Raw genomic sequence first — 56,828 nt, forward strand, 5'->3', positions numbered from 1 at the left:
CGACGTACCGAAGACGATCGCCTCGTCGTTGAAATTGTAGGCAGGGTGATGCAGGCCGGCGCTGTCGCCATTGCCGCAGAAGATGAAGGCGCCGGGTCGCGCTTCCAGCATGTAGGAAAAATCCTCGGCGCCCATCAGCGGCGGCATCTCGTGCACGTTGGACGCGCCCGCGACCTCACGCGCGATGCGGCTCGCAAATTCGGTCTGCGCCTCATGGTTGACGGTGACGGGGTAGCCGCGTTCATAGGTCAGATCGATCTTGGCGCCGGTCATCTTCGCAACGCCGTCGACCACCTCGCGCACGCGCTTCTCGATGAGGTCGCGCACCTCGCGGGTCAGCGTGCGCACAGTGCCGCGCAGCTCCGCGGTCTGCGGGATCACGTTGCGGGCGTTGCCGGCGTGGAATTCGCACATCGAGATCACGGCGGAGTCGAGCGGATCGACGGTGCGCGCGACGATCTGCTGCAAAGCGGTGACGAGCTGCGCGCCGACCAGCACGGAATGGATGCACTTGTGCGGCCGCGCCGCATGGCCGCCGAGCCCTTCGATCTTGATGTCGATCGCATCGGTCGCGGCCATGATCGGGCCGGTGCGGATCGCGAACGAGCCGATCGGAATCCCCGGACCGTTGTGCATGCCGTAGACCTGCTCGATGCCGAAGCGGTCCATCAGGCCGTCCTTGATCATCGCCGCCGCACCGGCACCGCCCTCCTCGGCCGGCTGGAAGATCACGACGGCGTCGCCGGCGAAATTGCGCGTCTCGGCGAGATAGCGCGCCGCCCCCAGCAGCATCGCGGTGTGGCCGTCATGGCCGCAGGCGTGCATCTTGCCCGGCGTCTTCGAGGCGTAGGGCAAATTGGTCTGTTCGTGGATCGGCAACGCATCCATGTCGGCACGCAGGCCGATCACCTTGACGTCGCCCTTGGCCGGCCCCTTCTTGCCCTTGATGACCCCGACCACGCCGGTCTTGCCGAGCCCGGTCGCGACCTCGTCGCAGCCGAACTCGCGCAACCGGTCGGCGACGAATGATGCAGTGCGGTGCACATCGTAGAGCAACTCGGGGTTTTCATGGATGTCGCGGCGCCAGGCCTGGATATCGGGTTGCAGATCGGCGACGCGGTTCACGATGGGCATGAGAATTCTGGCCTCAGAGGTTGGACGTAAGTCATCTCTAGCATGCAAGAGCCGGTCCACCCAAACAGATGTGGCATGCTCCGGATTGGGTCCGGCGGCACGGCAAATGCAGAGCCGGCCGACCGGAAATCGTCGAAAGCGCGTTGCCGTGCATTCCGGCTTGTCGCAGTGCGACCGGGCATTCATGATCCTGGGATGGAACAAGACCGCTCAGACTTCCTTCCGGTTGAAATCACGCTCGCCCAACTCGCAGCCTGGTCGGATATCTTGCCTGCCGGGTGCCGCGTCCTGGGAGCCAACCTGTTCCTGGACGTATTCTTGGGGGATGCGGGAGCCATTTACATGCTGGAACTGTCGGCGGGCTCGATCAACAAGATTGCCGACTCGGAGGAAGCGTTCCGCCAACGTTGCGTTGATGATGCAGATGACTGGCTGTTGCGCGCATTGGTCGATCGGTGCCGCTCGGCAGGACTGATTCTTGACCCTTCCCGGCGCTACGCCTTCACGACACTCCCCCTGTTCGGCGGCGAATACACGGTCGACAATATATGGATGTGCTCCTGTCGAGACTGGCTCGCCTTTACAGCAAAGATCTACTCGGAGACCAAAGACTTGCCGGACGGGTCTACCGTCAGAATCGTTGTCACCGACTGACCCGACGCAAACGAACGCATCCGACCAAAGCCTAATAGTGCGAGAAATATCCGGCGCGGATACTACCCCAGGTTTTCCGCACCGAAATCCTCTCGCCTTCCAACAGGGAGCGGCTACATGACGCCGGATCAGGCGGTGTTGTTTTCCACCATCATCCTGCTGGTGCCGATGGGATACTTCCTGCTGGCGGCGCCGGCGTTCCTGCTTGTGAAGCTCGACGTCCCACCGGTCACCCGGCTGCTGCGCGGCATGTTCAACGCCTACTTCCTGGTGCTGGCGGTCGCCGGCGTGATCGGCACGCTCGCCTTTGCCACGGCCGGCCGGTTCGCCGTTGCGCTCGGCATCGCCTTGATCGCGGGGTTCGCGGTGCTGGCGCGGCAATGGTTTCTGCGGCGGCTCGATGCCGAGGCAGACGCGCGAGACGCCGGCGATCCGACCGCGGTGCGGCGGCTGCGCCAGCTGCATTGGGGCGGCATGCTGTGCAACGCGGTGCAGGTGTTCGCTCTGGTCGGCAGCATCCCCTACATGGCGCCGCTGCCCTGATCGCGGTTTGCTCGCTCGTCCGGCTGCGGTTCCCGGCTGTCCGCTATGCGTCACGTTTCCGATGCGGATCGTACTTCGACAGGACGTCCTTGAGGTAGTCCCGGCTTTTCCATTCCGGTGCGGGCGGCTCGTACCCGGGCCGAGGCACATACAGATTCGCCGGTACGTCCGCTGAGGCGCCCATCAGGTCCGGAACGTAGCGCGGGCAATTTGGAAAGATCTCGCATTTGACGCGCACGACGACCTTCGCGCCATGATGCCCGGCAAGCGCCTCCGCGCTATCGTGGATCGTTGCCTTGCCTCGGATGCGCGTGCGAAACGTCTTGCCGTCGAGCCGTACAAACAGCAACCCGATGTTCGGGTTGCGGTGAATATTGCCGAGCGTGCGATACATGTTGTTGCCGTCGTATTCAGGGAATTCAAGCGTATCGGGCCCGGTGATCTTCACGAAGCCGGGATCGCCGGACCGCATCGAGCAATCGACGTTGTCCTGATAGCTGGTCGCGATGAAAAAGAATCATGTCTCCTCGATGAGCTTGCGGTCCTGTTCCCAGAATTCGAAATGCAGGCGATGCTTCTCGAGGCCGTCGGCGACACGACGACCGTCGAAGCGGTCCTGCAACTCACGCATTCCGTCGTGATAGAAAGGGGCGCGGACTGGGTCGGCCACAGGAATCCTCCGGCAAGTTGAGCAATCGACGTTGACGTAGCCGGGATTTTCCTTGGCAGTTCACCCGGCCAGCAAGGCGAAAGACTATTCATTCGGCATGGGCGTGGAAAGCCATCCAGGTCCGGAGCGGGTGAAAAGGCGTCGATGACGGCCGTTCCCTACCCTGATGTCAGCATCTGGCTGCGGATCTCCTGCGCGGTGCGGCGCAGCGGCAGCAGGAATTTCTTGCGCGCGCCGGCTTCGCTCACCGTCCCCGAGATCGTGTTGACGCTGAGCGCGGCGACCACCGCGCCCGCGGGATCGCGCAAAGGCACCGCGATGCCGCAGATCGCCGGATCGAGCTCACCATCGATCCAGGCATAGCCGTCGCTCTCCACCCGCGCGAGCAACTCGCCAAGACGCTCCGGATCGGTGACCGTGCGCGGCGTGACCTGCCTGAAGCCCCCGGTCGCGAGATAAGCCTCGCGGGTGCCGGGCGGCAGCGCCGCGAGCATGACGCGGCCGAGCGAAACCAGATGCGCGGGCAGCCGGCTGCCGACGCCGAGATTGGCGGAAAGAATCCGCCGCGCCGGCAGGCGCAGCGCATAGACGATCTCATCCTCGTCGAGCACCGCCATCGCACAGGACTCGCCGATCTCGTTGCGCAGGTTTTCCAGCGCACGCTGCGCATGACCCCAGTATGGCAGCGCGTTGAGATAAGACAGCCCGAGCCCGAGCGCGCGCGGCCGCAGGCTGAAATAGCGTCCGTCGGAGGCGCAATATTTCAGCGCGATCAGGGTCGCGAGGATACGCCGCGCGGTGGCGCGGTTGAGGCCGGCAGTATCGGCAGCCTCCGCCAGCGTGTGCCGCCCCGGCGGCTTGCCGAGTGCCTCGATGATCGAGAAGCCGCGCGCAATCGCGCGCACGAAGCCGTCACTCTCTTTGCTCATGGCGGGCGCCTAGCTGGTTCCGTCATCGCGCTCACGACATCGCAGCCCGCATGGCTGCCTGCACATGACGCGACCCTGCGCGCTTGTCAGGGGCTCCCGACCGCGCTAGCGTCAATTCATACAGCGAATGAATTGTTCGCCTGGCGAACCAAATAGCAGGAGGATGCACGATGGCGCAAGCGGAAAGTTCTGCGGCCACCCCGTTCGAAACCGATTTCTGGAAAGACGCGAAGCTGCGCAAGGTGTGGGACGACATCGTGCCCGGCGAGCCGCGCAAGACGCTGCCCTACAAGCTCACGCAGGAAGCGATCGCGCTGTACTGCCGCGCGGTCGGCGAGACCAATCCGCTCTATCTGGACGAAGCAGCCGCGAAGGCCGGGCCCTATGGCGGGCTGATCGCGCCGCCCGCGATCCATATCCTCTTGATGTTCGCCTGCACGCCGGCCGACGACTGGATGCGCTCGCCGGGCACCGTCAATGCCGGACAGTCGTGGAGCTACAGCATCCCGGCCCGCCCCGGCGACACCATCACCCTGCAGGCTCGCGCGCTCGACAAGTTCATTAAGCGCGAGCGGCTGTTCGTGGTGCACGACAACGTCTTCTTCAACCAGCATGGCGACGTGATCTGCTCGGGTCGCGGCCAGACCATCCGTCCGATGTAAGGAGGATCACCATGACCACGGCGAATTTCGAATCTCTCAAGGCCGGCGACACCATCGACGGCCCGGCATTCGCGGTTTCGCGCGAATCGATCCGCCTGTTCTGCGATGCATCGCTCGACTACAACCCGCTGCATCTCGACGACAACTACATGAAGGGCGATTTCGGCAAGACCAATTTCGGCGGCATCATCATGCACGGCATGAACAATTTCGGCCTGATCTCGCGCATGCTGACCGACTGGGCGCTTCCGGCCGGCGCGATCCATCGCAGGCTCGAGACGCGCTGGCTGAAGCCGGTGAAGCCCGGCGACACCATCCGCCCGGCCGGCACCGTCAAAGCCAAGCAGATATCGGCCAAATCGCGCTGGGTATTGGTCGACGTCGCCGTACAGAACCAGCGCGGCGAGACGGTCGCAGCCGGCGAAGCGATGCTGGAGTTTCCGCCGAACGCGAAGGCGGGCTAGCGGGACGCAACTCGGGGGCTCCCACTTCGCCTCTCCTCCGTGCGGGGAGAGGCCGGAACGCACCGTCAGATGCGCTCCGGGTGAGGGGGAGCCTCCGCGGACACAGCTATCGCCGCATTATGCGGAGGCAGCCCCTCACCCCAGCCCTCTCCCCGTAAGGACGGGGCGAGGGAGCGTAGCGCCGTCGCGGCGCGACCCCACTCAACAATCAAAAGAATTATTCGGAGGTTTCGATGCAGGATGCGGCCCATTCGCGGCTCTATGGACGGATCGCCTGGCGCCTGATCCCGTTCCTGCTGGCGTGCTACACGGTTGCGATCATCGATCGCTTCAACATCGGCTTTGCCAAGCTGCAATTCCTGCACGACCTGCAGATCGACGACGCCGTGTTCGGGCTTGCCGCCGGCATCTTCTCGGTCGGCTATGTCGCGCTCGAAGTGCCGAGCAATCTCCTGCTGGTCAAGGTCGGCGTCCGCAAGACGCTGCTGCGGATCATGGTGCTGTGGGGCGCAGTCACCGTGCTGCTCGCGCTGGTGCAGAACCAGTATCACCTCTATCTGCTGCGCTTCCTGCTCGGCGCCGCCGAGGGCGGGTTCTTCCCCGGCATCCTGTATTATCTGACGCTGTGGTTCCCGGATCGCGTGCGCGGCCGCATGACGAGCCTGTTCGTGATGGCGGTGCCGCTCGGCGGCGTCATTGCAGGACCGTTGTCGGGCCTGATCATGGACCACATGCAGGGCGTCCATGGCCTGCATGGCTGGCAGTGGCTGTTCATCCTCGAAGGCGGGCCGGCCGTGCTGCTCGGCATCGCCGCCTATTTCTACCTCGCCGACGGACCGCAGGTCGCGAGCTGGCTGAACGCCGACGAGCGACGGCAGGTCGCAAGCGACCTCGCCCGCGACCGCGCCGCCGTTCCCGGCACCACGCGGAGCTTCGCGGCGGCGCTGCGCGAGCCGCGCGTCTATCTGCTCTCCTTCATCTACTTCGCGTTCTTCTGCTCGCTCAACACCATCCTGTTGTGGACCCCGACGCTGCTGAAACGCGTCGGCGTGGCGACCACCACCGAGATCGGCTGGCTGAGCGGCGCGATCTCGGTTGCGTCCGCGATCGGCATGGTGGCGATCGGCTACAGTTCCGACCGCACACAGGAACGGCGCTGGCACGTGGTCTGCTGCGGCCTCGTTGCGGCGACCTGCTTCATCGCCTTGCAGGCCGCGCAAGACAGCGTGCTCCTGACCGTGACGCTGCTTGCCGTCGCCTCGATCGGCATCTTCGCGATCCTGTCGCTGTTCTGGACGATTCCGAACGCGATGCTGGAGGGCAGCGCCGCGGCCGGCGGCATCGCGCTGATCTCAGCGATCGGCTCGTTCGGCGGCGCGGTCTGCCCTGCCCTGATCGGCTGGATGAATGTCGCGACCGGGAGCATCTACGCACCGCTCGCCCTCGTCGGCGCCCTGCTCGGCATCGGCATGCTGACGCTGATCGTCTGCGTTCCCCGCGCGAGACATGAGGTCACACTGGCCGAACCGAGCCGCCCCTGAGCATCCAGCGCACGCCCGGCGCGTTCCGCCGGGCTTGTGTCGGCCTGCTGCGTCTGGATAGAACCCGGTTCTGACTCTGTCAGAACCGAGGTCTATTTTCTTGTATTGACGCGTTTTCTTCACGCGAACCGGGCTCCACTTCGCTCGAAAACGCTATAGAAGGGGCCCAACAAAAGACGCTTGCCGGGAACGAGGACATGCCGCGAAGGCTCGAGGGTGATTTCGACTACATTATCGTCGGCGCAGGCACGGCGGGCTGCATCATGGCCAACCGCCTGTCGGCCGATCCGAAGAAGCGCGTGCTGCTGCTGGAAGCCGGCGGCAAGGACAACTGGATCTGGTTTCATATCCCGGTCGGCTATCTCTTCGCGATCGGCAATCCGCGATCGGACTGGATGTTCAAGACCGAGGCCGAGCCCGGCCTCAACGGCCGCGCGCTCGCCTACCCGCGCGGCAAGGTGATCGGCGGCTCCTCCGCGATCAACGCCATGATCTCGATGCGCGGCCAGGCCGCGGACTACGACCACTGGCGGCAGCTCGGCCTCACCGGCTGGAGCTACAGCGACGTGCTGCCGGCGTTCAGGCGGCTGGAGGATCACTTTCTCGGCGAAAGCGAGCATCATGGTGTCGGCGGCGGCTGGCGCATCGAGGCGCCGCGACTGTCGTGGCAGATCCTCGACGCGGTCGGCGATGCCGCCGAGGAGATGGGCATCAAGCGCATCCCGGATTTCAACACCGGCGACAACGAGGGCACCAGCTACTTCCACGTCAACCAGAAGCGCGGCCGGCGCTGGTCGTCGGCGCGCGGCTTCCTCAAACCGGTGCTGAACCGCAGCAATCTCAGGCTCGAAACCGACGTGCTGGTCGACCGCCTGGTCATCGAGAGCGGCCGCGCCGCCGGCGTGCTGTTCCGCCAGGGCAATGAGACCGTGGAGGCGCGCGCCAGGGGTGAGGTGATCCTCTGCGCCGGTTCGATCGGAACCACGCAGGTGCTGCAACGCTCCGGCATCGGTCCGTCCGAATGGCTCTCGCCGCTCGGCATCGACATCGTGCTCGACGTACAGGGCATCGGCCATAACCTGCAGGATCATCTGCAGCAGCGCGCGATCTACAAGGTCTCCGGCGTGCGTACGCTGAACGAAACCTATTACAATCTGGTTCGCCGCGGCCTGATGGGCCTCGACTACGCATTTCGCCGCCGCGGGCCGCTGACCATGGCGCCGTCGCAGCTCGGCATCTTCACGCGCTCGGACGCGACGCGCTCGCGCGCCAACATCCAGTTCCACGTGCAGCCGCTGTCACTCGACAAGTTCGGTGATCCGCTGCACCGCTTCCCCGCGATCACGGTGAGCGCCTGCAATCTGCAGCCGAGCTCGCGCGGCACCGTGCGCATCAAATCGTCCGCACCCGACGACAAGCCGTCGATCGCGCCGAATTATCTGTCGACCGACGACGACCGCCAGGTCGCGGCCGACGCCATCCGCACCACGCGCAGACTGATGAAGCAGAAGGCGCTGGAGAAATATCATCCCGAGGAATTCCTGCCCGGCCCCTCGGTCGGCGACGACGATGCCTCGCTCGCCAAGGCTGCCGGCGACATCGGCACCACGATCTTCCATCCCGTCGGCACCGCGAAGATGGGAACGGCCAACGATCCGATGGCCGTGGTCGACGAGCGGCTCCGCTTCTACGGCCTGCACGGCCTGCGCATCGCGGATGCCTCCGTGATGCCGACCATCACATCGGGCAATACTAACACGCCGACGGCGATGATCGCCGAAAAGGCCGCGGCGATGATCCTGCAGGATGCGCGATAGCAGAACATGACCGAGCCGCAGCGTCTCTTTGTTGGCGATGACGGCGCGAACATCGCAGTGTCGCGATGGGGCGAGCCTGCGTCGGACAAGCCGCCGGCACTGCTGCAGCACGGCACAGGCTTTGTCGCGGAGGTGTGGACCGAGGTCGCAGAGGCGCTAGCGGCCGATTACACCGTCTACGCGCTCGACCGCCGCGGCCACGGCCTGAGCCACAAGCCGCCGGCCGATCGCTATCACTTCCGGGATTTTGCCGAAGACGTCCGCATGGTGGTGGAGCGCCTCGACCTCCATGACATCTACGGCATCGGTCACAGTGCCGGCGCAACCGACCTGCTGCTCGCAGCCAGACTGATGCCCGGTCGCTTCGCGCGCCTGCATGTCACGGAGCCAACCGCGATGGATCCGCGCGCGCCGCGCGCCGGCGGCCTCAGCGAGATCGCGAACGGCTCGGTGCAGGGCGTGCTGCGCCGCCGGGCCGAGTTCGACAACGCCGACGACCTGTTCCGGCGGCTGCGCGCCGCGCCGACCTTCGCAACATGGACCGAACCATCGTTGCGGGCCTATGTCCATCACGGCTTCGCAAAGCTCGACGACGGCAGCGTGCGCTTGCACTGCACGCCCGAAATCGAATCCGCGATGCTGCTGCCGATCTTCCAGGCCATGGAGCAGATCTATACCGGCGATGGCCGCGGCAATCCGTTCCCGTGGTTCTCCGACATCGCCTGCCCGGTCTGCATCGCGACCGCCGAACAGTCATGGCCGATCTACAAGGAGATGGCAGGCCGCGCCGCGGCGCTGATCCCGCATGCGAGCCGCTGGACGTTCGACGGCGTCGGACATTGCGTCGCGCAGGAAGCGCCGGAGCTGATGGTGGCAGCGCTCAGGGCTTTTGCAACACGAACCGGCTAGATCAACGGCTGCGCCTGGAGCTCGATTTCGCCGGACGTGGACATTCTCCGGTCCGCTGTGTTGCGCGCGGCGCCTTGGCTTGCGATCGCGCTTCCTGAACCAGCCAGTCCCTGAACTTCTGTGTCGCGGGATCGACGCTGCCGGCCGCGCCATAGCAGAAATAGCATTCACCCGGAAAGTTCAGCTCCGGGAACGGACTTGCCAGATCATGGCTCGCGATCGCCTCTCGCAGGACGTTCTGCGGCGCTACCACCGATCCAAGTCCATCCTTGACTGCCTGTATTGCCACAAACAGGTGATCGAAGCGGTGACCGCCGGCCACGAACGCATCGGTGATGCCCACGTGCTTCAACCATGCCGCCCATTCCTGGGGCCGGGTCATCGACTCGATCAGATGATGGCTTTTGACGTCGGCGGCCTTTGCGAGCGGCTTCCGCGCCAGCAGTTTCGGCGACGTCAATACCGCCAGGTCCTCGCGAAACAGCAGGGCGCGCTCGCTGAGACGCGAGGAAGTCACCGCCGCCTCCCCGCGCGTCACGACAAGGTCATGGGCCGAGAAATTCGGCAGCTGCCCCGTCATCCTGGTTGATACCCACACATCTGTGCGGGGGTTTTGGGCGCGATAGCGATTGACGCGCGGCAGCAGCCAGTACATCGCAAAGGTCGCCGGCGCCTCAATCGTGACCGTGCGGCGCTCGCGCTGGCGCTGCACATAGGCGCAGGCACCGGCAATATCCTCCAGCGCACGCCCCACCTCGCGCGACAGCACAAGGCCGAAGGGTGTGAGAACCAGCCGTCGGCCCTCCAGCGTGAACAGCGCCTGTCCCAGCCAGCGTTCGAGCAACTTGACCTGCTTGCTGACCGCGCTGTGGGTGACGCCGAGCGCGTCCGCAGCGGCGCCGACCCCGCCGGTCTCCGCGACGACGGCGAACGTCCGGAGCGACACCAGTGGAAGATCGCGCAGCTTCATGGGAATGGAAGTTACATGAACCGGTAAATTATTCAATTTTTATTCCGACCGCCGCTTCCTAGGATCGCTCCGAAGCCGCTTATCGGCCCTGGCCGGACAAGGAGCCATCATGATCGAAGTCAACGGGCGGACCTACAGCAAGCCCACACGCCCCACCGTCGTTATCTGCCTCGACGGATGCGACCCGCGCTATCTCAATTTCCCCAACGCGAGGGAGGTCTTCCCCAATATTTCGCGGATGATGCGAAGCGGGTTCGCGGCCCTCGCCGATGCCGCGATGCCGACCTTCACCAATCCGAACAACGTCTCGATCGTGACCGGCGCGCCGCCGGCGGTTCATGGCATCTCCGGAAACTATTATCTCGATCGCGAGACCGGCAAGGAAATCATGATCGTCGATGCAATGCCGATGCGGGCGACGACCATCCTCGCCGAGATGTCGCGCGCCGGCGTTCGCGTCGCTGCGGTGACCGCCAAGGACAAGCTGCGCAAGATGCTCGGCCACCGGATGGAAGGCGGAATTTGCTTCTCGTCGGAGAAAGCCGGAAGCGCGACCATGGCGGAGAACGGCATTGCGGATGTCGAAGCCCTGGTCGGGCGGCCGACGCCCGACATGTACAGCCCCGACCTGTCGCTGTTCGTCCTTGACGCCGGCATCAAGCTTCTTGAGCAAGATCGCGCCGAGCTGCTCTATCTCTCGCTGTCCGATCTGGTTCAGCACGCGCACGGTCCGGGCGAGGCGGCAGCGGATTTCTTTCACCGCGCCGTCGACCAGAAGGTGGGCCGCATCGCCGAGCTTGGCGCCGTGGTCGGGCTGATTGCCGATCACGGGATGAACGACAAGGCGAACACGGACGGAACCCCGCGCGTGATCTTCCTCGAGGACGAGCTGAACCGGCGCTTCGGCCCACGTGCGGCGCGGGTGATCTGTCCGATCACCGATCCGTTCGTGAAGCATCATGGCGCGCTTGGCTCCTTCGTTCGCGTCTACCTGCGTAAGGGGCTCGACCTCGCCGAGGTCATGGAGGCGTCGGCGGCCATTCCGGGAATTGCGCTCGTGCTCGACGGGCCGAGCGCCGCGAGCCGCTACCAAATGCCGCTCGACCGCGAAGGGGATTTCGTCACGATCGGCGACACCCACACGACAATCGGCTCGACGCGGGCGGAGCACGATCTCAGCGGACTCGACGGCCACCGCCTCCGGTCGCATGGCGGACTGAGCGAGCAGATCGTGCCGTTCATCCTGTCGCACCAGCTGAACGATGCCTATCGCAAGCTCGCGAAGACCAGGCGCATGCGCAACTTCGACATCTTCGAGTTTGCGCTGAACGGCGCGCAATAAATCAAAACAAAAGCACAGGAGGACACGCCATGCTCGATACTGGGCAGGCCTTTGCACGGGCGCTCGCAACCGAAACGGCTGCGGCGCAGATGTATCGGCGCTACAAATGGACGGCGCTGCTCGGCGTCTCCTTTTGCTACCTCTTCTACTACCTCGGACGCCAAACCTTTGGCTTTGCCATCCCTGGCATTCAGAGGGAGCTCGGACTATCCAAGGAGATGCTCGGGTGGGTCAGCGCATCGATGCTGTGGGCCTACGCGCTCGGCCAGTCGATCAACGGCAATCTCGGCGACAAATGGGGTGGCCGCGTCATGATGCTCGCCGGCGCGGTCCTCTCGTTCGCGGCGAATTGGGCGACGAGCCTGTCAGGCGGCTTCGTCGCCCTGCTGCTGGCGTGGGGCCTCAACGGATATTTCCAGGCGATGGGATTCGCGCCGGGCAGCCGGCTGCTCTCGAACTGGTGGGGACACCGGCATCGCGGCTTCGTCTATTCATTCTATGTCGGCATGTCCGGATTTTCGTCGGTCCTCGCCTATTTCGTGCCGATCATCATTCTCGGCACGCTCGGGCTCGACTGGCGGTGGATCTTCCGGCTGTCGGTGTTCCTGATGTTGTTCGGCGCCGTCGTCATGTTCCTCGTGGTGCGCGAGCGGCCCGAGGATCTCGGCCTCAAAGGGCCCGCCGACGAGAAGTCGCCCGATGAGGCGGACGGCGACAGCGAGGTCGACACCAAGACCAGCGGCGCGCGCTATCGCGCGGTGCTCTCGAACTGGCGGCTCTATGCAACGGGCCTGTCGATCGGATTTCAGAACGCCGCGCGATACGCCCTGCTGGTCTGGGTCCCCGTCCATTTCCTCGGGCCAAACTGGAAATCGGCTGCGACGGTCATCGATCCGGTCTGGATTACCGTCGCACTGCCGGTCGGGATGGCGCTTGGCGCGTCGACCAACAGCTGGATTTCGGATGTTCTGTTTAGATCACGGCGTTATCTCGCGATCATCTCCTACATGGTGATGGCCGCGATCATCGCGCTCGCGATGGAGCTCGTGCCACACGGCAGCCTGGTCGGGATCGCGGGCCTGTTCCTGTGCGGCTTCTTCGTGTTCGGCCCGGCGTCGTCGTTCTGGGCGCTATGTCCCGACATCTTCGGCCGTCGCCTGGCCGGAACCGCAACCGGCGTCCTCAATTTCATTTCGTACGCCTGCGCCGGGATTGGCGAGCCGTTGATCGGGCGATTCATGGATCACACCGGCAATACGGCGATCATCTTTCCGACCGTCGCATGCCTGTGCGCAGCGAGCGCCGTCTCGGCGCTGCTCATCAGGCGATAGGGGCTGAACGCCCGCCAAAAAGAAAATCGCCGTCCCATTGCGGGGACGGCGCAGGCTGCTCACGCAGTGCCAAAACGGCTAGTGCTTGCCGTAGTTCTCGGCGTGATGCCGGCTCGCCTCGGTGTGGTGGTACTGGGCATGGGGCCGTTCATCTATGTCGCGGGTCGATTCCATGTTGCGGCACGCATAGTCGCATCCGTCGGAAGCGGCAACGCCCTCATCGGCTTCCGCGCGCGCGCGTTAAGGCGTGAATGTATCAATTGCATCTAGCCGTAGTGATCGAGCTCGCTCAGGGCAATTCGGACCTCTCGCGCGAAATCGACCAACGACACGATGAAAGCCACAACGGAGACAATGAAGAGGATGGCGACGCCCCGCTCGTGTTGGATGTGAAGGAACGCACTCACAAAGCCGACGACGATGACAATGCTGATCGAGATGCTTCCCATGATAGACCAGAAGATCGCACGATTGATCATGGTGGCACGCCGAGCAAGACGCGGCAGGTCTGCCTTGAGCCGGCATCTCTCCTGATCCTGATCCGAAATTTGGTTCAGGTAAATCGATCTGTCGATGATCCGGTTCAGGCGGGAAATCAGCACCGCGATAAAGGCCGCCAATGCGCCGAGCAGAAATGCGGGCGCCGCCGCTTGAGAAATCACCTGAGAGAGCTGACCGACCGACGGCGTATCCGGTAACATCGACTCCACTTTCGGGTTAGCGCGGCTGAAATCAATCGGCCGAGCATTGGCAACCTGGGCCGTGCGGCCTGACAATCACGACGCCCGCGTATCGAACCGGCGTCGGCGAAAATTGCCGGGCGGCGTCCGAACGGCGGGCATCGGCAGCCACCGGCACGGTTGCGGCCCATAGTGGCGTGATCTCGGCACAATCGAAGGCGCCAGCAGCGCTGCTATTTTGTCGCGACCCGTCGGGTCGGCGTCACGGTGCTGGTCGGCGCCATCGGAGAGATCGAGAACGTCAACCAGGTGTTCCAGCCGGCCGGGCGATTCTCTGCTGCAAATTCTCCATACCCTTTGAGATTCAGATAACCCTGCATGTCACCTACGGGAAACAGGAAGCCGATCTGCGGACCAACGCCAAGCACGCGGGACCGGAAGCCTCCCAGGAGAGGGTGCTGGCCGAAATCGTCGGTGATCTGCTGATAGGCATATCCAACCAGGCCAACGAAAACCTGCTTCGACAGGAACTGGGAGGCGCCCCAATCCAGATGGAAGTCGACCCCGTTCTGGTACTGGGTATCCGGATTCTTGAAATTGTAGGTGAAGCCCGCGACCGCGGAAAATTCGTGGCCCGCCTGCTGGTTGAAGTAGGTGTAGCCGCCGCCGGCATCGATGGCCGCGTGACCGATGCCGAGATTGGCAAGGCTGCTCGGGCTGTATGCTCCGACCGGGATGTCTCCTGTTACATAGCTCATGAAATTGTGCACCCCGGCGTTCCACTTCAGCGTCGCCTGCGGGTAGAGGTCGCCAACTGATGTGATCGAATCGCCGAAGCTGCCGGTGCGGGTTGTCGCCAGCGGACCGACGGCCGCCGTCAGCGTCCCCGCAAGATCCGCGCTCGACCGTCCGAACAGCCCGGTCACGCCGATGGCAAGTTGGCCACCCAGCACCGGCGTTGCGAACGTATAAGTGGGATTGAGAAGGATGAGATCCGCCTGCGCGTTGAGATGCAGATTTAGATCGACGTTTGCCGCGGCGGGGATTCTGCCGACCTGGATTTCCCTGGCGGCCGCGGCATTGCCGAATGCACTTACGCTGGTGTGATAGTAGACCTCCGCCATCGACCAGCCGGGGACCTGCGGGGTCGCAGCGAGGCTGCCGAAGCGGCCGGGAAGCCAATATGAGACGCCGGCCTCGTCGGCACGCGCGGCTTCAGACGAGCATGATGCCACGATCATTGTCATGGCGATGCCGACATCCCTGAGTGTCTTGCCTCGCCCGTTTGGTTGCCGCCTCTTCGAAAGATCATGACGCCGCATTTCGCACCCACCCCACCTTTGGCGCATCGCAGAACGATCTGGTCCGGCTTGCGCGAGCGTACGATTCGCGACCGCAAATCGAAGCACGTTGGTTCGTGCCGGCCCCGGCGGAGCCGGCACGAAGCCGGGTTCTCAAGCCCCGACCTTCTTGACGGCAGGAACCGTCCAGGTGCCGTTGATGATCGACGGGTCGGTTTCCTGCGGCCAGTACATGCGCAGCATGAGTATGAAATCTCCCTCCGGCGCGGGGAGCCAGTTGGATTCCTTGTCTTTGCCGGGCGAGTCCTTCTGAATGTAGAGATCGGTCGAGCCGTCCGGATTCTCCTTCAGGTTTTCCCGCGCACTGATCGAATATCGGTTGAGCGGATTGTTCACGAAGAAGTAGCTGCTGTCGTACATCGTGAGCGACCAGAATCCCTCGGCCGGAGGCAGGTGGCCTTTGGGAAACCGCATGACGTACTTGTTCGCACCATTGTACTTGCGGTCGTCCGCATCCTTTTGCGAGGTCGGGTAGACCGCATCCTGCGGACGATTGGCACCAAGCCCAATCGCGGTCACCAGGGCTCGCATCAGGTAGTCGGTGCCGTAGATGCCGGTTTTCGTCGTGAACGCAAAGCCGTTCTCGTCCTTGACCGCCTTGTTGACCTTGAACTGAAGCATGATCCTGTCGAACGACACCTCCGGAACGCGCTTCAGAAAGTCCGCCTTCAGCTTGCTCTCGTCGAAATCCTGTCCGGGAACGATGCCGATGCGAGCAAATTTGGCGAGCTGGGGCGCGTCTGCTACATATGGCGGATTGGCTTTCATCAGCTCGCACAGCAGCTTGAAATATGACACCGCGTCCATGCGATTGACCTGCTCACGGACAGCCGTCTTCATGTCGATCGACGGATCGACCTTTCCCGGAGGCGGCGTGTACGGCTTGCCGTAGGCACTGAGCGGAACGAGCTTGCACTCGTCCTGCAGCTTGTGGACGGCGGCGTAGTCCTCCGGCGTTCCGGTGCAATAGATGCGGCCGAGCAGCCACACGATGTTGGTGGGCGATTTGTACTCCTTCACGCCGTCCGGCAGCGTGCCCTTCCAGCCGGGCCCGGTGATGGCATAGGTTTGTGCGCCGGTGCCGGTGGTGCGCTTCCCCGGCACCTGGAACACCGTGGTCCAGCCATCCAGCATCGGCATCAGGAAATAGCGCCCTTTCATGTCCGGGATGCTGAGGACCCACGGTTCCTTCCCGACGTCGAGGAAGGACGTGGTGTAGAGCGTGTCCGCGTTGGGCGCAGTGACATCGCGGAACGACGCGTCCGGATACTGGCGCAGCTTGATGATATGGCCCATCGGCCCTCGCGTGCCTACAGGCTCCGCGACGTTGGTGATGATCCTCCGCGTCATCTCCATCGTCACCAACGGATAGCCGAATATGTAGGCGTCGCTCGCGAGCCAGAAGTCTTCAAGGCCCTGGCCGACACCCAGGAAAGCCCCCTCCTCGGCGACGGCTGGTCGACCGATCGCCGCTCCGGTGAGCAGACCCATTCCGCCAAGCGCAAGATTGCGACGAGTGATGTCCATGGTTCTCTCCTTGTGTCAAAATCGAATGATCTTCAAACGATCGCCAGGCTGCTCCGAGGTTGGCCTGTCGTGAAAGGTGTCCGATCGCGCAACTACGGCTGCATCCTGATCCCGAGCGCCGCTCTCATATCCTTGAAGACTACTGCGATCGCCTCGATGATGAGCTGGTCGGGATGAGCCTTGCAGTGCTGGATCACCTCGTGCTCGGCCTCACGGGACTTTTTGATATCGAGGTAATGCTTGCGCGCGAGGCCGTTGTACCAGCCGCTGTACCAGGCAGTGAGAAGATCGGCGTCTCCTTGCCACGTTCCGGCGAGCTGTGCGCATGTCAGCTTCTGAACATCCAGATAGCCTTCGGCATTGGCGTAAGCGCTGAGGTCGGTCTGCGCATGCGCTGATTGAATGCCGGCGATGATCAGCGATGCTGCAATCATAGCGGTTCGTCCCACGATCCTCTCCTGTGAGCTCGTATGTTCGGCTTTAAATCGGGCCGACCTTGCATGGTCGGCCCGGAGGCTGCGACGTGGCCGGTCGCGTTGCTCAGTAGCAAGGCGGATACGGATAGAACCCGCACCGCGGGGCGTAATAGGGATAAGCAGCCGCGGCGCCAAGGGCGGCTGCACCTGCGACTGCAGCGCCGCGATAATAAGCCCCTCGCCACGCGGTTCGACGGGCAACGCCGGCAAAGGACAGCGGCGTGAATGGGCGACCGATGATGTCGATGAAGATCGACGCCGGTCCATCAGCTCCCGCAAGGTCACCTTCGAGCAGATCGACATCGAAAGTCAGCTTGTCGCCGTCGAGCTTGGGCGATTTCAGGACGACGACGGCGTCGGCTACCGACGATCCGTCTTTCCTGAACCCGGACACGGTGGCGTTTGGAGGATCCTTCGCGAAATTGTCGGTGCCATTGCCCCAATCCTCGACAATTCGCGATGTGAGATCGTGACCGGCTGCCCGCACGGGCCGATCGGCGAACACGATCGCATTCGATGAAACCCCAGTCAGCACGAGTTTGCCGTCCTTCAAGCTCGCACCGCGCGAATTGAGGACGAACAGCGATGGCACGACTTCCGGCTTTGCCTGACCGATCGACTTCTCAAGCGGGACGTGCGGTTTGGTCTCGGGTGCAGATTGGGAAAGCACCTTATGGGGAGCGGCAATCAATCCGGCGACGCAGAATACCAGCAGAGCTGAGCGAAGGGTCATGGTTGTTATCTCCTTTGGCGCCCTTGGGGGAGCGCCGCAATTATTTCGGCAATCAGCTTCGCTACGCATTTCGCGCCAATTCGGATCGCGCGTCTTGCCATTTCGCGCCAATGATACAACTTCTCATCGCCCGGCGGCGTGAGATCTCTTGCGATGGTTCGCCCCACTCGGCCGATCGGAAAGTTGCTGCTGCCTGTAGGCGATGGGTTGGATTTTCATCAAACGCACGAAAGTGCGGCTGAAGCTGCTGGCATTACTGTATCCCACGAATTTTGCGATTTCCGACAGGCGCTTGCTTGAGTCCCCGAGCAGGCGGCAGGCGATGTCCAGGCGAACTTCGGCGAGCATTTCGCTGTGGCTGGTGCCCAGGCGACCAAGGTGCCGCTGCAACGTGCGCGAGCTGATCTTGAGGGTGTGAGCGGTACTATCCAGAGTTGCGTCACCGTGTCGCAGCGACGCGACAATGGCCGCGCGGACCGCCTGGGCTGAAGGCAATCGGACAGCTCTCATCGGTTGGTTTGAGGCGTGAGGCCCGTGCTCCTGCAAGAGAAACGACGCATCAGGATAGAGCAGCTTCGGGGATCAATCTGGCCATCAGCCGCCAAAATTCTCGTCAAGCGAAATTCGCGAATGCGTGTCGCGTCGGCTGCTCGATAAAGACAACGCAAGAGGAGTTCCGGTCTGCTAAGCTGCAATCGCGGCAAAACTTCTTGGGCAGGTAGTAATGACCGTCATTCCATTGATCCGTTGTCAATTTTTGATCCCATTCGCTGAGCTTCATTCCGAAACTGGCGGGCCTACGGCGGCACTCCTCGCCAAATTTCAGCTTCCGACGTCTTTTGAAGAGAAAGCGGATCATTATGTACCTTTGCTGCCGGCTGTTCGGTTCGCGACGGCCGCTCAGCAAAAGCAGGGCCTGTCAGAAATCGCCTTTCGCGCAGCCCAGCGAACCTCGTTTGAACATTTGAGCGAAGCCATGCGCGCGCGCGTGCGCCATGCGCCGACCCTGTTGGTTGCCTTGCAGCAAACCTGCCGGTGGGCACCGTGCGAGGATACGATCCTCCAACTATGGCTCGAGCCAAGCGGCGAGAACTTGAAGATTTGCAGCAAGCTCATTGGAACGGAGGGCATTTCCCATCTTGAGATATCCCAGTGGCTTCAAAACATATTCGTGCTGCACATCGTCCGTCAGTTCGCCGGGGCGAACTGGTCTCCAAAGGTGATTGCATTTGAAGCGCCCTATACGCCGAGCCCGGAGGTCCGGTCGCATTGGCCGAACACGCGGTTCCTGTCAGGTCAGAAGGCCTCATGGATCGAGGTGCCGGTAAAACTCCTCAGTCTTGCAAATCCCTCAAATGACTTTCGGCCGGCGCCGTCCGATCACGAGCCGCAGTCATTCGGCAAGGACGTCGTCAGCGCATTGAGGCTGAGCTTGCCCTCCTACCTTGACCAAGGAGGCCTCACGATAACGCAGGCGGCCGAGATGATGGGAGTGAGCACCAGGAGTTTGCAACGGAGGCTTTCGCTCGCTGGGCTGACATATTCGGGTCTGGTTGAGCAGGCTCGCTTCAACAATGCGGCCAAGCTTTTGGGCGCCACTGAAATCAAGATCATCGACGTGGCACTCTCATCGGGCTATGCCGACCCGGCTCATTTTACGCGTGCCTTCCGCCGGATCTCCGGCTGCACCCCGCGGGAGTTTCGGGTGAGATCGAGGAACGGACAAGCTGCGATCGATCAGCGCGCCTCCCTGCCCAATGACAATCGCGCCTAGGAAGGTTTTCGCCTTGAACGCGCCGCTACGTAACAGCGCAGGGCGCTCGGCCTTCGGATTGATCCTGAGGGCGGCGTCATGCGCGGTGCTTATCATCCCGGTTGCCAAGGCCCTTGCCGCAAATGATGACGGCGTTGCCAATGCTTCGGTGCCGAACATCTACCTCGACCTCAGAACGATCTACGCACAGGTACCGGCGGGGTCGCTCGCGTTCGGCTTTGGACATCCGACGCTGTTCAATACTCAAACGCTTGCGGCATCGGGGAGCGCGGTCTTTCCGGCCGGCGTGCCAGCCGCGAAATCTCTCAACATGGATTTTCCGCTAACGGTCGATGTCACCGATAGCGTGTCGCTCTATGCCGGCGTCTCCGGCAGTTCGACGAACTTCGGGAGTACCGGCTTTTCGTCCTTTCAGGTCACAAGCTGGAATATCGGCTTCCAGGCGGACCTTTATCAGCAGAACGGCGGGACCTTTCCTACCGTGACGCTGCAATCGACCATCACACAGTCGATTCCCAATGGCCCGCTGGGCACAACCTCCTTCAACAACATTCTCGAATTCGACTATGCGCTCGATTCCGATGAAACCCGAGGCTTCCTCGGCGGTGTCCAATACACCCGAACCGACGCCGGCAGTGCGCTGGGGAGGATCAATCCGAACACGATTGCTTATGTCGGCGGCTACTATCAATGGCCGAACGATTGGAAATTTACCGGCCGCGTGGGCGTGCAATCCTTCGAGGGCGCGCAACTTATGAACGTCGCCTCGATTCAGCCTTTCGCGCAACCGATCGTGCGGCTAGATCTCGACCGCATGGACGATAATGACAACCGATTGTTTGGCCTCACAGCCGAAATCATGTGGGTGCCGAAGCCCGCCTATCAACTGACGTTCAGAACGCCTCTGTATGCCGTCAAGAACTAGCCGGCGTCCCGGCGCACGAGCAAGCAAGCACCGAGACCATCCGACGAGGGTGCAAACGCCCCCCCCCCGGCCGGACGGGCAGATCTGCCTCGTGTCGCCTTGGCTGTGTCCTCTGCGGCCATCACCGGGTCGGCCATCGGCCCGTCGGCATGCGGCGCCAATCGATGCAGTGACACGGCCAAACAGTCATGGCGTCGGCCGTCACCTCGAAAAGCGAAGCACGCCGATGGCAACCGATCGTCAGGCTATCATTGTTCGTCGAACAGCTTCGCCGAGGAGACCGGCGCGCGTTCCGGCTGGATCGTCAGCCGATAGGCGATCAGGTTGGTGCCATCGAATGCCTCGAGCAAGTAGTCGCAAACGGGACAGTGATACTCACCTTTGGCGCCAGGTTCTGACCATAGCTCCAACCGCCGGAAACCTGCGCCACAGCACGCGCACGTTACATCCGCTTTCCGCACGTTGATCCTCTTGGCTGCGTTCTGCAGGACGTAAAAACACCAGGTGAACTCGGCAAAGAAACGATGGCTGTCGCCTGACTGAGGCGAAAGCAAATGCCATGGAACTCACGTTCGCATTCCAGGCAAGATGCTACGCGGCAAAGTACAGATTGTGCCTGGGGTTGATGACAGCTGCCTGACCCTTTTCGAACGCGCGCCCTGCTGCATTCCGTTGATCTACGTCAATCTCGCGAGGCGAAATTGTCGCAGTGTCGCCGCTCGCAATATTGTCCGATAGGGAGGACACGCCATGCTTCGTTGTATCCTCGCCGCTCTGGCGGCTCTGGTTCTCGTCGCTGTCTGCCTGATTCCTGATGACGCCTATGCCCGTCGCGGAGGAGGCGGCGGCTTCCGCGGCGGCGGAGGCGGCTTTCACGGCGGCGGGATGCGTGGCGGTGGCATGCATGTAGGCGGCGGACGAGTTCACGGTGGAGGATATCGCGTTGCAGGGCGTCCGGGCTATCCCGGTCGACCGATTGCAGGGCGCCCCGGCCGCCCGGTCGCCGGCTATCCCGGCTACGGCAGAGGCTACTATCGGCCGGGCTGGGGTTATGGTGCTGCTGCCGTCGGCGCTGCAGCCGCAGCCGGCGCGTATGGCGCCTATGGCTACTACGGCAACCAAGGCTGCTACTACAATGAATACGGGCAAATGGTCTGCCCGCAGTATTGATCCGGCTGAGCCGCAATGGATGGACATGCGGTTGCACCGCACCGGCTCGCTGTCGAGTTCCGGTCAGGCATCGGCATTTCCATGTTGAATGGATCGACCGCAAAGGGACGCCACGATCGCCATCGTGGCGGTCCCTTGAATTTCGCTTTTCCAGGGAGACGGCTCGATGGAGTACGACGCCTTCACCGACGCGAGCCTTAAGATGATGTACGAGGCTGTTCGCGGCGCGCTCGAAGCCGACGATGAGTTCGAGGCAAACGGTGAAGATCCAAAATTCCGGGTCCGGTCGACGGCCGAATGGAAGCGGCATGCCAGCAATCTTGAGGCCGAGATTCTGAAACGGGGGCTCCAGATCGACATTATCGACTGGACGCGCGGTCAGAGCGAGCTACCGCTGTAAAGCCATCAGGGGTCCGCGTGAACGCGACGAGGAACACGCGCCCTCGTCCGGATCGGTGCCGGCAACGCTCGCCGCTGGTCAAACCGGGCCGTGCGATCCCGGTGGCACCATGTACAGGGTCATGGCGAAAATCGCATAGATGAGCACGAGCAAGGCACCGATAAACCATGCCGACCGTCCGCTGTTGGTGATGAAGCAGGAAGTCACGGAGGCGATCATGACCATCGTCACGGCCCCCGGCCAAAACTGCAAATCCATCGGCTTCGGACCGACGACGTAGCTCAGAAGCACCAGCGCCGGCGCGACGAACAAGGCGATTTGAGACGCGCTGCCGAGCGCGATGCTGACGCTCATATCGAGACGGTTCTTGCGCGCCGCAGAAAACGCGACCGCCATTTCTGCCGCGGCGCCGACCAGCGCGACGATGATGAAACCGACGAACGCCGGGCTCAATCCGAGCGTCTCGCCCGCTTTCTGCACCGAGCTCACGAATATTTCGCTGACCAGTGCAACCAGCACCGTGACGACGAGAAGGGTACCTAACGCAAGTCCGATCGGCCAGCCGGCGCCGCCGGTTTCGCCATGCTCCTCGCTTGCGAACAGCTCCTTGTGTGTCTTGAGCGAGAACAGCAAGCCGAGCCCATAGGCGCATATCAGCAGCACAGCGAGGCCCGTACTGAGAGCCAGCGCCATGGCCTCGCCGCGCGCCGGATCGAGGTCGGCAACAGCCGAGGGCGCAAGCAGCGCAATCGTGGCCATCAGCAGCAGCGCTGCGTACATCCTCCCGCCGGCCCGATTATACTCCTGAACGTGATGGCGGAGCCCGCCGAGCAGGAATGATGCGCCGAGCATAAAGAGTGAATTGGTGACGATGGCACCGGCGATCGATGCCTTGACCAGCATGTACTCTCCGGCATGCAGCGCAGCGATCGCGATGATCAGCTCGGTCAGATTGCCCAAAGTTGCGTTGAGCAGGCCTCCGACTGCATCGCCGGTCTTCTCTGCGACGCTCTCCGTCGCGTGGCTGAGCAGGGCGGCCAACGGCACGATGGCCAGAACAGCGAGCACAAACAGCGCGGTGTGGGCGGACGGAGCCGCCGTCTCGACCGCCAGCACGATCGGTACGAAGACCAGCATCCAGAGCAGTGGATTATGTCGAATTTCCTTGAGCAGATGGTGCATGGTACCGCCCGGTCGAAACGAGGTCGACGGCAGTTTCTGAACACTGCGATCCGCTGAACCTTGATCTAGCTCAATCCGGCGCCACCGTCGCGCCGGTCACGGGTTGAGCCGACAAGCCGATCCGGAGCCTCACGGAATTTCCCGAACGGTCAGAAGCGCGTCCATATTTTCCGGCTCCCTCTCCCGTTTGACCTAGATCAACCCGTGGCCGACATGATTGTGGTTGCTCTCGCGGACATCCTTGATGACCAGCTCAGGAGCTCACAATGACGAGGAACGCAGCTGTCGCAGCGATTGCATTCTTGGTGACGACCTCGTCTCTCGCTTTTGCAGCAGAGACATCCACGACAGTCGGAGCCGCGCAACCCAGTGCAGCCGATCTGAAGAGCCTGACGGACATGCGTGTCGGCATCGTCAAGGCTGCCCTGCAGCTGACACCCGATCAGGAGAAATACTGGCCGGCCATCGAGGATGCCATCCGTGCGCGAGCGAAAAACCGGCAGGCTCGGTTGGAGCGAATTGCCGAACTCCAGGACAACGGACCGATGGAGGCCCTTGGCGGAAGCAATCCGGTCGAAATGATGCAACGCAGAGCCGACCGGCTGATTCAGCGCGGGACCGATCTCAAGAAGCTCTCCGATGCCTGGGAGCCGCTCTACAAGACATTGAGCGATGATCAGAAGCGAAGGATGGCATTCGTGTCGTTCGCCATCATGCGCGGCGTACGAAACGCGATCGAGCAGCGTGGCGGTCCGGACGACGAGGACGAATAAGGCCAACCCGACTCAAGCGAACAGCCCGCGCTGGTTGGTGCGTGAAATGGACGCCCGACCAACGCGAGCGTCACGCGCACCTGCCAAAAAGAAAACGCCGTATTGCAACCGTCCATCTATGTTGCGGCGATTCCATGTCGTGGCGCGCATAGTCGCTTCGCCGGAAAGCACCGCGTTCATCAACCCGGTCATTCCGGCGGCGGAAAGCGGTCGAAGGTCGGCAGCTCATGCGCATCCACCATCCAGCGCAGCCGCTCCGCGACCTGGATATGCATCGTGGCCGGCACCGCATCGGGATCGTCATAGGTGCCGCTCTGGATGTCGATGAACCCGGGCAGCATGTTGCGATTGGTATAGAAAAGTCCGCTGCCGCATTTCGCGCAGAAGTGCCGCCGGCCGTGCTCCGAGGATCGGTAGATCCTGGGCTGCCCCTTGGTCACCTTGACCATGTCCTCGGCAACCATGACCCAGCCGACCATCGGTGCGCCGGCGTGGCGCCGGCAATCGGTGCAGTGACACAAAGCATGGACGACCGGTTCGCCGGTCACCTCGTAACGGATCTCGCCGCAGTGACAGCCGCCGGTGACGTCAGCCATGTTTTCCTCCGCTCGATCAGTGGGTTGTCGGGCGGGTCGATAACGTCGCAAGCACCAACGCTTCAATTGCGCATCTTGCCCTTGCGTCGAGCTGTCGCGCGGTCCCCTGCGCCCGCCGATCATGGCGGGCCGGCGTCGCACCTCACGAAATCGTCATCCCTGCCATCGGCCCCGCCCAGGCCTCGGGAATAAAGCCCCACCCCCGCCGATCACCTCCCCGGAAACCCAATCCCTGGGCCCACGGGAGACTGCCATGAGCGGACACGATCACGACCATCGCCATGAGGAAAAAGGCGTCAGCCGACGCAAGGTGCTCGAATGCATGACCTGGGCCGGCACCGGCGTGCTGTGGACCGTCACCGGCGGCGTGCCGCATTCGCTCGGCATCGTCGGCTCGGCCGCGGCTGCGGAAGCTGCACCCGGCATGACCTTCATGCAGATCAGCGACAGCCATGTCGGCTTCGACAAGCCGGCGAACCCGAACGCCATCGGCACGCTGGAAGAGGCCATCAACAAGGTCCGGGCGATGCAGGTCAAGCCATCCTTCATGATCCACACCGGCGACATCACCCATCTGTCGAAGGCGTCCGAATTCGATGACGCCGATCGCATCATCTCGCAGGCCAAGCTCGACGTGCACTACGTGCCGGGCGAGCACGATTTCATAGACGAGGAGGTCAAGCTCTACAAGGAGCGCTACGGCCGCGGCACCAAGGGTCCGGGCTACTATTCCTTCGATGCCGGCGGCGTGCATTTCATCGGCCTCGTCAACGTCGTCGACCTCAAGGGCGGCGGCCTCGGCAATCTCGGCAACGAGCAGCTCGAATGGCTGGAGAACGACCTCAAGGGCCGCTCGAAGTCGACGCCGATCGTGCTGTTCGCCCACATCCCGCTGTGGACGGTCTATCCGCAATGGGGCTGGGGCACCGAGGACGGCGCCCGTGCGCTGGAATACGTCAAGGGCTTCGGCTCGGTCACCGTGCTCAACGGCCACATCCACCAGGTGATGCAGAAGGTCGAGGGCAACGTCACCTTCCACACCGCGCGTTCGACCGCCTTCCCGCAGCCGGCGCCGGGCTCCGCCCCCTCGCCCGGCCCGATGAAGGTGGAGGATGCCAAGCTGCGCAGCATGCTCGGCGTCGCCAGCATCAACTTCAAGCAGAACAGCCAGCCGCTGGCGATCATCGACACACCGCTGCAAGGCTGAGGGACAAGACCGATGAGTTCGATCAATCGACGCGACTTCGGGATCGCCGTGGTCGCGACCATGCTGCTGCCGGTCACGGCGGCCCGCGCCGAAGATACCGCGGTTCACATCGACAACTTCTCGTTCACCCCGCCCCAGCTTGAGGTGAAGGTCGGCACCACCGTGACCTGGACCAACCGCGACGACATCCCGCACACCGTGGTGTGTGCGGGAAAATTCCGCTCCAAGACCATGGATACCGACGGCACCTTCTCGTTCACCTTCACGGAGCCCGGCGAGTACAAGTATTTCTGCTCGCTGCATCCGCACATGACAGGCAGTGTCAAGGTTGGGTAACGTGACAACCCATACAATCACAACCATGCCCGGCCGGTGGCCCTCCGCTCCCGGCCGGGCACGAGCCGTCTCTCGACATGCCGGGCAGGACACGATGGTTGTCAACGCGTCGCAAGACGATCCCGAAAAGGCGCGACGCTTCCGCGAGGCCGCGCTGCCGTATCTTGACGATGCCTATACGCTGGCCCGCTATCTGCTGCGCGATGCCGCCGACGCCGAGGATGCGGTGCAGGAATGCTATCTGCGCGCCTACAAGCATTTCGACAGCTACCGCGGACCTGCGATGAAGCCGTGGCTGTTCGCGATCCTGCGCAATGTCTGCCGGGCCGAATATGCAAGGCGCAAGACCGCCCCGACCGCGGTCGAGGAGTTGCCCGAAGGCGGCGAGCAGACCCCGCTGTGGAATGAAGCCCCGGAGACCCCGGAAAAGCAGCTGCTGCGCCGCTTCGACGGCGAGACCGTGCGCAAGCTGGTCGCGGCGCTTGCCGAGCCGTTCCGCGAGACCTTCGTGCTCAGGGAAATCCAGAATCTTTCATACCGCGAGATCGCCGATGTCGCCGCCGTGCCGGTCGGCACCGTGATGTCCCGCCTCGCGCGCGCCCGCGCCATGCTGCGATCGGCCTGGCTTGCGGAACAGGAGCAAGCGAAATGACCTGCGAGGAAGCCGAAGTGCTGATCCACGCGCTGATCGACGGCGAACTCGACGCCGGCCATGCGCGCGAAGTTGAGGCCCATGTCGAGGGGTGCGCACATTGCGCCGCGCTCATGAAGGAGTATCAGGAGATCCGCCAGGCGATCGCCGAGAGCGATTTGCGCTACAAGGCGCCGCTCGAGCTGCGCCGCAAGATCGAGAAGTCACTGCCGCAACCACAAGCGCAGGCGGCGCCGACCCGGCGCTCGGTGCTGCGCGGCTTTGCGCTGGGCTCCGCGGTGTCGGCGATGGCAGCGACCGGCCTTGTCGCGATCGTGCTGCGCAACGATGACGAGCAGCGCATCGAGAACGAGGTGGTGTCGGCGCATCTGCGTTCGCTGCAGGCCGGCCACCTCACCGACGTGATCTCGACGGATCAGCACACGGTCAAGCCCTGGTTCAACGGCAAGCTCGACGTCTCGCCGCCGGTGATCGATCTCACCGCGCAGGGCTTCACGCTGATCGGTGGCCGGCTCGACTACGTCAACGCCCGCGAGATCGGCGCCGTGGTCTACAAGCGGCGCCAGCACGTCATCAACCTGTTCGTGGCGCAGACCGCGAACACCGAACGCAAGACGGCGAAGATCTCGACACTGCAGGGCTTCAATATCCGCCGCTGGAGCGACCGCGGCCTGAATTACTGGGCAGTCAGCGATCTCGGCGCCGACGAACTGAGCGAGTTCGGCGACAAGTTCGAGGGCGCGATGCGCGCGAACAAGGAGGGGTGAGTCTTGTAGCCCGGATGGAGCGCAGCGTAATCCGGGGACGGTCTTACCCGCTTTGAGAACCCCGGATTTCGCTGCGCTCCATCCGGGCTACATCGTGAGGCCTACGCCGACTTGCGCACCGCGTTGTCGACCAGCGTCTTGCCGAGCGACCAGATCGCGCCGGGCACCTTGTGGCTGCCGGCGATCACGTCGTCGAACGACTTCTCGATCCAGGTGCAGTCCGCTTCGGTGATCATGAGCGGCGGCAGTAACTTGATGGTGTGGAGGCCGTGGCCGGCGACCTGGGTCAGGATCTTGTGATCCTTGAACAGCGGCACCGTGATCAGCTGGCAGAACAGGCCCTTGTTGGCGGTCTCCAGCAGATTCCACGACGCCTTGAGCCGCAGCGATTTCGGCGGACCGAACTCGACGCCGATCATCAGGCCCTTGCCGCGCACTTCCTTCATCAGTTCATAGCCGGGCACCATGCGCGTCAGCGCAAGACGGAGCTCGGCGCCGCGCTTGGCGGCGTTCTCGACGAGCTTCTCGGCCTTGATGACGTCGAGCGTGGCGATGCCGGCGGCCATCGCCAGATCGTTCTTGGCGAAGGTCGAGCCGTGCACGACCGCGCGGTCCATCTGGTTGAAGATCTTGTCGAAGATGTTCTTGCGCGTCAGCAGCGCGCCGATCGGCACGTGACCGCCGGACAGCGCCTTCGCCAGCAGCACCATGTCGGGCTCGATGCCCCAATGCTCGATCGCGAGGAATTTCCCGGTGCGGCCGATGCCGGTCTGGATCTCGTCGGCGATGAACAGCGTGCCGTATTTACGGCACAGCGCCAGCGCGCCGGGCAGGAACTCGTCGGTGGGCATGTTGACGCCCTTGCCCTGGATCGGCTCGACGATGAACGCGCCGACCTGGCGCGACGACAGCGCCTTCTCCAGCGCCTCGAGATCGTTGAACGGAATCGGGGTGCAGCCCGGCAGCAGCGGCTCGAATCCGCCGCGGAAATTCGAATCGTCCGTCAGCGACAGCGCACCGTAGGACAGGCCGTGGAACGAATGCCCGCAATAGACGATACCGGGGCGGCCGGTCGCGCCGCGCGCGAACTTGATCGCGGCTTCGACGGTTTCGGCGCCGGAATTGGCGAAAAACACCTTGTCCAGATATGGAACATGTTCCAGAAGCCGTTCCGCGAGCACGCCGGCGAGCGTCGAGACATCGAGCTGCACGAGATTGGGCAGATCGGCGTCGAGCACGCTCTTCAGCGCCTGGCGCAGGGCCGGATGATTGCGGCCAATCGCAAAAACGCCAAATCCGCTCAATAGATCAAGGTAACGAGCCCCCTGACGATCGAAGAGGTATTGGCCTTGCCCCTTCTGGAAGCCGACGTCGTAGCCGATGGTCTTGAGAACGCGAACGAGCTGCTCGTTGAGGTGACGCGTGTGCATGGCACCGCGCTGCCCCTCGCGCTCCACAAAAATCTCGGAAACGTCTAAATTGGAACTTACCATTCGTCACATACGTCGGTTGATGGCCATCTCGTCAACTTAAAACGCTCGCTAGCGGCGTTTTGCCCCCCGCTCGGATCGTCCAGTTAAGCACAGGTTTGGACCATGTTGCACTGCCCAAGAACTTTCGCGCGTACAATAGCCTTTTCAGGTTTATTTTTGGCCACCGTATTATCACCGGCACTTGCAGCGGACCCGACCGGCGACTGGAAGGTCGCTGACGGTGTCGCCACCATCCGCGTCGCCCAGTGTAATGGCAACATGTGGGGTGCGGTGTCTTGGGAAAAAACCCCGGGCGGCAAGGATAAGAACAATCCTGATCCTGCGAAGCAGAGCAGGCCGACGCTCGGCATGCCGATCCTGATCGACATGAAGAAGAAGGCCGGCGCCGATGCGTGGGAAGGTCAGGTCTACAACGCCAAGGACGGCCAGCTCTACAGCTCGACCATCAAGCCCGTCGGCACCGATCAGCTCGAGATCCAGGGCTGCGTGCTCGGCTTCCTGTGCGGCGGCGAGACCTGGACCCGCGTCGGTCCGCCGATCCCGGTGAGCGCCGCCGGCAATCCGGCGACGAAGGGCACCCAGCCCAAGTCGACAGCACCGCAGAAAACCACCGGTGCCGTGGCGCCGGCCACCAAGCCGGCTCAAAAGCAGGTTCCGGGCAACGCCAATGCGCACGCCGACGCCGTGGGCGATATCTGCCTGCTCCCGGACATCGCGCGACCGACGCATTAGCGGAAGTCGGCGGGGAACACCGTCCGCTGACATCGCGGCTCGGCGGCGCATGCCGCCAAGCCGGTTCGAAAGCGAATCGCCAGCGCGTCAGGTGACGTCGTTGGCGATATCCTCCTCCTTGACCTCGCGCGGCTTGCCCATCAGCGCCGGCTGGAACAGCAACACCGCCGCGAGCGTGGTGACGAGCGAGAGCGCCAGCAGCTTGCCCATGCTGGCGGTGCCGGGATGGCTCGACAGCCACAGGCTGCCGAACGCGGTCGCCGTGGTCAGCGCGCTGAAAAAGATCGCGCGTGTCAGGCTCGACTGCAACAGATTCGTCCTGCCCTGCCGCCACGCCGTGACATAGTAGATCTTAAACGCCACGCCGACGCCGAGCAGCAGCGGCAGCGCGACGATATTGGCGAAGTTGAGCGGCAGCCCGATCAAGACGCAGATCTCCAGCGTGACGATGCCAGCGACCAGCAGCGGCACCAGCGTCATCAGCACGTCGACGACGCGGCGCAGCGTGAGCCACAGCAGCAGGCCGATCGTGACCAGCGCCAGGATGCCGGCGTGGATGAACGCCTTCACGATGACGTCGCCCGACTTCAGGATCGAGACCGGCCCGCCGATCGCGGTCGGCTCGGCGGCGAGCACGGCGTCGGCAAAGCGGCGCAGATTGTCGTTGTCGTTCGGATCGCCCTTCGGCTCCACCTCGACACGCATCAGGCCGTCCTTGGTCTTCCAGCTGTTGACGAGTTCCGGCGGCAGATTCTGCAGCGTGACGGTCTGGGCCTGCAGCGTATTGCGGAGCTGATCGAACACGATCTTCATCGGCGCGACGAAGACGTCCTGCGCCTTGTCGCGGGTCGCCTGGTTCGAATCGGCAAGCTTCTGCAGGGCGTCGGCGAGCCGGCGCGCGGCCACCGCGCCCGGCCCCTTGCCGTCGCCCGCGGTTTTGCGCAGGCTGTCGACCGAACTCTTCAGCGACTCGACATTCTCCTGATCCGACGGGGCCGGATCGACCGAATCCGGGTTGAGCGCGGGGCCGAGCGTCTTGGCCGCCTGCGCGATCAGCTTCAGCTTGGCCGGCTGGTCGTCGGGCACGAAGCTGTCGAGCGACATCACGCGCGACACTTCCGGCAGCTTCTCGAGCTTGGCCTCGATCTTCTTGGCGTCGGCTTCCGAGCGCGTCATCACGTTGATGGCGTTGGCGCCGGTGTTCGGATCCTTCCTCAGGTCGAGGAAGGTCGCGATCGATTCCACTTTGGAATTGCGCAGATTGATCGGGTTGAAGTCGAACTTCATGTAATGGAGCAGCGGCAGGCCCGCGACCGTGACCAGCAGCGTGCCGACGATGATCGGAACGCGATGCTTCTCCAGGAACAGATCGAGCGGCGCCAGGAAGGCGTAGCCGACCGGCTCCTTCTCGCCGGGCGGGTTGAGCAGATCGAGCAGCGCCGGCAGCACCGTGATGCTGGTGACGAACGCCACCAGCATGCCGGCGCCGGCGATTTTGCCGAGCTCCGAGATGCCCTTGTAGTCGGTCGGCAGGAAGCAGAGGAACCCGGCGGCGGTCGCCATCGCGGCGAGCGACAGCGGCACCGCGGAGCGGCGCGCCGCGTTTTCCAGCGCCAGCGTCAGATTGTCGTTCTTGAACCGCTCGGAGCGGTAGCGAACGCTGAACTGGATACCGAAGTCGACCCCGAGGCCGATGAACAGCACGGCGAAGGCGATCGAGAGCAGGTTCAGCGAGCCGACCATCATCAGGCCGACCGCCGTGGTGATGGCAAGCCCGATGAACAGGTTCACGAACACGGCGAAGATGATCTTGCCGGAATGCAGCGCCATCCAGAGGATGACCAGCACGATCACAACGGTGCCGATGCCGTTGGTGATCGCGCCGTCCTGCACGGTGGCGTATTCCTCGTTGGCGATCGGCACGGGTCCGGTCAGGCGAACGCGCGCGTGATATTCGGTCGGGAATTTCAGATCGGCCGCGGCCTGGCGGATCGCATCGGTCGCGGCCTTGCCCGGCTCCAGCGCCGAATAGTCGATGATCGGCTTGATCTCGATGAAGGCACGCTTGTCCGAATCGGTCAGCGGCTTGTCGCTGGTGAGCTCGCGCCACGAGAAGGTCGCGTTGCCCTTGGCGAGGACGGTCTCGACCGTCTCGGAGATCAGGTTGAAGGGCGGCGCGGCATTGTCGAGCTTGACCTGCCCGCGCTTGACGCCGGCAAGGCCTGTCTCGAGCGCGCCGGTCAGGCCGCGTATCGAGGGATCGCCGGCCATGATCTCGATCAACGGTGCGGCCGATTCGAGCTGGCCCGCGACCTTGCCGACTTCTTCGGTCGGCAGAAACAAGAGGCCGTTCTTCTCGAAGAATTCGCCGGAGCCGAGCGCGGTGATCGCCTCGAAGTTCTTCTTGTCGGCCTGCAGCTTCGCGGTGAGTGCCTTCGCGGCCGAGCTGGTCAGCTCCGGCGTCGCAGCCTCGACCACCGCCAGGATCAACCGCTCGCGATCAAACGCTTCCTCGAACTGGTTGTCGCGCTTGCGCCAATCGAGATCCGGCGAGATCAGCTTGTTGATGTCGGTGTTGATCGAGAAGTTGCGGGCCGTGTAGAAGCCGGCGCCGATCGACAACAGGACAGAGATGATCACGACCGGAAGGGCAAAACGCGTACAGGTTCTAACAACGGAGACGACAATATTTGTCAGCACTTCGTTTCTTTCTAATCTCGGGGAAGCATGGCCGAAAACGCCCGCTCTGTAGCGGAGTTCCCGGGACCGATCTAATGTTGTTTTGGTTGTCTTCCTCGACGGGACGGCGAGGAGGTTCCAAACCACAGGAACGGCCACGAATGGCCGGTATAAACCGCATCAGTGGGCGATAAAGTGACGAACAAGTGAGGGAGACGGACGGTCGCAGGCGTCGAAACCCATACCACGTTACCTCTACTGCCCCTCGTCCGTGACCACGCCCCCATCGAACCGCTACCTTTTTGCCACAAATCGCTGTATTTCCATGCGCTTGGGGCGCAGATCCCGTCCAGGAACTGTGATGGCTCGGACATTGCAACTGACGTTGCGACGTCCGACCTGTGGAGTGCGTTGCCGAAAAGGCCGCAGGGCATTGAACGAGATTGGTGCAATTTGCGTAACGGACGTCCGATGGAAGTGTTTCTTGCTCAGCCGCGCGGCTTTTGCGCGGGCGTTGTGCGCGCGATCGAGATCGTCGAACGCGCGCTCGAGAAGTATGGGCCCCCGGTCTATGTCCGCCACGAGATCGTGCATAACAAACACGTCGTCGAGAGCCTGAAGAAGAAGGGCGCGATCTTCGTCGAAGACCTCTCGGAAGTGCCGGCCAAGGCGGTGACCGTCTTCAGTGCCCATGGCGTTGCCAGGAGCGTCGAGGAGGAGGCGGAAGCCCGCGACCTGCCGGTGCTCAATGCCACCTGCCCGCTCGTCACCAAGGTCCACAACCAAGGCAAGCGCTATATCTCGAAGGGCCGCACCCTGATCCTGATCGGGCACGCCGGCCATCCCGAGGTCGAGGGAACCATGGGCCAGGTTCCGGGGCCGGTTCTGCTGGTCCAGAGCGTCCAGGATGTGGCGGAACTGAGGCTGCCGAGCGATGCGCCGGTCGCCTACATCACCCAGACCACCCTGTCCGTGGACGACACCAGGGACATTATCGCGGCTCTTCAGTCAAAATTTACAGATATTCAAGGCCCGGATATCAGGGATATCTGCTATGCGACACAGAACCGCCAATCTGCGGTAAGGGACCTGAGCAAACTGGTTGACGTCATTTTGGTGGTGGGGGCCGCCAACAGTTCCAACTCGAACAGGCTTCGTGAAATCGGCACCGAGGTCGGCGTCGCGAGTTACCTCATTGCCGATGGGAGCGAACTCAATCCGGATTGGCTCAAGGATGCGAAGGCCGTCGGCATTACCGCGGGCGCTTCTGCGCCCGAAGTTTTGGTCGACGATGTGATCGAGGCTCTGCGGCGGATCGGACCGGTATCGGTCTCGGTCGTTCCGGGCCGAGAAGAGAATATCGAATTCCGGCTGCCAGCCGAACTGACCGCGGGCTGATCTGAACCCACATCCCTTTGATAAGTGCAGAAAGAAATCGTCTAATGGCTATACCGTTCTTCAAGGAAATGCGTATCGGCGGTTATCTGATCAAGCAGAAACTGCTTGGCCGCAAACGCTATCCGCTCGTGCTGATGCTGGAACCCTTGTTTCGTTGCAACCTCGCCTGCGTCGGCTGCGGCAAGATCGACTATCCCGATGCGATCCTCAATCGCCGCATGACGGCGCAGGAATGCTGGGATGCCGCCGATGAGTGCGGCGCGCCGATGGTGGCGATCCCCGGCGGCGAGCCGCTGATCCACAAGGAGATCGGCGAGATCGTGCGCGGCCTCGTGGCGCGTAAGAAGTTCGTCTCGCTGTGCACCAATGCGCTGCTGCTCGAGAAGAAGCTCGACCTGTTCGAGCCGTCGCCCTATTTGTTCTTCTCGGTGCATCTCGACGGCCTGAAGGATCATCACGACAAGGCGGTGTCGCAGAAGGGCGTGTTCGATCGCGCCGTCTCGGCGATCAAGGCGGCGAAGGCGCGCGGCTTCACGGTCAACGTCAATGCCACCATCTTCGACGGTCACCCGGCCGAGGAGATCGCCAAGTTCCTCGATTTCACCACCGAGCTCGGCGTCGGCGTCTCGATGTCGCCGGGCTACGCCTATGAGCGTGCGCCCGACCAGGAGCACTTCCTCAACCGCACCAAGACCAAGAAGCTGTTCCGCGACGTCTTTGCGCTCGGCAAGGGCAAGAAGTGGAATTTCATGCATTCCGGCCTATTCCTCGACTTCCTCGCCGGCAACCAGGAATACGAGTGCACGCCCTGGGGCATGCCGGCGCGCAACATCTTCGGCTGGCAGAAGCCCTGCTATCTGCTCGGTGAAGGCTACGCCAAGACCTTCAAGGAGCTGATGGACACCACCGACTGGGACACCTACGGCACCGGCAAGTACGAGAAGTGCGCCGACTGTATGGCCCATTGCGGCTACGAGCCGACCGCGGCGACCGCTGCGATCAACAATCCGCTCAAGGCGATGTGGGTCGCGCTGCGTGGCATCAGGACATCAGGCCCGATGGCGCCCGAGATCGACATGTCGAAGCAGCGTCCGGCGCAGTACATCTTCGCCGAGCAGGTGCAGAAGAAGCTCTCGGAGATCCGCCGCGACGAGGCAGCGGCCGCCGCCGCCAAGCAGCAAGCGAAGGCCTCGACCGCCGCCTAAAGCTCGATGTGAGCGAAAGCAGAAACATGAAAGCCCCGGTTCAGCGAACCGGGGCTTTTTTCCTGGATCAGGATGCCGCCTGCTTTTCCAATCTCGTGCGCAGAAGCAATTTCTCGATCTCGGCGGCGCGCGGCGCGCTGAGTGTGCCACGCTCGATCCCGAGCGGGACATTGCGCAGGGCGAGCTCGCGATACAGCGCGCCGGAGGGAGGAAAGCGCTCATCCAGCGCCCGGAGGTGCTTGAGGATCGTTCCGACGTCGCCGCGCGCCACGCAGCCGCCCATGCCGTTGGCGAGGCCACCGTCGAGAACAGCCGCGACAGTCCCGCGCAGCAGCGGCATCATCGCGCGCAACGCGTCGGCCTCGCTGGCGCCAAAGCTCTTCCAGAGCTCGACGCCTTCCTTGAGCAGCGCGATCAGGAACGGACCGACGTAATATGCCGACGCATGATAGAGCGCCCGCGCACCGGCCGGCAGCGCCAGCGGTTCACACCCGATGCGGGTCGCAAGCAATTCCAGGTCGCGCCTGAAGTCGCCCTCTGCCTCGATGCCGACGGTGCATCCGCGCAACCCCTCGAGCGCGACGTCGGGATTGGCGAACATCTGCATTGGATGAAATCCGCCGGTCGCGGCGCCTGCGGATTTGGCCTGAGCGAGCGCGGCCAGTTCAGTCGCGCCGCTGCAATGAACCACGCGGTGACGCGGCTCCCAGCACAAGTCGTGGCAGACCGGCAGGATCGCGTCATCGCTCACGGTGAGGAAAACCATGTCGCAGCTGTCGACGACCTGCTGCGCGTCCGTCATCGGCCTTGCCGACGGGATGCGGGATCCGAGCCGCTGCGCGGCATCGGCACCGCGGTTGTAGAACGCCGCGACATTCAGCCCCGCGCGGGCGAACGCCGGCGCGAGCGTTTGCGCCACGCGGCCGGCGCCGATGAAGCCGATCCGCAACGCCGCGAACGCCGTGCTCATTGCGCGTAGCTTCCGTCGATGCGGTCGAGCCTGCGCCGCAGCGCCGGCCATTCCAGCAGACCGTACCCGGCCTGCAGATTTTGCGCCGCTTCATTCAGCACCGGATTGGTGTCGCGCTCATTGTCCAGTGTGATCTCGGTGCCGGCAAAGCAGGTCACCGTGTTGCCGATCGCCATCTCGGTCGGCACATGCAGCGGCTGGCCGCAGCCGAGCGCGTCGACCTGGATCCGGCAGGCCTGCTCCAGCCAGTAGATCGCATTGAACGCCTGCGGAATTGTGTTGCCGCAAACCAGCAGGCCATGATTGCGCAACACCAGCACGTTGTTGCGGCCGAGATCCGCGACGACCCGGTCGCATTCGTCCCGATCGATCGCCGGCCCCTCGAAATCGTGATAGCCGATCCGACCGTGAAACCGCATCGCCGTCTGCGACAGCGGCAGCAGCCCCTCGGCAAGCGTGCTGACGGCGGTGCCTGCCCTGGTGTGGGTATGCAGGACGCACTTCACGTCAGGTCGCGCGCGATGGATCGGGGCGTGCAGATAGAAGCCGGCCACGTTGACGTTGTAGCCATGGTCGGGCTGCAGCAGGGCGCGGCCCTCGATGTCGATCTTGACAAGGCTCGACGCGGTGATTTCCTCGTACAGCATGCCATAGGGATTGATCAGATACTGATCGTGATGGCCCGGGACCTGTGCACTGATGTGGTTGTAGATCAGGTCGGTCATTCCGTAGAGCGCCACCAAGCGGTAGCACGCCGCAAGATCGACGCGGGTTGCCCACTCCTGTTCTCCCACGACGGCCCGGATATCGTTGACGGCACAAACTTCGATCTGACGCATAACTTGGCCCCTCAGTGACGGATGACGGAGGCGCGCTCGACGATACGGCTGAGGTCTTCCGACGATGGAAGCCCGCCGAATACCTGTATCCCGTCCGCGCCAAGCCTGGATCTCACGAACAGACCGGCGGCAGCGGCGTCGCCATGCCTCAGCATCTCGGCGGCCTGCAGCGCATGTGCCATGCGGGTGACGAGCGCTCTCGCGTGCCCGTCGTCCGGATATCGTGCACGCAAGCGATCGGCGAGATCGTCCGTGCTTCGGTCATAGACCGGATTGAGGCCCCTGCTCGCACGCAACTCGTCAACGAATGCGTCCCGGCAATTCGCATCGCGTTGCATGGCGCGCAAAACGTCCATGCACATCATGTTCGAGGTGCCTTCCCAGATCGAGTTCAATGGCGCCTCGCGATAGAGCCGGGCCATCGGATTCTCCATGATGAAGCCGTTGCCGCCATGCACCTGCAGGCATTCATAGGTGAAGGCCGGCGCGCGCTGGCAGTTCCAGAACTTCATCACGGGTGTCGCGACCCGCCAGCAATCGCTCGTGTTCGCTTGTCTGCAGGCCGTCGGTTGCACGCGCGACCCGAAACGCGCCTAGCATCGCCGCCTCGCTCTCGAGCGCGAGGTCGGCGAGCACGTTGCGCTGCATCGGAAGCTCGGACATCGGCTTGCCGAAGGCGGTTCGGGTTTGCGCGTGGTTGAGGGCGAGGCTCAGCGCCTGGCGCATCAACCCCGCGGAGCCGACCGCGAAATCGAGCCGCGTCAGATGGGCATGCGAAAGGATTTCCGAGATGCCACGGCCCTCTTCGCCAACCAGGATCGACCACGTATCGTGGTACTCGATCTCGCTCGATGCGTTCGAGCGGTTGCCGCATTTGTCCTTCAGGCGCTGTATGTAGATACGGTTGGCGCTACCGTCCGGCAGCAGGCGCGGCACGAACAGGCAACTGACGCCGGACTGGGTGCGTGCCAGCGTGTAGAAACCATCGGCCACCGGCACCGAGAAGAACCATTTGTGGCCGGTGATCGCATAGATCTCGCCATGCGCGCCGCGCTCGACGAAGCGCGCGGTGGTCTGGGTCTCGCGCAGATCGGAGCCGCCCTGCTTTTCGGTCATGGCGTAACCGATGACCGCGGCGCGCTTGGCCTCGATCGGAAGCCGCCGCGGATCGTAGTCCGCCGCCAGCGTTCGCTCCCGCCACAGGTTGAATTGCGGCTTGCCGGAGAACCCGGCGATCGCGGCGTACGCCATTCCCGTGGGGCAGCCGACGCCGTTCTCGATCTGATTCCAGAGATAGCTCAGCGCCGCGCGCGCCAGATGGCCGTGTGGTTCGCGCGTCGACCAAGCGAGGCTATGCACCTCGCTCCGGAACGCCAGCGCCATCAATTGATGCCAGGCCGGATGAAATTCGACCCAATCATTGCGGTTGCCATACCGGTCATGGGTCAGGAGCTTCGGCTCGTGCTCGTTGGCCAGCCGTGCCGCCTCCTGCACGGATTCGCTGCCGGCATGGGCTCCGAGCGCGGAAAGCTTGTCTTTCGCCCACGGCGCGATCGTGGCGATCAGGCCACTCAACGCGCGGTCGTCGTCGAATGCATTGAAGCCGCGCGCGGGCCACGCCTGATTGCGCACGTCATGGGTCGCAAACCGAGCGGCTTTCGCTTCAGCGACGGCAACCGGCCGGGCGCTCGCGTTCATGCGGAGACTCTCGATACAGGGGTGAGTTCAGGCGTCGCGTGGCGAAACAGCATGCGCGCGGAAAGCCCCGCGATCGATTGCGCGATCGCCTTCGCCGCGTCGGAATCAGGGGCCGCTTCGGGCGCAAGGGGACCAACCAGCGCCTCCATGAAGGCGCCGGTCACGCAGGATGCCGCGACGTTCGCGTCAATCTCGACGAACTCGCCGCCGGCGATGCCGCGCCGGACCAGCCTTGCGATCTGATCGGCCAGGGCCGCCCGGTATTTCAGGCGCGCCGCGTCGATCTCGGGTTCACAGGGCTCGGCGATCAACGCGTAGGCCAGGCGGCGGCCGCGCATCGCCCGGACCGAGAAGGTGTAGATCGCATCCACCAGACATTGGGACACCGAGCCTTCCGCCTCGACGATCGCGGCGACCACGGCCACCTCGCGCTCAGACACCAGGCCGAGCACCTGCGCGTACAGGTCCGCCTTGGAGTCGAAGTAGCGATACACGCTGCCGGTGGCCACACCGGCCCGTGAGGCGATCAGGGCGATCTGGGCGTCCTTCCAGCCACTCAGCGCCACGGCCTCCCTGGCGGCATCGAGAATGCGCGCTTTGGTTTCGACCAGCTGGTTGAGACGAACCGCAGCAATTGCCATAGTGAACCTTAGTTCATGAATAAAGGATCATAGTTCACTCTCGGACGAATAGGCCGTAGCTGTCAAGTATCGAGCAGGCGCCCTGCGGCCGTAGGGCCGTTCCCGGGGCGCCGGCGCGCTGCTGGCGTAGAGGCTGGAGGCGCGACCCACGGACGCGAGGAACAGCGATACGGGGGTCTCACCGCACAGCCGACGCGCAAGTCCCCGCTGACCGCGCGGAACCGGAACAGCGTGGGATCAGACGAAACCTTCACGCACCAAAGCAAAAGGCCCGATCGCGATGCGACCGGGCCTTTGTTTTGAGCTTGATACGCCGAGAAACCCATTCCCGGGCCGGCGGAGGATCAGGCCGCCTTCGCCGTGATCAGAACGTCTTCCACCGGCATCAGCACGTCGTTGCCGAGCAGGAAGCCGCGGCAGCTGCGCAGCGAGCGCAGCGCGCGGTTGAAGTCGATTCCGGTCGACACCAGCGCGCGCAGCGTCCGTGGATTGCGCGCGATGCCGCGCAGCACCTTGCGCAGGTCGATGTCGCCGTTCGGCTTCACCGCGGATTTCGCAAGTTCCGGTAGCGCCCGGTGCGCGGGATCGCTGATTACGCGTAGCGCGGCAAACGGAATGCCGGCCTTGGCCGCATAGGCCGCCGCGATATGGCTCTCCATGTCGACTGCGGCTGCGCCCGTCATCGACCGCAGGGCGGCCTTGCAGGCCTTCGCCGCGATCACCTCTTCCACGCCGGCGAGACTGCCGCGGACGATCCTGCGGCGCTTCAGCGCGGCGCTGGCGATCATCTCTTCGTTCAGCGCGGATGCGGCCAGGAAGCGGGTATCGCCCGACATCACCTCGGTCGCGACCACGACGTCGCCCGACTTGAGCGACGGATCGAGCCCGCCGGCCACGCCGAACGAAATCACGCCACGGAAGGTGGTCGGATCCAGCGTCGCCAGCAATTCACGCAGCTGCTGTGGATCGCTCGAACTGCAGATTACGATCATGCCGGGGCCTGCCGCGATGCGGGCCTCCTGGACCAATCCAGTCACAATCAATACCGGCCGAGGATCAATTCTACTGCCCACGGTCTCGGCGGCCCCCGCCTCAACAATCACATCCCGACCCCTACCACCCTGCTATTGGTGCTTCTCAAATTTCGATACCGCGCCAGCGCCCAGAGCGGAAAGAACTTCGAGTAGCCATGATATCGCAAGTAAAATACCCGCGGAAACCCCGTAGCTGTGTATCGCCGCTCGTCCCACAGCCCTTTTTCCGTCTGTGTTGCCTTTAGGTACTCCACCCCCCGCGCAACAGCGGGATTTTCGACTTCTCCGGCCGCCATCAATCCAAGCAAAGCCCATGCCGTTTGCGAGGAGGTCGACGGCGCAACTTCATAACCCTTGTAATCCAGCCGGTAACTGACGGCGTCCTCGCCCCAGCCGCCGTCCTGATTCTGGACTGACGCCAGCCAGCCGACCGCCTTCCGAATCATCGGGTCGTCGCGATCGACCCCTGCGACGTTTAGCGCCGAGAGCACCGACCAGGTGCCGTAGATGTAGTTCAGGCCCCAGCGGCCGTACCAGGAGCCCTCGGCAAGCTGGGTACGGCGCAGATAGGCGACGCCGTCGGCCATCGTCTTGCTGCTTTCGACGGTCTCACCGAGTTGGCCCAGCATCGAGATGCAGCGCGCGGTGACATCCTCGGTCGGCGGATCGAGCAATGCGCCGTGATCGGAGAACGGGATGTTGTTGAGGTAATATTCGAGGTTGTTGACGTCGAACGCGGCCCAGCCGCCGTCGCGGCTCTGCAGCCCCTCGATCCACTCGCGGCCGCGCGCGATGGCCTCGTCATATTCCCTGGTTCCGGTATGACGCCGCACGCGATCCATCGCCATCACGACCACCGCGGTGTCGTCGAGATCGGGATAGTGGTCGTTGTTGTACTGGAACGCCCAGCCGCCCGGGCGGACGTTCGGCGCCTTGACCGCCCAATCGCCCTTCAGCTCCAGCACCTGGCGCGGCTTCAGCCAGTCGAGGCCCTGCCTGGCCTTGGCAAGGGTAGCGTCGCCGCCCGCTTCCTGCAGCGCATGACAGGCCAGCGCGGTGTCCCACACCGGCGAGACGCAGGGCTGGCAATAGGCCTCGTGCTCGCTAATCACGAGCAGCTTGTCGATGCCGCGGCGGGTGATGGCACGCGGCGGGAAATTCTCGTCCTTGCCGAGCGCCTCATACATCATGACGATGTTGGCCATCGGCGGATAAATCGCGCCCATGCCGTCTTCGCCGTTCAGCCGCTCTTCGGTGAAGGCGAGCGCGGCATCGATCGCGCGTTGGCGCAGGCTCTTCGGAAACATCGGCTCGATCACCCGCAGCACGGCGTCGAGCGAGCGGAACAGATAGAACCAGCTCGCGCTCTGATGCGGCGCCTTCGGCGCCATGCGGACCGATTTCGGATCCTCCAGGAACAGCTCGTCGATGCCGACGCCTTTCGGATTCTTCGCACGCGGCTTCAGCGCGGCAAGCACCATCAGCGGCACCATGGTGGTGCGCGCCCAGTAGGAGATCTTGTTGATGTGGAACGGCGACCACATCGGCAGCAGCATGATCTCGATCGGCAGCACCGGCGTCGCGCGCCAGGTCACGACGCCATAGAGCGCAAGCAGGAAGCGCGTGAACACGTTGCTGCCCGAAGCACCGCCGCGCGAACGGATCGCCTCGCGCGCCCGCACCATGTGCGGCGCGTCGACGGAATCGCCGATCATCTTCAGCGCGAAGTAGGACTTCACGCTGGCGCTCATATCGAACGGGCCGTCATGCACCAGCGGCCAGCCGCCATGCGCGCCCTGGACGCGACGCAGATAGTTACCGAGCTTGGCCTCCAGCCCGGCATCGATCGGCTCGGCCAGATAGTGGCGCAGCAGGATGTACTCGGCCGGAATGGTGCTGTCGGCCTCGAGCTCGAACACCCAATGTCCGTCGGACTGGCGATAGCCGAGCAGCGCTTCGGTTGCCTTGGAGATGCTCTTCTCCAGCGCGACCGGGTCGACTGCAACGCTGTGATCTCTCGCAAGCATTTCGCTCGATATCCTCTTCATCGCGGGCCGGCTGATCGAAAGCCGCGGCCGCTCCAGAGCTGATCCGATTGCACCGGATCAGCTCTTGTCCTTTTGTTCAGTCGCGTTTGCTTCACGCGAACCGGTAGCCACTTCGCTCGAAAACGCGCCAACAGGTCGAATCTAACGTCTGGCCAGAACCAGATCTGCGGCGCGATCACCGGATCGCACCGATCCCTCGATGGTTGCCGGCAACCCGGTAGCAGTCCAGTCGCCGGCAAGGAACAGGTTTTTTTGCGCCGTCGCGGGCCCCGGACGCAGGGCATTCTGTTCCGGCGTCGCCTCAAATGTGGCACGGCGCTCGCGCACGATCTGCCAGGGCGGCAGGTCGCCGGAAACCCCCAAGGCCTCGCAGATTTCCTGCCAGATCGCCAGCGCGAGCTCCTCGCGCGGCATGTCGACCAGGCGGTCGCCGTTGCTGATCGTCACCGACAGCCGTTGCGGGAACGCGAACAGCCACTCCACGAGGCCGCCGACCACGCCGAGAATGGGCGCGGCGTCGCGCGGCGGATCAACGCGGAAATGCGCGTTCACGATGGCGCGGAATTTGGTCGGAGTTTTCAGGCCGGGCAGCAGCGCCGCCGCGGCGCGCGGCGGCACCGCAAGCACGACGGCGTCGTCGGCTCCCAGCGCGACCTTGTCGCCATTACCAAAATCAAGCTCAGTGATGCGGCCACCCGACATGCCGAGCGCACGCAATTCGTGACTGAACCGGACGCTGTGGCCGCCCTCCTGCAGCAGCTTCACGGCCGGCTCGATCAGAACCGAGCTCAAGCCGTCGCGCGCGATCAACGGACGGCAGGCCTGCCCGCCCGCAAGCAGCGTCTCGCGCACGATGGCGCCGGCGAGCCCGGCCGAGCCCTCCGGGGGATCGACATTCAGCGCAGCGAGCAGCAGCGGCTGCACCAGGCGGTCATACAGCGTGCCCTTGCAGGGAATGGTGTTGCCGACCAGCGCGCCGGTGCCGGCCCAGGCCAGCGGCGCTAAGGCAAGATAGTCGCGCAGGCTGGTGTCCGGGACGCGGCGCGTCTCGTCGAACACCCACAGCGGCAGGCGGGAATCGCCGAGGTCGAGCTGCCAGCGCCGGCCGCTGGCAAGATCGACGAACGGAAACTGCGCGCGCGCGGGCCCGACGAGGCCGGCCTCGGTGCCGATCGCGCGCGCATAGCTCAGCGCATGGCGGTTGCCCGACAGCAACAGATGGTTGCCATTGTCGATGGTGAGATTGGTGGCCGCGTCGAAATAGGAGCGGCAGCGGCCTCCGGCCTGCTGCGTCGCCTCATGGACAAACACCCTATAGCCGCCATTGGCGAGGCGCACGGCCGCGGAGAGGCCGGAAATGCCGGCACCGATGATATGAACGGTCTTTTGCATCAGATGATCGCGTAACGAAGAAGGATGCCGATCTTGGCGGCCTTGGACACACGTACCGGCGCGCGCGGGGCGGTGAAGCCGCGCGCGATCAGGAGATCAAGAATCGCGCGGTAGTATTTCGACATGATCCGCGGCGCGCGCACGGCGCGGCGCGAATTGCGCTTCATGATCTCGTCGGATTTCTGGAAATGCATCTTGGCTCGCTCGGCCAGCGGCGCGCACACTTTCGGCAGCGCGCGGTCGGCGGTGACGCGGGCCGGATCGTTATTGGTGATGCCGGCATGCCAGAGCCATTCGCGCGGCAGATAGAGCCGGCCGAGGCCGGCATCCTCGTCGATGTCGCGCAGGATGTTGGTGAGCTGCAGCGCGCGGCCGAGGTGATAGGCGAGCTGGATGCCGTCGTCCTCGGGCAGGCCGAACACGCGCACCGACAGCCGGCCGACCGCGCTCGCGACGCGATCGCAATACAAATCGAGCGTCGCGAGATCCGGCGCGCGGATGTCCTGCGGCACGTCCATCTCCATGCCGTCGACGATCGCGACAAAATCCTCGCGCTTCAGGCCGAAGGTCTTCACCGAGGCGACATAGTCCTTCAGCCGCTCCGGCGGATGCCCCGCATAGAGCGCATCGATATCGTCGCGCCACTGCTGCAGCGCGGCCAGCCGCTGCGGCCGCGGGCCGTCGGAATCGGCAATGTCGTCGACCTGCCGGCAGAAGCTGTAGATCTGGAACATCGCCTCGCGCTGCGCGCGCGGCAGAATGCGCATCGCGGCGTAGAACGAGCTGCCCGACGCGGTGCTTCCGTAATTTGCGTTGGCCGCCGCCTCAACGCTCATGCGCCAGCCGCCGATTTGGAGACCGCACGCCGTCCGGTCGCACGCCGCGCCGTCTCGCCGGCGACGCCGCCAAGGCTCTGCAGCAGCAGTTCGAGCGGGCTCAGATGCACGCGCTCGCTGAGCGGATCGCGCACCTTCAGCATGTTGACGATCTTGTCGGCGAATGCCTGGATCACGGAGATTTCGAGCCCCAGCCTGAAATCCTTCACCTCGGCGGCGAGCGACTTGCTCTGGTCGAGCAGCGCCTCGGTACGCACGGCGAGCGCCTGCAGGCATTTGAGCAGGGCCGGCTGCGACTTCGTCTCGCCGAGCATCTCGACGGTCGCGCCCGCGGCGACCAGGGCATCGCGCGGCAAATAGACACGATTCAGGTTGCGGTAGTCCTTGCCGCAGTCCTGCAGATGGTTGTTGATCTGCAGCCCGGCGCAGAGCGCGTCCGATGCCGCCCAGGTAGAGGTATCCTCGCCGTGCACGTCGAGCATGAACCGCCCGACCGGCATCGCTGAGTACCGGCAATAATCGATCACGTCGTCCCAGTTCTCGTAACGCAGCTTGGTGACGTCGAGGCGGAACGCCACCAGCACGTCGAGCGCGTGCCGCGGCGGCATGCCGCGCTCGGCGAAGGCGCGGCGCAGATTGACCGCTTCCTTCTGGGTGTCGCCATTGCCAAGCAGCTCGGCCTCCATGAGGTCGAGGTAGCGCAGCTTCTCCGCAGGCTGCAGCGTGGCGTGATCGGCGATATCGTCGGCGGTGCGGACGAAATTATAGAAGGCCAGGATCAGGGCACGATGCCGCGGATGAATGATCCACGACGCGACCGGGAAATTCTCGTCGCGGTGGGTCTTTCCGGATCGCAGGTCGCTCGCGGTGGTCATGGGAAATTTGGGCTACACTGGTCATGGCACGACGCAGGCGCGAAAGGTCAGCGCATGCGGGGGATTTGCGAGCCCCATATAGGGGAATATGCCACCAAAACCAATGCTGTCCGTGACCGCCAGCATATGAAGCCCGTGGCCGGCACAAATGCCGAGCACGGGCCTTGCGGCGATCCATGGGGCCCGAACCGGCCTTACTGGCCGTGGGTCTTCAGCACCTGGTCGCAGGCGGCGCTGATCTTGCTACGGTTCTGCTGCAGGCAGGCGAGAATGGTGAAATCGCCCTGATCGATCACGGCGCGGCAGTGACGCTGCACGTCGCGCGTGCAGGCCTTCTGCTCATCGGGTGTCCCGCGCGTCTGCTGGGCGAAGGCGCTGGACGAGAGCGGGATCGACAACAGGGCAAGAGCCAAGAGAAATTTACGCATCGTATTCCTTCATTTCCGACAGCAGAAAATCTGTTCCCGAAAAGCGCTTCGGCATGGCCGGGACGGATTTTGGGGATTGCAGACGCCACGTAACGCGGCAATGGATTGACGACAAGCACCGCTAAATGCGGCTAAATTTGCGGCGCTGTAAACCCCTACATAAGTAATTGATTCGCAATGGCGATTCGTGCCATCACTTTGTCGCGTTCGGCTATTGCGGATAGTACTTGCGCAAAGCTACATGCCGTCACGAAGCGACGGTTTCTGATTCTGTTCGATGACAATACGGGCGCCGCGCGCCGTTTCTGTCGTTTGAACCTAACATTCTTCGGTGACACTAAACCTTCGATGCGGCGAGACGCTTTCTTGCGTAGGAAGCGTTGATTTTGATGGGAAAATTCACAATGAAACGGTTTGGTTCCAGCCTTTATGGTCAGGCTCTCAGGGCTGTGGGCGTCGGCGCCGCACTGATGCTCTCTGCCTCCGCCGTCCACGCCCAGGCCAGCGGGCCGTTTGCCGGCTTTGCCGGCTCGTGGACCGGAACCGGTACGGTCGCGCTGTCCAACGGCACGACTGAACGGATTCGTTGCAAGGCGGATTACAAGGTCGCACCGTCGGGCATGAGTCTGAAGCAGTCCCTGCATTGCGCCAGCGACAGCTACAAGTTCGACCTCTCCAGCGACGTCACCAGCCAGGGCGACCGGATCTCCGGCAACTGGAGCGAGGCGAGCCGCAACATCTTCGGCAATCTGCAGGGCACCGCGGGCGGCGGGCGGATCGACGTGTTCGTCGAGGCGTCCGGCTTTGCCGCGAACCTGAACCTGCAGACCAACGGCTCCAAGCAGGTCGTGCAGATCGACTCCAAGGGTGAGATCCGCGGTGTCTCGATCACGATGACGAAGAGCTGACGCTCCCGGCCGATTGCGCCCGCGAGATACAAAAGGCCCGGTTCCGAACGCTTCGGAACCGGGTCTTTTTGCTGCAGCTTTTTGCTTGTTCGCCGATTAGGCCTTTTCGATCGGCGCAGGCTGGCCGCCCCTGCCGTGGAGCTTTTGCGACAGGTTGATCAGGAACATCGAGGTCGGCCGCAGGATAAAAAGGTCCGCGACCAGGGCCGCCACCATCGAGAACGCGCTGAGCCAGCCGAACAGGCGCAGCGACGGCAGGTCGGAGAACACGGTGACGACGAGGCCGCAGGCCAACACCACCGTGGTCAGGATCAGCGCAGGGCCGACCAGGACGGTGGCGCGCTCCACCGCAAGTTCCGGCGTGACACCCGGCTTGGTCTCGAGCCGCAGGCGATTGAGGAAGTGGATGGTGGCGCTGAGGCCGAGACCGAACGACACCGTCAAAGCCACCACGCTGGCGAATTGCAGCCCCTCCCCGAGCAGCCACAGCACGGTGCCCGACAGCACCACCGGGAAGATGCCCGGCAGGATGCAGGAGAACATCACCACGATCGAGCGGAACGCGAGGCCGATGAAGATCGCGACCAGTGCGAACTCGACGGTGAGGCCGCGGTTCAGCTTCTCGATCATGCTGGCACTGTTGCGCGCCGCGATCGCCGACAGACCGGTGACCGCGATCTCATAGCCGGGATGCTCGGCCCGCACCTTGTCGAGCTCCTTGTCGAGCTTGTCGACCACCGGCAGGATCTGGCTGGAATCGAGGTCCGGCACGCGGCCCGAGACCACCACCGCATCCTGATCCTTGGAGATGAAACGCCGCACCAGATGCTCGGGGATCAGGTCGACATATTCCTTCAACGTCGCGACGTCGGACGAGCCGGCCTTCTCCGCAAGCCAGCGCCGCAGGGTTTCCAGCGACCAGACGTTGCCGACGCCCGCGGTCTTCTCGACCATCGCGTGGACGTCGGCGATCGTCTTCAGCGTATCGGGTGCGTAGAGCGAGGCGCCCTTGGGGAATTCGATCAGCACGTCGATCGGATTGGCGCCGGTCAGCTTGGCGTCGAGCCGGCTCGACGCCGCGACCGCCTGCCGCTTGTCCGGCACCTGATCGGCGAGCCGGTAGCGCGGCTCGAGATTGGCGTAGATGATGCCGAGGCCGCCGACCACGATCAGCGCCAGCAGGCTGAACAGCCCGGGACGGCCGACCATGCGCACCGCGATCCAGTAGCAGAAATTGCGCAGCGCCTGCACGCCGGCATCCGCGCTCTGGAACTTGACCGCAAAGATCTTTTCGTTGCGCACGAACAGCACGCCGAACACCGGCACCAGCGACAGCACCGCGATCAGCGCGATGATGGTCGCGGCTAGCCCGGCCTCGCCGAACTTGCGGATCAGATCGGAATCCGAAAACTGCAGCGCGATGAAGGAAATTCCGGCCGTGCCGTGCGTCAGCACGCAGGCGGGACCGACCACCAGCACCGCATTCTTGAACGCGGTGAACTTGTCCTGCCCGGCGATCAGCCGGTCGCGCGCTGCGAATGTCAGCTGCATCGAGTCGGAGAAGCTGATCACCATGATGAGCGGCGTCATCACGTTGAGGAACATGTTGAGATTGAAATTGGCCCAGCCGAGGCCGCCGAGCGCGAGCAGGATCGCGATCATCGGCGGGAACGCCGCCGCCACCATGAAGGATATCTTGCGGAAGAAGATGATGGCGATGATGCAGCCGGCGAGGATGCCAAGGATGTTGTAGGTCAGGCCGTCGCGCTCGACCGCATTGCGGATCTCGAGCTGCATGACCGGCACGCCGGACAATTGCGCATTGAGCCCGCTGCCGCCGAGATCGTCGGCCATGATCTTCCTGATGTCGCCGACCACCTTGCTGAGCTTGTTGCTGCCGACCACTTCGGGCTCGAGCGACAGCACGATCAGCGCGAGCGTGCCGTCCTCCGACAGCAGCTTGCCGCGGATGATCTCGTTGCTTTTCACGGTCTCGACGAACTTGTCGTAGGCCGCGCCCTCGGGAAGTTCATTCGGGAACAGCGCCGCCGGCAGCTTGCCGGGCTCCGGCGCCTGCCGCGCCGAGAACAGCGACACCAGGCCGCGCACGCCCTCGACGAGCTGCAGGTCGGTGACCATGTCGCGCAGCTTTTCGAGATTGTCGCGGGCGAGCAGCGTCTTGCCTTCGACCACGACGAGGACGTCGAACTCGGTCGCCGGGAAGCGCTTGGTCACCGCCTCATATTGCTTGTAGTCCTTGGAGTCGGAGCGGAACAGCTGCGAAAGCGAGTCGTCGATCTTGATCCGGTGCACCCCGAACACCGCGCCGATCAGCAACAGAACGAGGACAATGCAGGACAGGATCGGCGCCCGCATCGGGATCAGGCCGAGACGTTCGATCCCGAACGCGATGCTGAGGCCCGACCGCGGCTCTTCGATCTTCTCGACGTGGACCTGACTTTCGGAATTCTTTTCGAGCATGCCCTGTCCAGTTCTGAAAACGGCTCAATCTGTCTAGCTTGGGTCTAGGGGCGCGAATGAGGCGGGTGAGCGCAACTGATCGGCGCTAGTCCTTGAAAACACGCGAATATTGACCGGCGCCGGTTTTACCTGCCCGACCCTTTGCTCGCAAGCGCGAGGGGCGAGGCAAATCGACAGGGAACCGCCGATCCCCGCCATTAAGTATCTGATTTGTCACACCCTGGTAGCGCATTCCTCGACGATCCACCGCCGCTTTCATCTTTCAACGCGACCCCTGTGATCTGGCGTGCCAGGCCCTCGCGCACAAGCCACGAAATCCTGAATGCGGCCTCCGCATAGCTCAGCCCGGCACGGTGGATGTTGGAGATGCAGTTGCGGTCGGCATCGGTGAGGCCGATCCGCGGGGCGAAGGTGAGATAGGCGCCGAGGCTGTCGGGTGCGGACAGGCCCGGCCGTTCGCCGATCAGCATCACCAGCATGCGCGCGCCGATGATGGCGCCGATCTCGTCACCGAGCGCTACCCGCGCCCCGGACGCTGCGATCACCGCGCCGGCGTCGATCTTGTCGGCCGCCAAGCGCGGCACGAGATGCCGGATCAATTCGACGGCATGCACATTGACCGCCGTCGGCGACAGGCCGTCTCCGATCACGATGGCGCAGGGGCATGCGGTGATGGCGCAGGTCTCGAGCGACCGCCGCGACGCAGAATCCAGCATGCGCCCGAGATCGGGCCGCCGCAGATAGTCGCGCCGGCTGTGCGCCTGGCTCGACACCTCAAGCGGCGTGATGCCGAGGCCGGCAAGACCGGCCGCGATCCCTCTGACATCGAAGGCGGCGTGGACAGCGTCGCGGGCGCGGGCATGGTCGAGCGTGAACGACAGCAGCGCATCGGTCGGCAGGCTGGCCCCGGACCGGCCAAGGCCGACGCGCGCCGGCGTGAGCTCGCGCAGATCGGCAAGCGAAGGGGACAAGGGCGCCGGCGGTGTCGTCATGCTGCTATTCGGCGGGGACAGAAGCCTCGCGCAGCCGGATCGAGTAGTTCGAGGCGTTCTGCCGGCCGCTGGAGGCTGCACGCGCAAAGGTGATCAAATGATGCGCAACCAGCGTCGCCGAGATCAACCCCTCGATGTCGCCGCGCTTGAGCCGGCCGAGCGCAAACTTCCAGAACACGCGCTTGTAGTCGCCGAGCACGCCGACCTTCCAAAAGATGTTGCGGAGCATGATCAGTCCGCGCCGGATGTTGGCCCAGCTCTTCATCTCCGGGCTGACCGGCACCTTGATGCGATTGGCATAGGTGTAGTTGCATTGATGCAAATAGCGCGCGAACAGCCTCTTCGGCTCGTAGGCAACTTCCATGCATTTGCGCCACGAACTGACCACGTCCTCATAGGGCAGCAGGAACTCGACATTGGAGTCGCGGCCCTCGTCATCGATCAGCCGCCCGGCTTTTTCGAGCCGATCCCACAATGGCGTCTTCGGCAGCGCCTGCAGCAGGTTGATGGTGAGCAGCGGAATCCGCGACTCCTCGACGAAGGAGAGCAACGCGTCGCCGGTCTGGGGCTTGTCGGTATCGAGCCCCATGATGATGCCGGAGACGACCTCCATGCCGAACGAATTGATGGTGCGCACGCCCTCGAGGATCGGAACCATCATGTTCTGATCCTTGTGCATGGCCTTCAGCGCGTCGGGATCGGGCGTCTCGATGCCGACGAAGATCGTCACGAAGAAGGCCTCGCGCATCTTCTCCAGGATCTCGGGGCGCTTGGCGATGTTGAGCGTCGCCTCGCAAGCGAGGCGCGTGACATATCCGGTCCGCTTCTGCCACTCGATCAGGTGCGGCAACAGCTCGCTCGCCGCCTTGCGGTTACCGATGAAATTGTCGTCGACGAAATACACGGTGTCGGTGGCACCGCACGCGCGCAGCTTGTCGAGCTCGGCGATGATCTGCTGCGGCGACTTCAGGCGCGGATTGCGGCCATAGAGCCCCGGGATGTCGCAGAACTCGCACTGATAGGGGCAGCCCGAGGAGAACTGGATGCTGCCGAGAAAGTACTTCTTCGTTTCGGCGAGCTCATAGGCCGGCAGCGGGAAATCCGTCATCGGCAGCCGGTCGACGGTCGTCAGCACCACCTGCTCTTCGGGACGGCTGGTATCATCAGCCAGACGCTTGATCAGTTCATTGGTCGCATCGCCGAGCTCGCCGACGTGGAGGTAGTCGAATGAGGGATAGTAGTCCGGGCAAGCACTCACCGACGGGCCGCCGATCGCGACCACCAGGTCATGGTCATGCGCGCGATGGCAGATGTCGTTCATCTGCTGGCGCTGGATATGCATACCGCTGACGAACACGGCATCCGCCCACTCGAAATCCTCCGCCGTCGCCGGACGCAGGTTCTCGTCGATGAAACGCACCGGCCAGTTCTCGGGAAGGTATGCGGCGATCAGCAGCAGGCCCTGCGGCGGCATGAACGCCTTGACGCCGTCAGTGAGGGGGTAGGCGTGCTCGAAGGTCCCAAAGGACGACGTATAGCGCGGAAAGACGCAGAGGATACGCCGAACTGTCTTTATGCCCTCAGCTCTCATCAATCGACCCCGAAGCACCCGCAAATCTAACCATGGCGTGGAACGCTGGGCCAGAAATTCTTCAACATTGTGGCACTTACTAACGTCACATCGGCGAGATAGTTGCTCTGCAGAATTTCGCTATCCCCCTCAGGTCAGCAGCCTGACAGCGAGATCGGGCAACCGCCCCGCATCGGCAAGGAGGCGGAAGTCCTGCCCGGCAAGGCCGACGCGCGCGAGCCAGTCGTCGAATTCGGGGGCCCGCTTCAGGCCGAACAGGTCGCGGACATAGAGCGCATCGTGAAACGATGTCGACTGATAGTTCAGCATGACGTCATCCGCGCCCGGCACGCCCATGATGAAGTTCACGCCGGCCGCCGCAAGCAGCGTCAGGAGATTGTCCATATCGTCCTGGTCCGCCTCGGCGTGGTTGGTATAGCAGACGTCGATCCCGAGCGGCAGGCCGAGCAGCTTGCCGCAGAAGTGGTCCTCGAGCCCGGCGCGGATGATTTCCTTGCCGTCATAGAGGTACTCAGGACCGATGAAGCCGACCACGCTGTTGACGAGCAGCGGATCGAACGCGCGCGCCACCCCATAGGCCCGCGCCTCGCACGTCTGCTGATCGACCTGGTGATGGGCATTGGCCGACAGCGCCGAACCCTGCCCGGTCTCGAAATACATCACACTGTCACCGACCGTGCCGCGGCGCAGCGACAGCCCCGCTTCCCGGGCCTCCCGCAGCAGCGAGAGGTCGACGCCGAAACTGCGATTGGCCGCCTCGGTGCCGGCGATCGACTGGAACACGAGATCGACCGGCAGCCCCTGCCCGATCAGTCCGAGCGTGGTCGTGACATGGGTCAGCACGCATCCCTGCGTCGGAAGCTCGAGCCGCGTGATGATGTCGTCCAACAGCCGCAGCAGGGTGCCGATGACCTTCGGATCGTCGCTCGCCGGATTGATGCCGATGCAGGCATCGCCCGCTCCCAGCAGCAGCCCGTCGAGAATCGAGGCGGTGATGCCCTTGGGATCGTCGAAAGGATGGTTCGGCTGCAGCCGCGTGCTCATTCGCCCGCGCAAACCGATGGTGTTGCGGAAGCGGGTCGTCACCTCGCATTTCTTCGCGACCAGGATCAGATCCTGGTTGCGCATCAGCTTCGACACCGCCGCAACCATCTCTGGCGTGATGCCGCGCGAGATCTTCTTGATCGCTTCCCCGCCGGCGGCATCCGACAGCAGCCAGTCGCGGAATCCGCCGACGGTGAGCGACGACACCGGCAGAAAGCCGGCAACGTCGTGGCTGTCGAGGATCAGGCGGGTGACTTCGTCATCCTCATAGGGGATGACAGGCTCATCGAGGAATTGCTTGAGCGGAACATTCGCCAGCACAAGCCGTGCGGCGATCATCTCCTCCGCGCTGTCGGCCGCGATGCCCGCCAGGCGGTCGCCTGAACGCGGCGGCGAGGCCTTGGCAAGCAGGATGCGCAGATCGTCGAATGCATAATTGGTGGCGTCGATGGTGTGACGATAGAGCATGGGAGGTTCGTCGCGGGCTGGGGCAGCACAACCTAGCACCTCTTTGCGAAAGGCGTGCCAGCGGTTTCGCCCCGCGTGCCGGCGCCGTTGGCGATGACGGCGGCGCATCATCGGCGCCGCCGCAAGCCGCGGGCACCCGGCAGACTCAAAGCTGCCGATAAGGCATTGGGATTATTTACAGATTTTAACGGTTGCGGCTGCACAAAACTCGCGCGTTAAGAAATTGTCCATGAAAATTTTGCATAAGCTTTAATCGGCCGAAGGTACTCCCCGGCCTCTTGGAGTGCCCCGCAATGCCCGCCCCCGTCACATCCCCCGTCTCCATGTCCCGGCCGCCAATGGCATCCCGATTCTCGCTTGCTGCCAGGCTGTACTCGACGTTTGCGCTGATTGCGGCGCTGACCGCGGCCATCACCTTCCTGTCCGAATACAATGCGCGGCGCAATGCCGATCTGACCGAGGCCGTCGACCTCGCAAGCCGTGCCGCACTCAATGTCGAGCGGGTCAATTCGCTGGTCTATGCCGTGGTGATGGAATCCCGCGGCATCTACATGTCGACCGATCCGGCGGCCGTGAAGAAATACGGCGACGGGCTGCTGGCGTTCAACGAACGCATTCTCGGCGTGGTAAAAAACTGGGAAACCCTGGTGCAGGCCGACGACGCCGCCCAGTTCGCGGTGTTCAAGAAGCGCATCGAGCAGTTCATCGATTTCCGCAAGGAGCTGGTACGCCGCGGCATCGAGATCGGCGCCGCAGCCGGGCGGGAGTGGGGCGACAACGACGCCAATCGCGACGTGCGCACCGCGCTGAACAAGGATCTCGAGGCGCTCTCCAAGGTCTATGCCGAGCGCAGCAAGAAGCTGGCGCGGGAGACCGACACCAACCGCACGATGGCGCTGGTGCTGACCGGCCTCGGCGCCGCGGCCTTGATTGTGGTGGTACTCGGCGTGCTGATCATCGCCCGCTCGGTGGCCCGGCCGCTGTCGCAGATCACCACGACGATCAAGCACGTCGCCGAGGGCACCGACCATGTCGAAGTACCGCATGTCGGGCGCAGCGACGAGATCGGCGCACTGGCACGCGCCATCAAAATCTTCCAGGAAGCGATGGACGGCAATCGCAGCCTGAACGCGCAGGTCGTACAGGATTCCGAGGCGCGCGACGCGCGCGGCCGGCATATCGAGACCTTCGTCGAAGCGTTCCGTGGCACGATCGGCGAGGTGCTCCGCGCGGTGCACGACAACGCCGCGACGATGCGTCAAACCGCGCAGACCATCGCAACCGTCGCGTCGGACGCCAGCGGCCGCGCGGTGGCGGCGGCAGGCGCCACCGAACAGGCTTCGAGCAACGTCTCCGCGGTGGCGGGCGCGGCCGAAGAACTCTCCGCCTCGGTCGAGGAGATCGGCCGCCAGGTCAAGCGGTCGTCCGGCGCAGTCGATCAGGCCGGTGCGCGCACCGATCGCTCGATCAACGAGATCGAGGGCCTTGCCGCCACCACCCAGCGCATCGACGGGGTGCTGAGCCTGATCCAGGCGATCGCCGAGCAGACCAACCTGCTCGCCCTCAACGCCACCATCGAAGCCGCCCGCGCCGGCGATGCCGGCCGTGGCTTCGCCGTCGTCGCGCACGAGGTCAAGGCGCTGGCCGGCCAGACCGCGAAGGCAACCGCCGAGATCAGCGAGAATGTGGGCCTGATCCAGGCCTCGACCCGCAACTCGGTAGCCGCTGTGCGCGAGATCGGTCAGGCGGTGCGCGAGATCAGCAACGTCACCGCGAACATCGCGAGCGCGATCGGCCAGCAGGACGCGGCGACGCGCGAAATCTCCGCCAATGCCCAGATGGCCGCCCAGGGCAACGAGACCCTGGTCACCAATGTCGGCTCGCTCCGCGATGACATGGACCAGACCAGCAAGGCGGCGGAATCGGTGCTCGCGGCCTCGAACGATCTGACCACAACCGCCGAGACGCTGTCGCGCGAGGTCGAGCAGTTCTTCCGCAACCTGCGCAGCGACGCGGCCGACGGCCTGCAGCGGACCGGAACCTGAGCGGCGATGTGGCGGGGCCCTGCGACAGGGCCCCGGCAATCCGGATGGTTAAGACTCTCCCAACGCACGGACACAAATTGCCTCCGCTTCGGGTCGCATTTCTCAATTTGATGCCTCCATAGAAAAGCGTCGCTGCGCGAGGGCGCGGGGAAGTGGAAGCGAGCAATGAACGGGCTTTTGCCAAAGCCGAAGGCAGTGCCGACCAAACGGCTCCTTACACTCGGGATCGGCCTCGTTCTCTGCTTTTCGGCGATCTGCGCATCCATTCTCTGGGAGATGGCGCGCAAGGACTATCGGCATGCGAAGGAAGGCGCGACCAACCTCGTCGCCTCAATCGCCAGCGAGATCGACCGCAACATCGACCTCTACGACCTCTCGCTCCAGGCGGTCGCCGACGGCGTCAAGCTGCAGGAGTTCGGCAAGATCAGCCCGGAGCTTCGCCAGGTCGTGCTGTTCGACCGCGCCGCCACAGCCAAGGATCTCGGCTCGATCCTCGTGCTGAATGCGGCGGGGGACGTCACGCGCGATTCCAGGACGTTGACGCCACGGGTCGCAAATTTCGCCGATCGAGACTTCTTCCGGGCGCATCAGACGCGAGCGGACAGCGGCCTGTTCATCAGTGCTCCGTGGATTACTCCTGATGGCGAATATCTGATCAGCCTTAGCCGTCGCATCAACAATGACGATGGCTCCTTTGCCGGCGTGGTCGCGGGCAGCATGCGGCTCAGCTATTTCCACAATCTGTTTCGCAAGCTGAACTTCGGCTTCGGCGACAGCATGGCGCTGTTCAACAGCGATGGCGTCATACTGATGCGCGCTCCGTTCGACATCAGCAAGATCGGGCAAAGCATCAAGGACTCTCTGGTCTTCAAGCAGTTTCCGGCACGGCAGTCCGGCTCCTACATCACGAAATCGATCGTCGATCATGTCAGCCGGCTCTATGTTTTCCAGGCGGTCGGACACAATCGCCTGCTCATCGCCGAGGGTCTTGCGCTCGACGGCATCTATGCCGACTGGTGGCAGCAGCTCTGGCTGATCGGCAGCGTGGTGGCAGCGCTCTGCGGCTTCTCGATCGTCCTGATGTTCTACCTGGTGGCCGCTCTCAAACGGCGGGCCGCCGCGGAAGATCGGCTCGCGCACCTCGCGAGCACGGATGCACTGACCGGCCTCGCCAACCGTCGCCGCCTCGACGATACCCTTGACGTCGAATGGCGCCGTGGCATGCGCGCAAAGGCGCCGGTCTCGCTTCTGATGATCGACGTCGATCATTTCAAGATCTACAACGACACGTACGGGCATCAGGCCGGCGACGCCGTGCTCACCACCGTGGGACGGTGCATCGCAGGCAGCGCCAAGCGTGCAACTGATCTCGGCGCCCGCTATGGCGGCGAGGAGTTTTCGGTGTTGCTGCCGGGCATCGGCAAGGCGAGCGCCCTGGAAATTGCCGAACGGATCCGCGCCAAGTTGGCGGCCGCGCGGGAATCCGAGCCGGAGTTGCCGACCGTC

General features: G+C 63.6%; 54 protein-coding genes (1 of these 54 running past the window's edge). 24 read left to right on the top strand and 30 right to left on the bottom strand.

All coding sequences use genetic code 11. The annotated features are described in order from the left end of the window. Positions 1-1,134 (bottom strand): M20 aminoacylase family protein (locus AKL29_RS33540; protein WP_152977872.1); only part of this gene is annotated, 1,134 nt, incomplete at its 3' end. Between the two features lie 195 nt (positions 1,135-1,329). Between AKL29_RS33540 and AKL29_RS33545 the strand changes: the two genes are divergently transcribed. Continuing rightward, positions 1,330-1,788, top strand: a complete 459-nt coding sequence (locus tag AKL29_RS33545; RefSeq protein ID WP_050387113.1) for a T6SS immunity protein Tdi1 domain-containing protein — start codon at positions 1,330-1,332, stop codon at positions 1,786-1,788. Positions 1,789-1,905: 117 nt separating this feature from the next. Next, positions 1,906-2,331 (top strand): hypothetical protein, encoded by a 426-nt coding sequence (locus AKL29_RS33550; RefSeq protein WP_050387114.1) that lies wholly within the window; start codon positions 1,906-1,908, stop codon positions 2,329-2,331. A 43-nt stretch (positions 2,332-2,374) separates the two neighbouring features. On the opposite strand, the gene AKL29_RS33555 is transcribed toward AKL29_RS33550, so the two are convergent. From AKL29_RS33555 to AKL29_RS33560, 3 genes are all read right to left on the bottom strand, one after another. After that, on the bottom strand, positions 2,375-2,839 hold the full coding sequence (locus AKL29_RS33555) for a PNPOx family protein (RefSeq protein WP_283809434.1): 465 nt from the start codon (positions 2,837-2,839) through the stop codon (positions 2,375-2,377). 9 nt (positions 2,840-2,848) lie between these two features. Then, positions 2,849-3,001, bottom strand: coding sequence for a hypothetical protein (locus AKL29_RS43050; RefSeq protein WP_160321814.1), 153 nt, complete (start codon positions 2,999-3,001; stop codon positions 2,849-2,851). 158 nt (positions 3,002-3,159) lie between these two features. Further along, positions 3,160-3,930, bottom strand: coding sequence for an IclR family transcriptional regulator domain-containing protein (locus AKL29_RS33560; RefSeq protein WP_028331683.1), 771 nt, complete (start codon positions 3,928-3,930; stop codon positions 3,160-3,162). A gap of 170 nt (positions 3,931-4,100) precedes the next feature. Between AKL29_RS33560 and AKL29_RS33565 the strand changes: the two genes are divergently transcribed. The 5 genes from AKL29_RS33565 (at position 4,101) to AKL29_RS33585 (ending at position 9,323) form a co-directional block, all read left to right on the top strand. Continuing rightward, positions 4,101-4,592, top strand: coding sequence for a MaoC family dehydratase (locus tag AKL29_RS33565; RefSeq protein WP_050387116.1), 492 nt, complete (start codon positions 4,101-4,103; stop codon positions 4,590-4,592). Between the two features lie 11 nt (positions 4,593-4,603). Next, positions 4,604-5,056 (top strand): MaoC family dehydratase, encoded by a 453-nt coding sequence (locus AKL29_RS33570; RefSeq protein WP_028331685.1) that lies wholly within the window; start codon positions 4,604-4,606, stop codon positions 5,054-5,056. Positions 5,057-5,289: 233 nt separating this feature from the next. Next, the gene (locus AKL29_RS33575; protein ID WP_050387117.1) at positions 5,290-6,597 is read left to right on the top strand and encodes an MFS transporter; all 1,308 of its coding nucleotides are present in this window, start codon (positions 5,290-5,292) and stop codon (positions 6,595-6,597) included. 197 nt (positions 6,598-6,794) lie between these two features. Then, a complete protein-coding gene (locus tag AKL29_RS33580; protein ID WP_050387118.1) occupies positions 6,795-8,414 on the top strand; it encodes a GMC family oxidoreductase in 1,620 nt (539 codons plus the stop codon). Between the two features lie 6 nt (positions 8,415-8,420). After that, positions 8,421-9,323 carry an alpha/beta fold hydrolase gene (locus AKL29_RS33585; RefSeq protein WP_050387119.1) on the top strand — a complete coding sequence of 301 codons (903 nt, stop codon included), beginning with the start codon at positions 8,421-8,423 and terminating at the stop codon, positions 9,321-9,323. Between the two features lies 1 nt (position 9,324). Here AKL29_RS33585 and AKL29_RS33590 read toward each other — a convergent pair whose 3' ends face one another. Continuing rightward, complete coding sequence (locus AKL29_RS33590; RefSeq protein WP_050387120.1) at positions 9,325-10,293, bottom strand: LysR substrate-binding domain-containing protein; 969 nt, start codon at positions 10,291-10,293, stop codon at positions 9,325-9,327. Positions 10,294-10,402: 109 nt separating this feature from the next. On the opposite strand from AKL29_RS33590, the gene phnA reads away from it, so the two are divergent. Both phnA and AKL29_RS33600 read left to right on the top strand, forming a co-directional pair. After that, positions 10,403-11,635 (top strand): phosphonoacetate hydrolase, encoded by a 1,233-nt coding sequence (phnA, locus tag AKL29_RS33595; protein ID WP_050387121.1) that lies wholly within the window; start codon positions 10,403-10,405, stop codon positions 11,633-11,635. Between the two features lie 29 nt (positions 11,636-11,664). Further along, positions 11,665-12,966 (top strand): MFS transporter, encoded by a 1,302-nt coding sequence (locus tag AKL29_RS33600; RefSeq protein WP_080666918.1) that lies wholly within the window; start codon positions 11,665-11,667, stop codon positions 12,964-12,966. Between the two features lie 266 nt (positions 12,967-13,232). Here AKL29_RS33600 and AKL29_RS33605 read toward each other — a convergent pair whose 3' ends face one another. From AKL29_RS33605 to AKL29_RS33630, 6 genes are all read right to left on the bottom strand, one after another. Further along, a complete protein-coding gene (locus AKL29_RS33605) occupies positions 13,233-13,742 on the bottom strand; it encodes a DUF2721 domain-containing protein (protein WP_244482565.1) in 510 nt (169 codons plus the stop codon). Positions 13,743-13,879: 137 nt separating this feature from the next. After that, complete coding sequence (locus AKL29_RS33610) at positions 13,880-14,893, bottom strand: SphA family protein (protein WP_050387123.1); 1,014 nt, start codon at positions 14,891-14,893, stop codon at positions 13,880-13,882. A 207-nt stretch (positions 14,894-15,100) separates the two neighbouring features. Beyond that, a complete protein-coding gene (locus tag AKL29_RS33615) occupies positions 15,101-16,534 on the bottom strand; it encodes a DUF1254 domain-containing protein (protein ID WP_050387124.1) in 1,434 nt (477 codons plus the stop codon). A 92-nt stretch (positions 16,535-16,626) separates the two neighbouring features. Further along, entirely contained in the window at positions 16,627-16,968 is a 342-nt protein-coding gene (locus tag AKL29_RS33620; protein ID WP_028331694.1) for an HdeA/HdeB family chaperone, read from the bottom strand. A gap of 106 nt (positions 16,969-17,074) precedes the next feature. Further along, positions 17,075-17,743: a hypothetical protein gene (locus tag AKL29_RS33625; protein WP_244482571.1), complete on the bottom strand. Its 669-nt coding sequence runs from the start codon at positions 17,741-17,743 to the stop codon at positions 17,075-17,077. A gap of 123 nt (positions 17,744-17,866) precedes the next feature. Continuing rightward, entirely contained in the window at positions 17,867-18,238 is a 372-nt protein-coding gene (locus AKL29_RS33630; protein ID WP_244482566.1) for a helix-turn-helix domain-containing protein, read from the bottom strand. A gap of 229 nt (positions 18,239-18,467) precedes the next feature. Between AKL29_RS33630 and AKL29_RS33635 the strand changes: the two genes are divergently transcribed. The 4 genes from AKL29_RS33635 to AKL29_RS33650 all read left to right on the top strand — a co-directional run bounded on the left by AKL29_RS33635 (position 18,468) and on the right by AKL29_RS33650 (position 22,012). Next, positions 18,468-19,517 carry an AraC family transcriptional regulator gene (locus AKL29_RS33635; protein ID WP_050387125.1) on the top strand — a complete coding sequence of 350 codons (1,050 nt, stop codon included), beginning with the start codon at positions 18,468-18,470 and terminating at the stop codon, positions 19,515-19,517. A gap of 13 nt (positions 19,518-19,530) precedes the next feature. Then, positions 19,531-20,442, top strand: a complete 912-nt coding sequence (locus AKL29_RS33640) for a hypothetical protein (RefSeq protein WP_244482567.1) — start codon at positions 19,531-19,533, stop codon at positions 20,440-20,442. Positions 20,443-21,192: 750 nt separating this feature from the next. Further along, positions 21,193-21,612 (top strand): hypothetical protein, encoded by a 420-nt coding sequence (locus AKL29_RS41325; protein WP_080666919.1) that lies wholly within the window; start codon positions 21,193-21,195, stop codon positions 21,610-21,612. Between the two features lie 166 nt (positions 21,613-21,778). Further along, positions 21,779-22,012, top strand: coding sequence for a hypothetical protein (locus AKL29_RS33650; protein ID WP_028331701.1), 234 nt, complete (start codon positions 21,779-21,781; stop codon positions 22,010-22,012). A gap of 78 nt (positions 22,013-22,090) precedes the next feature. Here AKL29_RS33650 and cax read toward each other — a convergent pair whose 3' ends face one another. Further along, a complete protein-coding gene (cax, locus tag AKL29_RS33655; protein ID WP_028331702.1) occupies positions 22,091-23,194 on the bottom strand; it encodes a calcium/proton exchanger in 1,104 nt (367 codons plus the stop codon). A 266-nt stretch (positions 23,195-23,460) separates the two neighbouring features. Between cax and AKL29_RS33660 the strand changes: the two genes are divergently transcribed. After that, positions 23,461-23,967: a Spy/CpxP family protein refolding chaperone gene (locus AKL29_RS33660; RefSeq protein WP_050387126.1), complete on the top strand. Its 507-nt coding sequence runs from the start codon at positions 23,461-23,463 to the stop codon at positions 23,965-23,967. A gap of 188 nt (positions 23,968-24,155) precedes the next feature. On the opposite strand, the gene AKL29_RS33665 is transcribed toward AKL29_RS33660, so the two are convergent. Further along, a complete protein-coding gene (locus AKL29_RS33665) occupies positions 24,156-24,563 on the bottom strand; it encodes a GFA family protein (RefSeq protein WP_050387127.1) in 408 nt (135 codons plus the stop codon). A gap of 253 nt (positions 24,564-24,816) precedes the next feature. Here AKL29_RS33665 and AKL29_RS33670 point away from each other — a divergent pair, with 253 nt between their 5' ends. The 4 genes from AKL29_RS33670 (at position 24,817) to AKL29_RS33685 (ending at position 27,525) form a co-directional block, all read left to right on the top strand. After that, on the top strand, positions 24,817-25,770 hold the full coding sequence (locus AKL29_RS33670; RefSeq protein WP_050387128.1) for a metallophosphoesterase family protein: 954 nt from the start codon (positions 24,817-24,819) through the stop codon (positions 25,768-25,770). Between the two features lie 12 nt (positions 25,771-25,782). Beyond that, entirely contained in the window at positions 25,783-26,106 is a 324-nt protein-coding gene (locus tag AKL29_RS33675) for a cupredoxin domain-containing protein (protein WP_028331706.1), read from the top strand. A gap of 94 nt (positions 26,107-26,200) precedes the next feature. Beyond that, a complete protein-coding gene (locus AKL29_RS33680) occupies positions 26,201-26,758 on the top strand; it encodes a sigma-70 family RNA polymerase sigma factor (protein ID WP_018270594.1) in 558 nt (185 codons plus the stop codon). Then, a complete protein-coding gene (locus AKL29_RS33685; protein ID WP_028331707.1) occupies positions 26,755-27,525 on the top strand; it encodes an anti-sigma factor family protein in 771 nt (256 codons plus the stop codon). Before AKL29_RS33680 ends, AKL29_RS33685 begins: the two co-directional genes overlap by 4 nt. A gap of 101 nt (positions 27,526-27,626) precedes the next feature. Here the strand turns inward: AKL29_RS33685 and hpnO are convergent, their stop codons facing one another. Beyond that, positions 27,627-29,018 (bottom strand): aminobacteriohopanetriol synthase HpnO, encoded by a 1,392-nt coding sequence (gene hpnO / locus AKL29_RS33690; protein ID WP_050387129.1) that lies wholly within the window; start codon positions 29,016-29,018, stop codon positions 27,627-27,629. A gap of 102 nt (positions 29,019-29,120) precedes the next feature. On the opposite strand from hpnO, the gene AKL29_RS33695 reads away from it, so the two are divergent. Continuing rightward, complete coding sequence (locus AKL29_RS33695; protein ID WP_050387130.1) at positions 29,121-29,750, top strand: DUF2147 domain-containing protein; 630 nt, start codon at positions 29,121-29,123, stop codon at positions 29,748-29,750. Between the two features lie 87 nt (positions 29,751-29,837). Here the strand turns inward: AKL29_RS33695 and hpnN are convergent, their stop codons facing one another. Then, positions 29,838-32,450 (bottom strand): hopanoid transporter HpnN, encoded by a 2,613-nt coding sequence (gene hpnN, locus AKL29_RS33700; RefSeq protein WP_028331710.1) that lies wholly within the window; start codon positions 32,448-32,450, stop codon positions 29,838-29,840. Between the two features lie 450 nt (positions 32,451-32,900). Between hpnN and ispH the strand changes: the two genes are divergently transcribed. After that, a complete protein-coding gene (gene ispH / locus AKL29_RS33705; RefSeq protein WP_028331711.1) occupies positions 32,901-33,827 on the top strand; it encodes a 4-hydroxy-3-methylbut-2-enyl diphosphate reductase in 927 nt (308 codons plus the stop codon). Between the two features lie 44 nt (positions 33,828-33,871). Beyond that, the gene (hpnH, locus tag AKL29_RS33710) at positions 33,872-35,032 is read left to right on the top strand and encodes an adenosyl-hopene transferase HpnH (protein WP_028331712.1); all 1,161 of its coding nucleotides are present in this window, start codon (positions 33,872-33,874) and stop codon (positions 35,030-35,032) included. Positions 35,033-35,099: 67 nt separating this feature from the next. On the opposite strand, the gene AKL29_RS33715 is transcribed toward hpnH, so the two are convergent. The 11 genes from AKL29_RS33715 to AKL29_RS33760 form a co-directional block, all read right to left on the bottom strand. Next, on the bottom strand, positions 35,100-36,002 hold the full coding sequence (locus tag AKL29_RS33715) for a Rossmann-like and DUF2520 domain-containing protein (RefSeq protein ID WP_050387131.1): 903 nt from the start codon (positions 36,000-36,002) through the stop codon (positions 35,100-35,102). After that, positions 35,999-36,841, bottom strand: a complete 843-nt coding sequence (locus AKL29_RS33720; protein ID WP_050387132.1) for a class II aldolase/adducin family protein — start codon at positions 36,839-36,841, stop codon at positions 35,999-36,001. The genes AKL29_RS33715 and AKL29_RS33720 overlap by 4 nt, the downstream gene beginning before the upstream one ends. 11 nt (positions 36,842-36,852) lie before the next feature. Further along, complete coding sequence (locus AKL29_RS46385; RefSeq protein ID WP_202814568.1) at positions 36,853-37,353, bottom strand: acyl-CoA dehydrogenase family protein; 501 nt, start codon at positions 37,351-37,353, stop codon at positions 36,853-36,855. After that, complete coding sequence (locus tag AKL29_RS33725) at positions 37,310-38,539, bottom strand: acyl-CoA dehydrogenase family protein (RefSeq protein WP_202814569.1); 1,230 nt, start codon at positions 38,537-38,539, stop codon at positions 37,310-37,312. Before AKL29_RS33725 ends, AKL29_RS46385 begins: the two co-directional genes overlap by 44 nt. Further along, positions 38,536-39,180 (bottom strand): TetR/AcrR family transcriptional regulator, encoded by a 645-nt coding sequence (locus AKL29_RS33730; RefSeq protein ID WP_050387133.1) that lies wholly within the window; start codon positions 39,178-39,180, stop codon positions 38,536-38,538. Before AKL29_RS33730 ends, AKL29_RS33725 begins: the two co-directional genes overlap by 4 nt. 344 nt (positions 39,181-39,524) lie before the next feature. Continuing rightward, positions 39,525-40,283: a phosphorylase gene (locus tag AKL29_RS33735; RefSeq protein WP_050387134.1), complete on the bottom strand. Its 759-nt coding sequence runs from the start codon at positions 40,281-40,283 to the stop codon at positions 39,525-39,527. After that, positions 40,280-42,241: a squalene--hopene cyclase gene (gene shc / locus AKL29_RS33740; protein ID WP_050387135.1), complete on the bottom strand. Its 1,962-nt coding sequence runs from the start codon at positions 42,239-42,241 to the stop codon at positions 40,280-40,282. The genes AKL29_RS33735 and shc overlap by 4 nt, the downstream gene beginning before the upstream one ends. A 162-nt stretch (positions 42,242-42,403) precedes the next feature. Next, positions 42,404-43,654: a hydroxysqualene dehydroxylase HpnE gene (gene hpnE / locus AKL29_RS33745; RefSeq protein ID WP_050387136.1), complete on the bottom strand. Its 1,251-nt coding sequence runs from the start codon at positions 43,652-43,654 to the stop codon at positions 42,404-42,406. After that, positions 43,654-44,490 carry a presqualene diphosphate synthase HpnD gene (gene hpnD, locus AKL29_RS33750; RefSeq protein WP_050387137.1) on the bottom strand — a complete coding sequence of 279 codons (837 nt, stop codon included), beginning with the start codon at positions 44,488-44,490 and terminating at the stop codon, positions 43,654-43,656. Before hpnD ends, hpnE begins: the two co-directional genes overlap by 1 nt. Next, positions 44,487-45,365 (bottom strand): squalene synthase HpnC, encoded by an 879-nt coding sequence (gene hpnC, locus AKL29_RS33755; RefSeq protein WP_050387138.1) that lies wholly within the window; start codon positions 45,363-45,365, stop codon positions 44,487-44,489. The genes hpnD and hpnC overlap by 4 nt, the downstream gene beginning before the upstream one ends. A gap of 194 nt (positions 45,366-45,559) precedes the next feature. Beyond that, complete coding sequence (locus AKL29_RS33760; protein WP_028331722.1) at positions 45,560-45,793, bottom strand: hypothetical protein; 234 nt, start codon at positions 45,791-45,793, stop codon at positions 45,560-45,562. Positions 45,794-46,197: 404 nt separating this feature from the next. Between AKL29_RS33760 and AKL29_RS33765 the strand changes: the two genes are divergently transcribed. Further along, a complete protein-coding gene (locus tag AKL29_RS33765) occupies positions 46,198-46,701 on the top strand; it encodes a hypothetical protein (protein ID WP_028331723.1) in 504 nt (167 codons plus the stop codon). A 96-nt stretch (positions 46,702-46,797) separates the two neighbouring features. Here AKL29_RS33765 and AKL29_RS33770 read toward each other — a convergent pair whose 3' ends face one another. The 4 genes from AKL29_RS33770 to AKL29_RS33785 form a co-directional block, all read right to left on the bottom strand. Next, positions 46,798-49,182 carry an efflux RND transporter permease subunit gene (locus tag AKL29_RS33770; RefSeq protein ID WP_050387139.1) on the bottom strand — a complete coding sequence of 795 codons (2,385 nt, stop codon included), beginning with the start codon at positions 49,180-49,182 and terminating at the stop codon, positions 46,798-46,800. A 197-nt stretch (positions 49,183-49,379) separates the two neighbouring features. Next, complete coding sequence (gene eutC / locus AKL29_RS33775) at positions 49,380-50,174, bottom strand: ethanolamine ammonia-lyase subunit EutC (RefSeq protein WP_028331725.1); 795 nt, start codon at positions 50,172-50,174, stop codon at positions 49,380-49,382. A 4-nt stretch (positions 50,175-50,178) separates the two neighbouring features. Further along, entirely contained in the window at positions 50,179-51,765 is a 1,587-nt protein-coding gene (locus tag AKL29_RS33780) for a B12-binding domain-containing radical SAM protein (RefSeq protein WP_050387140.1), read from the bottom strand. A gap of 129 nt (positions 51,766-51,894) precedes the next feature. After that, positions 51,895-53,277: an ethanolamine ammonia-lyase subunit EutB gene (locus AKL29_RS33785; protein WP_050387141.1), complete on the bottom strand. Its 1,383-nt coding sequence runs from the start codon at positions 53,275-53,277 to the stop codon at positions 51,895-51,897. A gap of 338 nt (positions 53,278-53,615) precedes the next feature. Here AKL29_RS33785 and AKL29_RS33790 point away from each other — a divergent pair, with 338 nt between their 5' ends. Continuing rightward, positions 53,616-55,322 carry a methyl-accepting chemotaxis protein gene (locus AKL29_RS33790; RefSeq protein ID WP_152977861.1) on the top strand — a complete coding sequence of 569 codons (1,707 nt, stop codon included), beginning with the start codon at positions 53,616-53,618 and terminating at the stop codon, positions 55,320-55,322. Between the two features lie 165 nt (positions 55,323-55,487). After that, a protein-coding gene (locus AKL29_RS33795) for a sensor domain-containing diguanylate cyclase (protein ID WP_050387143.1) crosses the window boundary here: on the top strand, positions 55,488-56,828 show its 5' portion. Its footprint extends 162 nt past the window's final position; the window shows 1,341 of its 1,503 coding nt (coding positions 1-1,341); its start codon is at positions 55,488-55,490; its stop codon lies off the right edge, out of view.

This window comes from Bradyrhizobium pachyrhizi (genome assembly GCF_001189245.1).
In the GTDB taxonomy this organism is placed as follows: domain Bacteria; phylum Pseudomonadota; class Alphaproteobacteria; order Rhizobiales; family Xanthobacteraceae; genus Bradyrhizobium; species Bradyrhizobium pachyrhizi.

Coding starts and splice junctions, on each gene's coding strand:
- AKL29_RS33545 (WP_050387113.1), top strand. CDS start 1,330: ATGGAACAAGACCGCTCAGACTTCCTTCCGGTTGAAATCACGCTCGCC.
- AKL29_RS33550 (WP_050387114.1), top strand. CDS start 1,906: ATGACGCCGGATCAGGCGGTGTTGTTTTCCACCATCATCCTGCTGGTG.
- AKL29_RS33560 (WP_028331683.1), bottom strand. CDS start 3,930: ATGAGCAAAGAGAGTGACGGCTTCGTGCGCGCGATTGCGCGCGGCTTC.
- AKL29_RS33565 (WP_050387116.1), top strand. CDS start 4,101: ATGGCGCAAGCGGAAAGTTCTGCGGCCACCCCGTTCGAAACCGATTTC.
- AKL29_RS33570 (WP_028331685.1), top strand. CDS start 4,604: ATGACCACGGCGAATTTCGAATCTCTCAAGGCCGGCGACACCATCGAC.
- AKL29_RS33575 (WP_050387117.1), top strand. CDS start 5,290: ATGCAGGATGCGGCCCATTCGCGGCTCTATGGACGGATCGCCTGGCGC.
- AKL29_RS33580 (WP_050387118.1), top strand. CDS start 6,795: ATGCCGCGAAGGCTCGAGGGTGATTTCGACTACATTATCGTCGGCGCA.
- AKL29_RS33585 (WP_050387119.1), top strand. CDS start 8,421: ATGACCGAGCCGCAGCGTCTCTTTGTTGGCGATGACGGCGCGAACATC.
- AKL29_RS33590 (WP_050387120.1), bottom strand. CDS start 10,293: ATGAAGCTGCGCGATCTTCCACTGGTGTCGCTCCGGACGTTCGCCGTC.
- phnA (WP_050387121.1), top strand. CDS start 10,403: ATGATCGAAGTCAACGGGCGGACCTACAGCAAGCCCACACGCCCCACC.
- AKL29_RS33600 (WP_080666918.1), top strand. CDS start 11,665: ATGCTCGATACTGGGCAGGCCTTTGCACGGGCGCTCGCAACCGAAACG.
- AKL29_RS33610 (WP_050387123.1), bottom strand. CDS start 14,893: ATGACAATGATCGTGGCATCATGCTCGTCTGAAGCCGCGCGTGCCGAC.
- AKL29_RS33615 (WP_050387124.1), bottom strand. CDS start 16,534: ATGGACATCACTCGTCGCAATCTTGCGCTTGGCGGAATGGGTCTGCTC.
- AKL29_RS33620 (WP_028331694.1), bottom strand. CDS start 16,968: ATGATTGCAGCATCGCTGATCATCGCCGGCATTCAATCAGCGCATGCG.
- AKL29_RS33625 (WP_244482571.1), bottom strand. CDS start 17,743: ATGACCCTTCGCTCAGCTCTGCTGGTATTCTGCGTCGCCGGATTGATT.
- AKL29_RS33635 (WP_050387125.1), top strand. CDS start 18,468: ATGACCGTCATTCCATTGATCCGTTGTCAATTTTTGATCCCATTCGCT.
- AKL29_RS41325 (WP_080666919.1), top strand. CDS start 21,193: ATGCTTCGTTGTATCCTCGCCGCTCTGGCGGCTCTGGTTCTCGTCGCT.
- AKL29_RS33650 (WP_028331701.1), top strand. CDS start 21,779: ATGGAGTACGACGCCTTCACCGACGCGAGCCTTAAGATGATGTACGAG.
- cax (WP_028331702.1), bottom strand. CDS start 23,194: ATGCACCATCTGCTCAAGGAAATTCGACATAATCCACTGCTCTGGATG.
- AKL29_RS33660 (WP_050387126.1), top strand. CDS start 23,461: ATGACGAGGAACGCAGCTGTCGCAGCGATTGCATTCTTGGTGACGACC.
- AKL29_RS33665 (WP_050387127.1), bottom strand. CDS start 24,563: ATGGCTGACGTCACCGGCGGCTGTCACTGCGGCGAGATCCGTTACGAG.
- AKL29_RS33670 (WP_050387128.1), top strand. CDS start 24,817: ATGAGCGGACACGATCACGACCATCGCCATGAGGAAAAAGGCGTCAGC.
- AKL29_RS33675 (WP_028331706.1), top strand. CDS start 25,783: ATGAGTTCGATCAATCGACGCGACTTCGGGATCGCCGTGGTCGCGACC.
- AKL29_RS33680 (WP_018270594.1), top strand. CDS start 26,201: ATGGTTGTCAACGCGTCGCAAGACGATCCCGAAAAGGCGCGACGCTTC.
- AKL29_RS33685 (WP_028331707.1), top strand. CDS start 26,755: ATGACCTGCGAGGAAGCCGAAGTGCTGATCCACGCGCTGATCGACGGC.
- hpnO (WP_050387129.1), bottom strand. CDS start 29,018: ATGGTAAGTTCCAATTTAGACGTTTCCGAGATTTTTGTGGAGCGCGAG.
- AKL29_RS33695 (WP_050387130.1), top strand. CDS start 29,121: ATGTTGCACTGCCCAAGAACTTTCGCGCGTACAATAGCCTTTTCAGGT.
- ispH (WP_028331711.1), top strand. CDS start 32,901: ATGGAAGTGTTTCTTGCTCAGCCGCGCGGCTTTTGCGCGGGCGTTGTG.
- hpnH (WP_028331712.1), top strand. CDS start 33,872: ATGGCTATACCGTTCTTCAAGGAAATGCGTATCGGCGGTTATCTGATC.
- AKL29_RS33715 (WP_050387131.1), bottom strand. CDS start 36,002: ATGAGCACGGCGTTCGCGGCGTTGCGGATCGGCTTCATCGGCGCCGGC.
- AKL29_RS33720 (WP_050387132.1), bottom strand. CDS start 36,841: ATGCGTCAGATCGAAGTTTGTGCCGTCAACGATATCCGGGCCGTCGTG.
- AKL29_RS46385 (WP_202814568.1), bottom strand. CDS start 37,353: ATGAAGTTCTGGAACTGCCAGCGCGCGCCGGCCTTCACCTATGAATGC.
- AKL29_RS33725 (WP_202814569.1), bottom strand. CDS start 38,539: ATGAACGCGAGCGCCCGGCCGGTTGCCGTCGCTGAAGCGAAAGCCGCT.
- AKL29_RS33730 (WP_050387133.1), bottom strand. CDS start 39,180: ATGGCAATTGCTGCGGTTCGTCTCAACCAGCTGGTCGAAACCAAAGCG.
- shc (WP_050387135.1), bottom strand. CDS start 42,241: ATGCTTGCGAGAGATCACAGCGTTGCAGTCGACCCGGTCGCGCTGGAG.
- hpnE (WP_050387136.1), bottom strand. CDS start 43,654: ATGCAAAAGACCGTTCATATCATCGGTGCCGGCATTTCCGGCCTCTCC.
- hpnD (WP_050387137.1), bottom strand. CDS start 44,490: ATGAGCGTTGAGGCGGCGGCCAACGCAAATTACGGAAGCACCGCGTCG.
- hpnC (WP_050387138.1), bottom strand. CDS start 45,365: ATGACCACCGCGAGCGACCTGCGATCCGGAAAGACCCACCGCGACGAG.
- AKL29_RS33760 (WP_028331722.1), bottom strand. CDS start 45,793: ATGCGTAAATTTCTCTTGGCTCTTGCCCTGTTGTCGATCCCGCTCTCG.
- AKL29_RS33765 (WP_028331723.1), top strand. CDS start 46,198: ATGAAACGGTTTGGTTCCAGCCTTTATGGTCAGGCTCTCAGGGCTGTG.
- AKL29_RS33770 (WP_050387139.1), bottom strand. CDS start 49,182: ATGCTCGAAAAGAATTCCGAAAGTCAGGTCCACGTCGAGAAGATCGAA.
- eutC (WP_028331725.1), bottom strand. CDS start 50,174: ATGACGACACCGCCGGCGCCCTTGTCCCCTTCGCTTGCCGATCTGCGC.
- AKL29_RS33780 (WP_050387140.1), bottom strand. CDS start 51,765: ATGAGAGCTGAGGGCATAAAGACAGTTCGGCGTATCCTCTGCGTCTTT.
- AKL29_RS33785 (WP_050387141.1), bottom strand. CDS start 53,277: ATGCTCTATCGTCACACCATCGACGCCACCAATTATGCATTCGACGAT.
- AKL29_RS33790 (WP_152977861.1), top strand. CDS start 53,616: ATGGCATCCCGATTCTCGCTTGCTGCCAGGCTGTACTCGACGTTTGCG.